46 protein-coding genes, 1 tRNA gene and 1 other RNA gene (1 of these 48 only partly in view) are annotated in these 52,070 nt (G+C 69.3%); 19 read left to right on the top strand and 29 right to left on the bottom strand.

Annotated features, from left to right (window positions below):
• Positions 1-109: 109 nt before the first annotated feature.
• The 8 genes from HMPREF9056_RS12265 to HMPREF9056_RS12230 all read right to left on the bottom strand — a co-directional run bounded on the left by HMPREF9056_RS12265 (position 110) and on the right by HMPREF9056_RS12230 (position 10,016).
• Complete coding sequence (locus HMPREF9056_RS12265; protein WP_009747061.1) at positions 110-1,846, bottom strand: ABC transporter permease subunit; 1,737 nt, start codon at positions 1,844-1,846, stop codon at positions 110-112.
• 5 nt (positions 1,847-1,851) lie between these two features.
• Positions 1,852-3,408 carry an ABC transporter substrate-binding protein gene (locus HMPREF9056_RS12260; RefSeq protein ID WP_009747060.1) on the bottom strand — a complete coding sequence of 519 codons (1,557 nt, stop codon included), beginning with the start codon at positions 3,406-3,408 and terminating at the stop codon, positions 1,852-1,854.
• A gap of 29 nt (positions 3,409-3,437) precedes the next feature.
• Positions 3,438-4,346, bottom strand: a complete 909-nt coding sequence (locus HMPREF9056_RS12255; RefSeq protein ID WP_034514543.1) for an ATP-binding cassette domain-containing protein — start codon at positions 4,344-4,346, stop codon at positions 3,438-3,440.
• Entirely contained in the window at positions 4,343-5,254 is a 912-nt protein-coding gene (locus HMPREF9056_RS12250; protein WP_253270043.1) for an ATP-binding cassette domain-containing protein, read from the bottom strand. Before HMPREF9056_RS12250 ends, HMPREF9056_RS12255 begins: the two co-directional genes overlap by 4 nt.
• Positions 5,255-5,333: 79 nt before the next feature.
• Positions 5,334-7,220, bottom strand: coding sequence for a dihydroxy-acid dehydratase (gene ilvD / locus HMPREF9056_RS12245; RefSeq protein WP_009747057.1), 1,887 nt, complete (start codon positions 7,218-7,220; stop codon positions 5,334-5,336).
• A gap of 296 nt (positions 7,221-7,516) precedes the next feature.
• Positions 7,517-8,020 carry a DUF2992 family protein gene (locus tag HMPREF9056_RS12240; protein ID WP_009747056.1) on the bottom strand — a complete coding sequence of 168 codons (504 nt, stop codon included), beginning with the start codon at positions 8,018-8,020 and terminating at the stop codon, positions 7,517-7,519.
• 352 nt (positions 8,021-8,372) lie between these two features.
• Positions 8,373-8,780: an FKBP-type peptidyl-prolyl cis-trans isomerase gene (locus tag HMPREF9056_RS12235; protein ID WP_009747054.1), complete on the bottom strand. Its 408-nt coding sequence runs from the start codon at positions 8,778-8,780 to the stop codon at positions 8,373-8,375.
• A 240-nt stretch (positions 8,781-9,020) separates the two neighbouring features.
• Positions 9,021-10,016: a Bax inhibitor-1/YccA family protein gene (locus HMPREF9056_RS12230; RefSeq protein ID WP_009747053.1), complete on the bottom strand. Its 996-nt coding sequence runs from the start codon at positions 10,014-10,016 to the stop codon at positions 9,021-9,023.
• Positions 10,017-10,496: 480 nt separating this feature from the next.
• Here HMPREF9056_RS12230 and HMPREF9056_RS12225 point away from each other — a divergent pair, with 480 nt between their 5' ends.
• From HMPREF9056_RS12225 to HMPREF9056_RS12205, 4 genes are all read left to right on the top strand, one after another.
• Complete coding sequence (locus tag HMPREF9056_RS12225) at positions 10,497-11,441, top strand: ABC transporter ATP-binding protein (protein ID WP_009747050.1); 945 nt, start codon at positions 10,497-10,499, stop codon at positions 11,439-11,441.
• Positions 11,442-11,511: 70 nt separating this feature from the next.
• Entirely contained in the window at positions 11,512-12,399 is an 888-nt protein-coding gene (locus HMPREF9056_RS12220; protein ID WP_009747049.1) for an ABC transporter permease subunit, read from the top strand.
• A gap of 37 nt (positions 12,400-12,436) precedes the next feature.
• Complete coding sequence (locus HMPREF9056_RS12210) at positions 12,437-14,449, top strand: histidine kinase (protein WP_253270042.1); 2,013 nt, start codon at positions 12,437-12,439, stop codon at positions 14,447-14,449.
• Positions 14,431-15,165 carry a response regulator transcription factor gene (locus HMPREF9056_RS12205; protein ID WP_009747046.1) on the top strand — a complete coding sequence of 245 codons (735 nt, stop codon included), beginning with the start codon at positions 14,431-14,433 and terminating at the stop codon, positions 15,163-15,165. The genes HMPREF9056_RS12210 and HMPREF9056_RS12205 overlap by 19 nt, the downstream gene beginning before the upstream one ends.
• A gap of 30 nt (positions 15,166-15,195) precedes the next feature.
• On the opposite strand, the gene pth is transcribed toward HMPREF9056_RS12205, so the two are convergent.
• From pth to HMPREF9056_RS12190, 3 genes are all read right to left on the bottom strand, one after another.
• Positions 15,196-15,798: an aminoacyl-tRNA hydrolase gene (gene pth / locus HMPREF9056_RS12200; RefSeq protein ID WP_009747045.1), complete on the bottom strand. Its 603-nt coding sequence runs from the start codon at positions 15,796-15,798 to the stop codon at positions 15,196-15,198.
• A gap of 99 nt (positions 15,799-15,897) precedes the next feature.
• Complete coding sequence (locus HMPREF9056_RS12195) at positions 15,898-16,509, bottom strand: 50S ribosomal protein L25/general stress protein Ctc (RefSeq protein ID WP_009747044.1); 612 nt, start codon at positions 16,507-16,509, stop codon at positions 15,898-15,900.
• 283 nt (positions 16,510-16,792) lie between these two features.
• A complete protein-coding gene (locus tag HMPREF9056_RS12190) occupies positions 16,793-17,182 on the bottom strand; it encodes a helix-turn-helix domain-containing protein (RefSeq protein WP_034514542.1) in 390 nt (129 codons plus the stop codon).
• 56 nt (positions 17,183-17,238) lie between these two features.
• Between HMPREF9056_RS12190 and HMPREF9056_RS12185 the strand changes: the two genes are divergently transcribed.
• Both HMPREF9056_RS12185 and HMPREF9056_RS14805 read left to right on the top strand, forming a co-directional pair.
• Entirely contained in the window at positions 17,239-17,601 is a 363-nt protein-coding gene (locus HMPREF9056_RS12185; protein WP_009747042.1) for a hypothetical protein, read from the top strand.
• 94 nt (positions 17,602-17,695) lie between these two features.
• Positions 17,696-18,193, top strand: a complete 498-nt coding sequence (locus HMPREF9056_RS14805) for a hypothetical protein (protein WP_009747041.1) — start codon at positions 17,696-17,698, stop codon at positions 18,191-18,193.
• A gap of 117 nt (positions 18,194-18,310) precedes the next feature.
• Here the strand turns inward: HMPREF9056_RS14805 and HMPREF9056_RS12175 are convergent, their stop codons facing one another.
• From HMPREF9056_RS12175 to mfd, 8 genes are all read right to left on the bottom strand, one after another.
• Complete coding sequence (locus HMPREF9056_RS12175) at positions 18,311-19,195, bottom strand: type I 3-dehydroquinate dehydratase (RefSeq protein ID WP_009747040.1); 885 nt, start codon at positions 19,193-19,195, stop codon at positions 18,311-18,313.
• Entirely contained in the window at positions 19,192-20,223 is a 1,032-nt protein-coding gene (locus HMPREF9056_RS12170; protein ID WP_009747039.1) for an exopolyphosphatase, read from the bottom strand. The genes HMPREF9056_RS12175 and HMPREF9056_RS12170 overlap by 4 nt, the downstream gene beginning before the upstream one ends.
• 193 nt (positions 20,224-20,416) lie before the next feature.
• On the bottom strand, positions 20,417-20,962 hold the full coding sequence (locus HMPREF9056_RS12165; protein WP_009747038.1) for a DUF501 domain-containing protein: 546 nt from the start codon (positions 20,960-20,962) through the stop codon (positions 20,417-20,419).
• Entirely contained in the window at positions 20,959-21,663 is a 705-nt protein-coding gene (locus tag HMPREF9056_RS12160) for a septum formation initiator family protein (protein ID WP_009747037.1), read from the bottom strand. Before HMPREF9056_RS12160 ends, HMPREF9056_RS12165 begins: the two co-directional genes overlap by 4 nt.
• A 207-nt stretch (positions 21,664-21,870) precedes the next feature.
• On the bottom strand, positions 21,871-23,157 hold the full coding sequence (gene eno, locus HMPREF9056_RS12155) for a phosphopyruvate hydratase (RefSeq protein WP_009747036.1): 1,287 nt from the start codon (positions 23,155-23,157) through the stop codon (positions 21,871-21,873).
• 200 nt (positions 23,158-23,357) lie between these two features.
• The gene (locus HMPREF9056_RS12150; protein WP_034514541.1) at positions 23,358-24,179 is read right to left on the bottom strand and encodes a hypothetical protein; all 822 of its coding nucleotides are present in this window, start codon (positions 24,177-24,179) and stop codon (positions 23,358-23,360) included.
• A 408-nt stretch (positions 24,180-24,587) separates the two neighbouring features.
• Positions 24,588-25,631 (bottom strand): Fe2+-enterobactin ABC transporter substrate-binding protein, encoded by a 1,044-nt coding sequence (gene fepB, locus HMPREF9056_RS12145; protein ID WP_009747033.1) that lies wholly within the window; start codon positions 25,629-25,631, stop codon positions 24,588-24,590.
• 146 nt (positions 25,632-25,777) lie between these two features.
• Positions 25,778-29,017, bottom strand: a complete 3,240-nt coding sequence (gene mfd, locus HMPREF9056_RS12140; RefSeq protein ID WP_009747032.1) for a transcription-repair coupling factor — start codon at positions 29,015-29,017, stop codon at positions 25,778-25,780.
• A gap of 111 nt (positions 29,018-29,128) precedes the next feature.
• Here mfd and HMPREF9056_RS12130 point away from each other — a divergent pair, with 111 nt between their 5' ends.
• A complete protein-coding gene (locus HMPREF9056_RS12130; protein ID WP_009747031.1) occupies positions 29,129-29,635 on the top strand; it encodes a carbonic anhydrase in 507 nt (168 codons plus the stop codon).
• Between the two features lie 179 nt (positions 29,636-29,814).
• Here HMPREF9056_RS12130 and ffs read toward each other — a convergent pair.
• An RNA gene (gene ffs, locus HMPREF9056_RS13870) (signal recognition particle sRNA small type) lies at positions 29,815-29,909 on the bottom strand.
• Positions 29,910-30,160: 251 nt separating this feature from the next.
• On the opposite strand from ffs, the gene HMPREF9056_RS12125 reads away from it, so the two are divergent.
• The 4 genes from HMPREF9056_RS12125 (at position 30,161) to HMPREF9056_RS12110 (ending at position 32,676) form a co-directional block, all read left to right on the top strand.
• A tRNA-Ser gene (locus tag HMPREF9056_RS12125) sits at positions 30,161-30,248 on the top strand.
• A 222-nt stretch (positions 30,249-30,470) separates the two neighbouring features.
• The gene (locus HMPREF9056_RS12120; protein ID WP_253270041.1) at positions 30,471-31,016 is read left to right on the top strand and encodes a septum formation family protein; all 546 of its coding nucleotides are present in this window, start codon (positions 30,471-30,473) and stop codon (positions 31,014-31,016) included.
• A gap of 350 nt (positions 31,017-31,366) precedes the next feature.
• Complete coding sequence (locus tag HMPREF9056_RS12115) at positions 31,367-31,951, top strand: septum formation family protein (RefSeq protein WP_034514539.1); 585 nt, start codon at positions 31,367-31,369, stop codon at positions 31,949-31,951.
• Positions 31,952-32,205: 254 nt separating this feature from the next.
• Complete coding sequence (locus HMPREF9056_RS12110) at positions 32,206-32,676, top strand: septum formation family protein (protein WP_009747024.1); 471 nt, start codon at positions 32,206-32,208, stop codon at positions 32,674-32,676.
• Between the two features lie 14 nt (positions 32,677-32,690).
• Here HMPREF9056_RS12110 and HMPREF9056_RS14800 read toward each other — a convergent pair whose 3' ends face one another.
• Positions 32,691-37,889 (bottom strand): acyl-CoA dehydratase activase-related protein, encoded by a 5,199-nt coding sequence (locus HMPREF9056_RS14800; protein WP_009747023.1) that lies wholly within the window; start codon positions 37,887-37,889, stop codon positions 32,691-32,693.
• A gap of 489 nt (positions 37,890-38,378) precedes the next feature.
• Between HMPREF9056_RS14800 and HMPREF9056_RS12100 the strand changes: the two genes are divergently transcribed.
• Entirely contained in the window at positions 38,379-39,089 is a 711-nt protein-coding gene (locus HMPREF9056_RS12100) for a TetR/AcrR family transcriptional regulator (RefSeq protein ID WP_009747021.1), read from the top strand.
• Positions 39,090-39,155: 66 nt separating this feature from the next.
• Here the strand turns inward: HMPREF9056_RS12100 and HMPREF9056_RS12095 are convergent, their stop codons facing one another.
• Entirely contained in the window at positions 39,156-39,905 is a 750-nt protein-coding gene (locus tag HMPREF9056_RS12095; protein ID WP_253270040.1) for a hypothetical protein, read from the bottom strand.
• A 90-nt stretch (positions 39,906-39,995) separates the two neighbouring features.
• Positions 39,996-41,030 (bottom strand): hypothetical protein, encoded by a 1,035-nt coding sequence (locus tag HMPREF9056_RS12090; RefSeq protein ID WP_034514538.1) that lies wholly within the window; start codon positions 41,028-41,030, stop codon positions 39,996-39,998.
• A 355-nt stretch (positions 41,031-41,385) separates the two neighbouring features.
• On the opposite strand from HMPREF9056_RS12090, the gene HMPREF9056_RS12085 reads away from it, so the two are divergent.
• Complete coding sequence (locus HMPREF9056_RS12085) at positions 41,386-41,724, top strand: hypothetical protein (RefSeq protein ID WP_009747016.1); 339 nt, start codon at positions 41,386-41,388, stop codon at positions 41,722-41,724.
• Positions 41,725-41,871: 147 nt separating this feature from the next.
• On the top strand, positions 41,872-42,444 hold the full coding sequence (locus HMPREF9056_RS12080) for a LytR C-terminal domain-containing protein (RefSeq protein ID WP_009747015.1): 573 nt from the start codon (positions 41,872-41,874) through the stop codon (positions 42,442-42,444).
• Between the two features lie 33 nt (positions 42,445-42,477).
• On the opposite strand, the gene HMPREF9056_RS12075 is transcribed toward HMPREF9056_RS12080, so the two are convergent.
• A complete protein-coding gene (locus tag HMPREF9056_RS12075; protein ID WP_034514536.1) occupies positions 42,478-43,938 on the bottom strand; it encodes a uracil-xanthine permease family protein in 1,461 nt (486 codons plus the stop codon).
• A 231-nt stretch (positions 43,939-44,169) separates the two neighbouring features.
• On the opposite strand from HMPREF9056_RS12075, the gene HMPREF9056_RS12065 reads away from it, so the two are divergent.
• From HMPREF9056_RS12065 to HMPREF9056_RS12055, 3 genes are all read left to right on the top strand, one after another.
• Positions 44,170-44,553 carry a DUF4190 domain-containing protein gene (locus HMPREF9056_RS12065; protein ID WP_009747012.1) on the top strand — a complete coding sequence of 128 codons (384 nt, stop codon included), beginning with the start codon at positions 44,170-44,172 and terminating at the stop codon, positions 44,551-44,553.
• Positions 44,554-44,591: 38 nt separating this feature from the next.
• Positions 44,592-45,329: a glutamine amidotransferase gene (locus HMPREF9056_RS12060; RefSeq protein WP_034514535.1), complete on the top strand. Its 738-nt coding sequence runs from the start codon at positions 44,592-44,594 to the stop codon at positions 45,327-45,329.
• A 187-nt stretch (positions 45,330-45,516) separates the two neighbouring features.
• Complete coding sequence (locus HMPREF9056_RS12055; protein WP_253270039.1) at positions 45,517-46,836, top strand: annexin A7; 1,320 nt, start codon at positions 45,517-45,519, stop codon at positions 46,834-46,836.
• 371 nt (positions 46,837-47,207) lie between these two features.
• Here HMPREF9056_RS12055 and HMPREF9056_RS14795 read toward each other — a convergent pair whose 3' ends face one another.
• Positions 47,208-47,384: a hypothetical protein gene (locus HMPREF9056_RS14795; protein WP_253270038.1), complete on the bottom strand. Its 177-nt coding sequence runs from the start codon at positions 47,382-47,384 to the stop codon at positions 47,208-47,210.
• 40 nt (positions 47,385-47,424) lie between these two features.
• Here HMPREF9056_RS14795 and HMPREF9056_RS12050 point away from each other — a divergent pair, with 40 nt between their 5' ends.
• Together HMPREF9056_RS12050 and HMPREF9056_RS12045 are read left to right on the top strand one after the other, a co-directional pair.
• Entirely contained in the window at positions 47,425-48,318 is an 894-nt protein-coding gene (locus tag HMPREF9056_RS12050) for a hypothetical protein (protein ID WP_253270037.1), read from the top strand.
• Between the two features lie 156 nt (positions 48,319-48,474).
• The gene (locus HMPREF9056_RS12045; RefSeq protein ID WP_009747008.1) at positions 48,475-48,762 is read left to right on the top strand and encodes a hypothetical protein; all 288 of its coding nucleotides are present in this window, start codon (positions 48,475-48,477) and stop codon (positions 48,760-48,762) included.
• A 91-nt stretch (positions 48,763-48,853) separates the two neighbouring features.
• Here the strand turns inward: HMPREF9056_RS12045 and HMPREF9056_RS12040 are convergent, their stop codons facing one another.
• The 4 genes from HMPREF9056_RS12040 to HMPREF9056_RS12025 form a co-directional block, all read right to left on the bottom strand.
• Positions 48,854-49,540 carry an SDR family oxidoreductase gene (locus HMPREF9056_RS12040; protein WP_009747007.1) on the bottom strand — a complete coding sequence of 229 codons (687 nt, stop codon included), beginning with the start codon at positions 49,538-49,540 and terminating at the stop codon, positions 48,854-48,856.
• A 130-nt stretch (positions 49,541-49,670) separates the two neighbouring features.
• Positions 49,671-50,018: a helix-turn-helix transcriptional regulator gene (locus tag HMPREF9056_RS12035; RefSeq protein ID WP_009747006.1), complete on the bottom strand. Its 348-nt coding sequence runs from the start codon at positions 50,016-50,018 to the stop codon at positions 49,671-49,673.
• 41 nt (positions 50,019-50,059) lie between these two features.
• A complete protein-coding gene (locus HMPREF9056_RS12030) occupies positions 50,060-51,316 on the bottom strand; it encodes an NADH:flavin oxidoreductase/NADH oxidase family protein (protein WP_009747005.1) in 1,257 nt (418 codons plus the stop codon).
• Positions 51,317-51,550: 234 nt separating this feature from the next.
• Positions 51,551-52,070 carry the 3' portion of a glutamine amidotransferase gene (locus HMPREF9056_RS12025; protein WP_009747004.1) on the bottom strand. Its footprint extends 215 nt past the window's final position, so 520 of the gene's 735 nt are visible here — the last part of the coding sequence; the start codon falls outside the window, past its right edge — the gene reads right to left on this strand; the stop codon is at positions 51,551-51,553.

Raw genomic sequence — 52,070 nt, 5'->3', positions numbered from 1 at the left:
GGGCGCCGACCCATAGCGCGGTCGGCGCCCGCCTCGTTGTCTGCGGCCGACGGCGCAGCCCCCTCGCGCCCGGCCGGAGCCGGGCCGCTGCTGCGAGGTCTCAGAGGTCTCAGCGCCGCATGCTGCGGGAGGCGGCGACCGACGTGATCGACAGGACCACGAGGGCGGCGGCGGGCGTGGCCACGGCCCAGGGGGCCCGTTCGATGTAGGGCAGAGCATCGGAGAGGACCAGTCCCCACTCGGGTGTGGGGCTCTGAGCGCCCAGCCCCAGGAAACCCAGGGCCGCTAGGGCCAGGGCCTTGCCGGGCAGCCTCAGGGCCGCGTGGCGCGCCAGGGGGCCGACGACGGCGGGCAGGACCCGGGTCAGGGTGATCCGCACACGCCCCTCCCCCAGGACGGGAGCGAGGAGGATGTCGGGACGCCGCCGGGCCTCAGCAACGAGCCCGGCGGCGTGGGAGGCCAGCGGCGCCCAGCCGACGCTGGCCACGGCGATGGCGGCGCCCGTGGCGCTGGGCCCGGATACGCCGGCGACGATGAGTCCGGCCAGGATCGGCGGGGCTGCGTTGGCGACCTCGATGAACCCCGTGGCGGCCCGCGGCGCCAGCCCCACCAGCAGGGCGATGACGAAGCACACGACCGTGACGGCGACGGCGCCGGTCACGGTGGACAGCGCCCCGTGGGCCACGCGCGCCAGCACGTCGCGCCCGAGCGAGTCGGCGCCCAGCGGAAGGGAGGTGCTGGGCTCCGCCAGCTTGTCAGCGACGATGGCGTAAGGGTCGCGGCGGATCCCGACGGCCACCATGAGGGCGAGCAGGGCGGCGCCGATGACGGCGATGACGCGGGCGGCCCGCCCCGGGTGCTCCACCGGGGGCGGTGCTGTCAGTCCGCCTGCCCCGGCGGCCCGCCCCATGAGGAGGCGGTGCACGATCCCGGCGATGATGCCGGCGGTGAGCGCCAGGGCGAGCAGCAGCAGGATCTGAGCCTGGAGCGCCGGCACGTCCTGAGCGGAGGCGGCCTCGATCAGCTCGCGCCCGATCCCGGGGATGGCGAAGATCTTCTCCACGGCGACCGCCCCACCGGTCAGGGCGACGACGACGAGTGCCACCTGCCCGGCCAGCGGGGTCAGAGCGCGACGCAGGACGGCCCCGGCCAAGGCCCCTCCCCGGATCCCGGCTGTGGACCAGGTGGCCACCCAGCGTTTGGAGAAAGTGGCGGTGACGGCATCGGAGATAAGTCCGCCCAGGTAGCCGCCGGTGGGCAGGCCCAGGCTGAGGGCCGGCATGATGACCTTCTCGGGGCCGCCCCACCCGAGGGGTGGCAGGATCCTGAGGTAGACGGCCAGGACGAGCATGAGGATCGGGGCCAGGAGGTACTCGGGCAGGGAGATGAGGACCGCGGAGACAGCCCCGCCTCGGGGCCGCGGTTGTCCTCGCAACCCGTCGCGCAGGGCCGGCAGCACCAGCGCTGCGACGATAACGAGTCCGACACCGAGCGCGGCGGCCATGAGGCTCAGTGAGACTCCGAAGGCGTCAACGGCATCCGGGCCGACGGGAGCGCCTGAGACCCAGGAGCGCCCCAGGTCCCCGCGCACCAACCCGGCCAGCCAGCGCCCCATCGTGTGCAAGGGACCGCCGTCGATCCCGATGCTCTTGCGGATGGACTCCAGGACCTCCGGCGTGGGTTCACGGTCGGAGGAGGTGGCGCGCAGGATCGTCAGTGCCGGGTCCTTGCCCGACAGCCACGGCAGCATGCCCACAAGACCGATGAGGCAGACCAGGGCGACCAGGCGCGAGGTACCGGCGACAACGTCGTAGCGGCGCAGGCTCCCGGCGAGCCGGGTAAGCATGCCGCTCACTTCTTCACAGCCGTGGACGAGGTGATGAGGGTGCGCTCGTTGGGGTCGCGCTCGGCGCCTGAGACGCCGGCGGCCTCGCCCTGCAGGACGCGCTCGTGGACGATCGGGATGGCGGCTCCGGTGACGAGGATGGCCTGCTCGGCCTCCATGATGGCCTTGCGCCGTTCCTCGCCGGGCTCACTACCGGAGGCCTTGGAGATGGCGGCGTCCACCGTGGGGTCGGACAACTGGCTCATGGAGTAGGAGCCGGAGGAGGAGAAGTCGGCGGTCATATAGGCAACAGCGTCACCGGAGTCCAGAACGGTGGAGCGCGACACGAGGACGGCGTCGAACTTACCGGCCAGGGCCTCGGTCTCGATCTGGTTGTACTCGCGCACGTCCTGGGTGACGCTGAAGCCGGCAGCCTCAAGCTGCTGAGCCAGGAGGGGAACCATCTCACCGAGCTCGGGGCGGTCGGTGTAGGAGGCCAGGGTGATGGCGGTTCCGGCGGGGACGCTTCCTGCCGCGGTGGCGCCGGGGACCTTGCCGGTAGCGGCCGCACCCGTAGCACCGGGGTAGGTCTCCTTCTTCCAGGCCCGCATCTCGGCGGCCCAGGGCACGGCCGGCCCCAGGAGTCCGACGGGAGAGTCGGCGTGGCCCTCGAAGACGGTCTTGATGAGCGCGCTCGGATCGACAGCGTTCCGGGCGGCGGCGCGCAGAGCCGGATCGGCGAAGGCGCCGGAGCCGGTGTTGAGGTAGAGGGTGATAGTGCGCGGTGTCGACACCTCGTGAAGGAGCTCCTTGTCCATGTTGCCGGCCTGGGCTACGGGGACTGCCTCGACGATATCGGCGGTGTCAGTGCGCAGGGCGGTTCCGCGGGCGGCGCCGTCGGGCACGTAAGTGACGTCGATGCCGGGGGCGGCGGCCTTCTTGCCCCAGTACTTGTCGTTGCGCTCCAGGGTGGCGCCGGACGAACCGTTGGTCTGCTTGAGGATGAAGGCGCCGGTACCATGGCCGACGGGATCGATGGCGCCGTCGGCGGAGCTCGGGTAGGCGGCCGGGGACAGGATGGCGAGCTGGGGACTGGAGACGCGCTGCGGCATGAGGGGGTCAGGGGCTGCGGTGGTCAGGAGGAGGTCCTTGCCGTCGGCCTTCGCAGTGAGGTTGATTCCGTCCAGGACGCGCGGCGGCTTGGCAGCGCCGGCCGCGAAGGTCAGGGCGGCGGCCGCATTCTCGGCGCTCAGGGCGGTGCCGTCGTGGAAGGTGACGCCCTCGCGCAGGGTGAAGCGCCAGGTGGTCTCGTCCTCGCGCTTCCAGGCGGTGGCGAGCAGCTCCTGGGCGTCGCCGTCGGCGGTGAGCCCGGTGAGGCTCTCGGCGCAGGACCAGCGAGTGAGCTTGGAGCCGTCGTTGGTGAGCGGGTTGAGCTTGCTCTCGGGGGCGTGGAACATGGCCAGACGGATACGGCCGTCGCCGGAGGAGCTGCGCGAGCAGGAGGCGATGGCAGCGGCGCCCGCTCCGACGCCGAGTGCGGCGAGGACCTGGCGGCGGGTGACGGCGAGGGTGCGCAGGGACATTGATGCTCCTTGGGGCCTGTGTCGGTGTGTCATCGGTCGGGGGCGTCGACGGTCGGGAGGCTGGGGACGGCGTCGCGCAGGGCACGGGTGGCCGGATGGCTGGGTTGGGTGAGGATGTGGTGCATGGGGGCGTCCTCGACAATGGCGCCGTCATCCATGACCAGGGTTCGCTGGCAGACACGGGCGACAGCAGCCAGATCGTGCGACACCACCAGCAGGGCCGGGGCGGGCACGGCGCCCTGGTCGGCCGGGGCGGCCTTCTCCCCCGCTGGGGCCGTCTGCGTCGGTTCGTTCATGTCGCCTGCGTCTGCTGTGTCGTCATTGTCCGACGTCGGGACGTCGGCCTCGATCGAGGCGAGCAGGTCGAGGGTCTGGCGGCGCAGGGCGGGGTCCAGCCCGGAGACCGGCTCATCGAGGAGCAGATAGCGCGGCGACAGGGCCAGGGCCCGGGCGATGGAGACCCGCTGGGCCTGACCTCCGGAGATCTCGTGCGGTCGCGACCTCCAGATGACGGCAGGTACGTCCAGGTTCTCCAGCACCTGCCGGGCCCGTGCATCTGCCTCGTCGCGATCGCGCACCACGCCCAGGGTGCGCAGTGGGGTGGTCACCTGAGCGAGCACCGTGCGGTGCGGGTCGAGCGTCGCGGCAGCGTCCTGGGGCACGTACTGCACCGCCCGGCGGAAGGCTCGCAGGCTCCGGGCACCACCCCGGCGCACGACCTCATCGTCCAGCAGCACCTCGCCCCGATCCTGCGGGCCCGGAGAGTCGAGCAGCAGCAGAGCCCGCAGCAACGTCGTCTTCCCGCACCCCGAGCGCCCGATCAGCGCCACGTTCTCCCCCGGCGACACGCTCATACCCACACCACGCACCGCTACATGATGCCTACCGTCGGACCCCGGGTGGGAGCGCGTCAGACCACGCACCTCAAGCCCGCTCATGCGGCGGCTCCTACAGCGGCGGCCAGGGCCCCGTCAATGGTCTCCCCGGCGGCGGCCTCACACATGGCGACCGTGACCGGATGCTCGGGGTGGGCCAGCACCTGTGCCGTAGGACCACGCTCGATGACGGCGCCGTCGTGGAGGACGACGACGTTATCGCAGATGGCGGCGGCAGGCAGGTCGTGGGTGATGAGGAGCAGGGCCGGACCGTCCGGGGTTCCCTGGACACTCTGGGCGCTGTCGGTCCCATCACTGCCGCCCGCCGCATCAGCGCTGGTCAAGCGGGTGAGGAGGTCGAGGATCTCGGCGCGGGCCAGGACGTCGAGAGCGGTGGTGGGCTCATCAGCGATAAGGACGCTCGGGCGGGCGGCCAGCGCGAGCGCGAGCGCGGCTCGCTGACGCTGCCCACCGGACAGACGTCCCGGGACCCGCTCCCCCAGAGCGGCTTCGAGTCCGACGGCGCGGAGCATCTCCTCGGCTCGGCGTCGGCCCTGGCCAGGTCGGCACCCGCCCGCGCGGGCGGCCAGGGCGATCTGACGGCCGACCGGGATGAGGGGGTGCAGGGCGGTGGAGTGGTCCTGCGACACCAGCGCGATACGACCGTTGCGGGGGCGCTGCGCGGCGGGGAGACCCAGCAGGTTCACGCCTTCTTCTCCCCCACCTCCTTGACCGGAGGCTGTGCGGGAACCGGCAGACGCGCCAGCGCCGTCGGCCTCGACGGTCAGGGAGCCGGAGGTCTCCAGCCCTGCTGGGAGGGTGCCCGCGAGCGCGGCACAGGTCAGGGACTTGCCTGCACCGGAGGCGCCGACCAGGGCGGTCCGGCTCCCGGGGGCGAGACTGAGCTCGACGCCGTCGACCAGCATTGTGCCGTCGGAGCGCACCACCAAGGATCTGAGAACGATTGTCACACGCAAACTCTAGATGCGAGTGACAACGATTTTCAAATGTGCGATCGGTCAGTCCGGGCCGTTCCCCAGGCCCATCGGTCTACTTGACGCCGAGACGTTTGAGGTCGCGCACGGCGCCCAGGTCGGCGCTGGTGGCGAGCATCGCGTAGGCGCGCAGCGCCGCGGAGACCTTGCGGGGGCGGTCCACGTGCGGGGTCCAGGCATCCTCACCACGGGCCTCCTCCTCGGCCCGGCGGCGCTCGATCTCCTCGTCGCTCAGGCGCACGGAGATGGAGCGGTCCGGGATGTCGATGTCGATGATGTCGCCGGTGCGCACCAGGCCGATGAGCCCCCCGGCCGCCGCCTCAGGGGAGACGTGGCCGATGCTCAGGCCGGAGGTGCCCCCGGAGAAGCGCCCGTCGGTGAGCAGGGCGCACTCCTTGCCCAGGTGCATGGACTTGATGTAGGTGGTCGGGTAGAGCATCTCCTGCATGCCGGGGCCGCCGCGCGGCCCCTCGTGACTGATGATGACGACGTCGCCGGACTTCACCTGCTTACCGAGGATCCCGGCGACGGCGTCCTCCTGGGACTCGAAGACGACGGCGGGCCCGGAGAAGGTCAGGATCGACTCGTCGACGCCGGCGGTCTTGACGATGCAGCCCTTCTCGGCGATGTTGCCGAAGAGAACGGCCAGGCCGCCGTCGGCGGAGTAGGCGTGCTCGATGTCGCGGATGCAGCCGTCTGCGCGGTCGGTGTCGAGGGACTCCCAGCGAGAGGCCTGGGAGAACATCTCGGTGGTGCGCACGCCGGCGGGGGCGGCGAGGTAGCCGGTGCGGATCTCCCGGCTCACCTGGGAGCCGGGGACGCCGTCGGGGCCGGGGCGGGCGATGTCGTAGGCGGCGAGCTCGTCGCCGAGGGTGGAGCGCAGGACGTTGGTGGTGGAGGTCTCCAGCAGGCCGCCGCGGTCGAGCTCGCCGAGGATGCCGAGGATGCCGCCGGCGCGGTGGACGTCCTCGATGTGGTAGAGGTTCGTCGACGGCGCGACCTTGGCCAGGTGGGGGACCTTGCGCGAGAGGCGGTCGATGTCGGCCATGGTGAAGTCGACCTCGGCCTCCTGGGCGGCGGCCAGCAGGTGCAGGACGGTGTTGGTGGAGCCGCCCATGGCGATGTCGAGGCTCATGGCGTTCTCGAAGGCGGCCTTGGTGGCGATGGAGCGCGGTAGGACGGAGATGTCGTCGTGCTCGTAGTAGGCCCGGGTGATCTCGACGATCTGGTGGCCGACGCGCTTGAAGAGCTCGCCGCGGTCGGCGTGGGTGGCCAGCAGGGTGCCGTTCATGGGCATGGCCAGACCGAGCGCCTCGGTGAGGCAGTTCATGGAGTTGGCGGTGAACATGCCCGAGCAGGAGCCGCAGGTGGGGCAGGCCAGACGCTCGATGGCGCTGATGGTCTCATCGGAGACCGTGGGGTCGGCGGCGTCCATCATGGCGTCGATGAGGTCGAGCTTGCGGGTGGTGCCGTCGGCAGCGGTCATCTTGCCCGACTCCATGGGGCCGCCGGAGATGAAGATGGTCGGGATGTTGAGGCGCATGGCGGCCATGAGCATGCCCGGGGTGATCTTGTCGCAGTTGGAGATGCACACGAGGGCGTCGGCGCAGTGGGCGCTGACCATGTACTCCACGGAGTCGGCGATGAGGTCGCGGCTGGGCAGGGAGTAGAGCATGCCGTCGTGCCCCATGGCGATGCCGTCGTCGACGGCGATCGTGTTGAACTCCTTGGCCAGGCCTCCGGCGGCCTCGATCTCGGTGGCCACGAGGCGCCCGACGTCGCGCAGCCCCACGTGTCCGGGGACGAACTGGGTGAAGGAGTTGGCAATGGCGATGATAGGCTTACCGAAGTCGGAGTCCTTGACGCCCGTGGCACGCCACAGAGCCCGGGCGCCCGCCATGTTGCGGCCGTGGGTGGAGGTGGCGCTGCGGTACTGCGGCATGAGTGGTTCCTTCTCGGGCGGGCGTAGTGGAACGGCGTCGCAAGGAGCCGGCCGCAGGGGAATGGCCAGCGCTTCACGACGCCGTGTTGCCACAGCGTATCCCCCACCGGCCCGTCCTGACGCATCGGGCTCCGTCCCTGAGACGTGACACCCGCGATAACGCTGACCCGGCGCGGTCGCAGGCCACTCCCCCCGCATCTGAGACGGCCGCCCTCAACGCCACCCTCGCGGCCGCTATTTGCGGAACACCCACCTTGCGTCACTGCATGCACCAGCGCCGATGCCCCTGATGCATCTCACCGGCCGCGGTGGCGACGTTTGGCCCGTTCCCGACGTCGGACCCAGGCCTCGTCCGCCTCCTGACGGCGGCGCCGGCTCCGATTGCGGGCCGTTCGGGCCGCGGTCTCCTCACGGGCAGCGGCCAGTGCGGCCTGCGCGGCGGTGGACGGGCGCGCCCGGGCGGCCTCCTTGGCGGCCTGCCGGGCGGCGCGCTTGGGGTTGGGGCGAGGGGCCGACGATGAGCCCGCCGATCTGGATGCCGGCACCGGAGGAGAAGCGGCGGCCCGGTCAATGAGCTCGTCTCCGCGGGCCAGGAGGAAGTCGTAGAGCTCAACGTCGCTGGGCTCGCCCCCGAAGACGTGCCGTGCCGCCCGCACAGTGATCACCTGACCGACCACGTCACCGCCACGATGACGTTCGTGGTGCTCGAGGACACCGACCCAGAAGCGACCGTCGAAGTAGAGGGTGAACTGGGCCGAGATGCAGGCGAGGACGTCGGCCTGGTTGTCGGAGACGGACATACGGGCTCCTTCGGGTGCGAGTGATCGCACCCGGTGCAGCAGGAGTCCCCGTGGCGGCCGGTGAACGGCATCCCCGAGGTGACGAACGCCTGGTTGTCGCGTGCCCACGACGAGTTCGGGGCGGATCCGGGACCTGTGGCCCGACGGCGTCATCCGGACTTCCTCCGGACCGTGCAGTTCGTGCTACCGGGTGTGGCGCGAGCGCGCCGCCCTCAGACTATCGCAGTGATCGCGGACCCGGAGCGCCGCACGCAAACGCGCGCTCGTACCATGGGGCTCCGGGCCGCGCCCCTGAGGTGCGCCCTGGGCGCCTACCGTACGAACGCGCGGCAAGTGGACGGGAGAGCTCGGCTCAGATGACGCCCAGGATCTCGGTGACGAAGACGAGGGTGTCGCCGCCGCGGATGCCGGCCTGCGGGACACCGCGGTCGCCGTAGCCGAGCTCGGAGGGGATGGACAGCAGAAGGCGCGAGCCGACGCGCTGGCCCACGAGGCCGTCGTCCCAGCCGCGGATGACCATGCCGACGCCGACCTGGAAGTTCAGCGGCTGGCCGCGGTCGTAGGAGTTGTCGAAGACGTCGCCGCCCCAGATCTGGCCCAGGTAGTTGGCTACGATCGTGTCGCCGGCCTCGACCACCTGGCCGTCGCCGGCGTCGAGCACCTGGACCTGCAGGCCCTCGGGGGCCTCGGGGCCGGGGAAGGTGAGCTTGGGCTTGGTGCCCTTGGGGCCTTCGACGGAGGGCATGTTGATGTTGATCATGCGGCGAGCCTACGTGAGGCCCGCGGTCCGGCGCCGCAGCGGACCTCGGCCCAGCGCGAACTCGCCACGCGGGTCGAGCGGGACCGTGGCGCCCCGGAGCGCGCCGAGACAACCACGGCAGGGCACTCGGCGGGCGATCACCCGAACATGCGGCGGGGCCGGGACGCAGGTGATGCGTCCCGGCCCCGGCCGAGGTGGTGGAGCGAGCCCGGGATCGGATCCGACCCCGGGTCCTCGCGGTCAGTCGCGGAAGTAGCTCAGCAGGCGCAGGAACTCCACGTAGAGCCACACGATGGTGACGACCAGGCCGAAGGAGGCGGCCCAGGCGTAGCGCTGGGGCAACCCGTTGCGCACCCCGTTCTCGATGGACTCGAAGTCGATGGCCAGGAAGAGGGAGGCCAGGATGACCGCAAGAATCCCGAGCGGGACGCCCAGCGGGATCCCCATGATGGTCATGGAGCGCAGTCCCCAGGCCCCGCCGACCACACCGGTCATCGACAGGCCGAGGTTGATGAGGCAGAAGACCCCGTAACCGAGCGTGGCCACGACCACTACCCGGCGGAACCGGCCCTGGACCCGGAAGCCGCCGTAGGAGTAGGCGGCGAGCATGACTCCGAAGGTGGCCAGCGTCGCCAGCACGGCCTGGACGACGATGCCCTCGTAGCGCGCCTCCATGAAGCCGGAGATGCTACCGAGGAAGAGCCCCTCGAAAGCCGCGTAGGCCAGGATGAGGGCCGGGGAGGGCTCACGCTTGAAGGCGTTGACCAGCCCCAGAACCAGACCACCGATGACGCCGACGAGCATCGCGATGACGCCCAACCCGGCGGTCGATTCATCGGTACTGGTCACCAGGCTCCAGGACAGGGCGCCCAGGGCCAGGATGATGGCGAACATGCCGGCGGTGCGGATGATGACGTCGTCATAGGTCATGCGGCGCATGTCCGCGTTGGTGGCCGACGGCGCCTGGTACTGGGCCTCCAGGCCGGCCAGCTGCTCGGGACTCACCTGACCGTAGCCGGCGGCCTGGCCGTACTGGTTAGCGGTCTGGCCGTACTGGCCGTACTGCTGCCCGTAGCCGGTGGCCTGCTGACCGTACTGATTGGGCTGCTGGCCGTACTGTCCGGCCTGGTAGCCGGGCATCGTGGGGTAGCCGTTGGGCGTCTGGGTCGGGGCCGACCCTGCCACCCGGCCGCCCTCCTGGAAGGCGGCGCTGCGGCTGAAGAAGGGGTTGGACATGATCCTCTCATCCTCTCTGAGGGGTCTGGGGCGGTCGGCCCGGCAGGACCGCCGCTCGCAGCCCGGCCGGCCCACGAGGGCCGCTGCCGGAAACTGGACTCATTATGCGCATCTCCAGTGCGGTGAGGGAAACCCTTTTCCCTCAGGACGTAGCCCTCAGGGGAGAGATACCCATCCGTCCGAGAGGCGTCGGGTCTTCTTCCGGCCGCCGCCTTCGGCCTTCTCCGACCGATCGGTTCTCATCCTCAAGGATGAACCTCCTCCCTCCAGCGGCCCGGCCCCAGGCGACTCCGGGTTCGTTACCCCGGCCGATTCGCCGACGACGGCGCGCTCCTAGGCTGGAGACATCCGGTTGGGCTCCGGGAAAAACCCGCTCCGGCCAACCAGTCGCCAGTCATCCTCAACTCCAGCATCCCCCGCCACCACGTCCTGCACACGCTCCACCCGCCTCACCGAGGCCTACGTCGAAGAAGGAACATCATGATCGAGGCAGTCAATCTCACCAAGCGCTACGGCCACAAGACCGCGGTGGACAACATCTCCTTCACCGTGGAACCCGGCACGGTGACCGGGTTCCTCGGCCCCAACGGAGCCGGCAAGTCCACCACGATGCGCATGATCATGGGCCTGGACAAGCCCACCAGCGGCAAGGTCACCGTCAACGGACGCCCCTACCGGGACCTGTCGGCTCCCCTGTGCGAGGTCGGCGCCCTGCTGGACGCCAAGGGCCTGCACGGCTCGCGCAACGCCCGCAACCACCTGCGCCAGCTGGCCGCCTCCAACGGCATCCCCACCAAGCGGGTCGAGGAGGTCCTGGAGATCACCGGCCTGACCTCGGTGGCCAAGAAGCGCGTCAAGGGCTTCTCCCTGGGCATGGGCCAGCGCCTGGGCATCGCCGCCGCCCTCCTGGGAGACCCCGGCGTGCTCCTGTTCGACGAGCCCGTCAACGGCCTGGACCCCGAGGGCGTCAAGTGGGTGCGCGAGACCTGCCGCCGCCTGGCCGGCGAGGGCCGCACCGTCTTCATCTCCTCCCACCTCATGAGCGAGATGGCCCAGACCGCCGACCAGCTCCTCGTCATTGGCCGCGGCCGCATCCTGTCGGCCGGCCCGGTCGATGACGTCATCGCCTCGGCCACCACCGACCGGGTACGCGTGGCCTCCCCTCAGGCCACCCAACTCGCCGAGCTCATGGCCTCCCGCAACCTGGCCGCCCGCCCCGTGGCCCCCAGCGTCCTGGAGACCACCGACACCACGGCCGCCGCCATCGGTGAGCTGGCCGCGCAGAGCGGCATCGTCCTGCACGAGCTCACCACTATCCACGCCAGCCTCGAGGAGGCATACCTGACCCTGACCAGCGACTCCGTGGAGTACCGCACCGACCCCGCCCACCAGGCGGCGTCCCAGCACCAGGGTCAGGCGGCCTAGCAGGCCCACCCCCGCACGTCACCACCTCCACACGTCAGTGCACCAGCCCTCTCGCACAGAAAGTCCTGCCATGACTGCCAACGCCCCTGCCACCCCCACTTTCCAGACACCCGTCAGCACCACGGCGCGTACCACCAGGCACGTGGCCCCCCACCCCACCAGCCTTCGCGTCGAAGGCCGTCAGACCGTCCTGCGCTCCGTACGCGCGGAGTGGATCAAGCTCTGGACCCTGCGCTCGACCTGGATCACCTCCTTCATCGCCATCGCCCTGACCGTCCTGTTCGGCGCCGGTATCGCCATCGCGTCCGGGCAGCAGCAGGAGGGCCAGGAGGCGGCCAAGAACATGATCACCGCCGGCCTGAGCTTCGGCCAGATCGTCGTCGCGGTCCTGGGAGCCCTCATCATCACCGGGGAGTACGCCTCCGGTCAGATCCGATCCTCCCTGGCCGCCGTCCCCCACCGCGGGCGACTCCTGCTGTCCAAGGCCATGGTCCTGGCCATCGTCTCCTTCCTCCTGGGGAGCCTGTCCGTCTTCCTGTCCTGGGCGATCTCCAAGCCCTTCCTCGGCGAGCACGCCGGCTCCCTGACCGACTCGCACTACGCCGGCCACATCTGGGGCTCGGGCCTGGTCTTCGCCGGTATCGCCCTCATGACCCTGGGCTTCGGCTTCCTCCTGCGCTCCACCGCCGGCGCCATCACCGTCGTCGTCTCCCTCCTGTTCGTCATCCTGCTGCCGCTTCAGCTCGCAGCCGGTCAGTGGAGCTGGGTCAGCAAGATCATCGACTGCCTGCCCATCTCGGTCTCCTCAGCCGTCTCCAACCCCTTGCCGACGGCCGCCGAGTTGGGCGGTGAGGGGGCCCAGTTCCTCACCCACGGCCAGGCCATCGCGGTCTTCGCCGCCTGGGCGCTCGTCCCACTCATCGCCGCCTGGTTCGTCTTCACCCGGCGCGACGCCTGAGCCGGCGAACCATCCCGCCAGCCGGAGGTGAAGACCCATGTCATCCCCCACGCCTCCTCAGGCCTCCTCCACTGCCTCGCCCCGGGAGAGCACCGGTACCCCGCCCGTCTCCTCCACGACCGACACGCCCGGTAACACAGCCGCGTCGGCCGCAAGGAGCCGGGCGGGCACCGGACTGCCCGCGGCACTGACCAACCCCACCCTTCTGCGGGCGATGATCCGTTCCATGCCGTCGACGACCTCGCCCGAGCCCACTGCTCCAGGCTCCGAGGGCGAGAGGAAGAGCCCCTCTCGCCGGGAGCAGGCCTCTCAGCCGAACAAGTCGACGTCGATCACGACCCCATGGAATGACACACTGAGTGCTATGCCCAGTCAGCTGCCCAGCCCCCAGTCCGGCCGTACCGTCTCCGACGTGCCCGACGAGGATGAACCCGAGCTCCAGCCGGAATCCCGGGGCCTGCTGCGCGCGATCAGCCAGTGGTACCACCGCCACCCGGCGATCGCGGACACCCTCATCGCCCTTGGACTCATAGCACTCAGCGCCCTGCTGGGCGGCGCTAATCTCTTACGTCAGGACAACCTGACCAACGCTCACTCCGTGTGGCCGCTGACCTTCGTCGTCCTGGTGATCACCGGCCTCGTGTTCACCTTACGGCGGCGTTTTCCCATCTGGGTATGGGCGTTGACGCTTCTCCTCCCCGAGACCTACGAGATCACGATCATGGCGGTCTTCAATCTCACCCCGGAGCAGCTGACCCTGACCATCAGCGGCCTGAGCCTGATGGTGCTCCTAGGTGTCCCCATCGCCTTGGGGACCATCGCCTCCCACCGCAGACCTCTGATCGCCTGGACGACGTGGGCCGCGACCATGGGGACCTTCGCCACGGAAGTCGTCATTGTGACGCCATCACCAACAGTCTTGGACTTCCTGCGTGCTGGGATGCTGTACACCCTCATTGCGACTGTCGGTACGCTGGTGGGGCTCAACACTCGCTCCGCCCGTCTACGGTTCAAGGCCCTGGAGGCCCACTCGACCCGGATGGCTCTGGCCAGTGAGCAGGGCGCGCTACTGGCGGCCGCCGAGGAGCGCAGCCGCATCGCTCGGGAGATGCACGACGTCGTCGCCCACTCCCTGGCCGTCATGATCACCATGGCCGATGGCGCCGCCGCCACCGTGGAGCGCGATCCAGCCACCGCCAAACAGGCCATGGAGACCCTGGCCGAGGCCGGGCGCAGTGCCCTGGCCGACACCCGCCGCCTCGTGGGGGTCCTTCGGGAGGACCCGTCGGTGGCCGGCGGCCCGCCTGCCGACTCGACCGGCCCAACAGGACCCGCGTCCACCACCGACAGCATCTCTCCTCAGCCTCCATCCGCTTCCGGTCAACCGACCCCTGCACCTGAGCCTGGCTGGAAGCGCGGCGGAAAGGCGGTCGCGCCGCAGCGGTCCGCCCCCTCGGCGGCCTCGGCGTCGTCGGCCCGGGGTCACGAAGTCCGCGATGTGCCGGTACCCGAGTTCGCACCTCTGGGAACAGTGACACCGGTCGAGCCCAGCGCTCCCATCGCCAGCCTGCGCCAGCAGGCCACCGACGGCGGATCCGACCGGTCCCGGGGCGACCTGCCCCTGGCTCCTTCTCCCGAGCAGGCCGATATCACCGAGCTGGTCAAGCGCTTCGTGTCGGCAGGGGTTCCCGTCAGCTACCGGTGGGTCGGCGCGGCGCTCCCGGAGGACAAGGCACTCCAGCTCACGGTGTTCCGCATCGCCCAGGAGGCGCTGACCAACGTGCTGCGCTACGCCCCGACGACTCCGGCCGTCAGCGTCGACGTCGAGAGGCACATCGGCACCGTGGTCCTCACCGTGGACAACGAGGCCGCCCCAGGCACGCGCCCGATGCACGGATCCGGGAAGGGTCTCATCGGCATGCGGGAACGCGCATCGGTCTATGGTGGGACCGTACAGGCCGGCCCGACCCCTACGGGCTGGCGAGTCCGCGCGGTCCTGCGCTGGGACGAGCATGACGAAGGGACCTCCTCATGGCAGATGCCCCTGTGAGCAAAGACCAGCCCCTCCAGCCCGGCGGGGCCGAGCGGCCCGGTGAGGTCAGCGGCCCGATCAGCGTCGTGCTCGCCGACGACCAGGCCCTCATGCGCATGGGCTTCCGCATGGTGCTGGAGGCCGAGGAGGACATCAACGTCGTCGGTGAGGCCTCCGACGGCACAGCCGCCCTGGCCCAGGCCAAGGCGCTGCACCCCGACGTCATCCTCATGGACGTGCGCATGCCGGGCATGAACGGCATCGAGGCCACCGAGCTCATCGCCCGGGAGTGCCCGGGCACGCGCGTGCTCATCCTGACCACCTTCGACCTCGATGAGTACGCCTTCGCCGGGCTGCGCGCCGGGGCCTCCGGGTTCCTGCTCAAGGACACCCGGCCCACCGAGCTCGCCGAGGCGATCCGCACCGTGGCCTCCGGGGAGGCGGTCGTCTCGCCGCGCGTCACCCAGCGGATGCTGGAGATGTTCGCTCCCTCACTGCCGAACTCAGGGGCGCCCACCCAGGCCTCGGACCCGCGGATCGATTCCCTGACCCCGCGTGAGAAGGAGATCCTGGTGCTCATGAGCCAGGGCCTGTCGAACGCGGAGATCGCCGATCACCTCGTCGTCTCGGCCACCACCGTCAAGACCCACGTGGGCAACGTGCTGGCCAAGCTCGACGTGCGCGACCGGGTCCAGGCCGTCGTCGTCGCCTACGAGACCGGCCTCATGGCCTGAGACGCCCGCCCTGCTTGGAGATTCCTCCCGTCAACGGGGAGCGTGGAGGTGCCGCTGGGCGTCGTCGAAGCCGAGTGTGACGACCTGCTCAACGGCGTCGGCGGCCTGCTCCAGGGTGACGCCGAGGTCGGCGCGCTCGCGGCCGGGAAAGTCGGACAGGACGAAGTCGGAGGGGTCCTGGCGGCCCGGTGGGCGGCCGATGCCCACGCGCAGGCGCGCATAGTCCTTGGTGGAGACGGACTTGCTGATGGAGCGCAGGCCGTTGTGCCCGCCCTCGCCGCCGCCGCGCTTGAGGCGCAGCTCGTGGGCGGGCAGGTCGAGCTCGTCATGGATGACGAGCAGACGGCTGGTGGGGTCGATGCCGTAGTAGGAGACGAGCCCGGACACGGGGCCGCCGGAGAGGTTCATGAGCACCGAGGGCTCGGCCAGGATGACGCGGGGGCCCGGGGCGCCGCCGGGCATCATGCCCAGCCGTCCCTCGGCGACGCGGGCGCGGGCCTTCTTGTGGTTGGAGAACCGGGACCCGGTGCGCTCAGCCAGGACGTCGAGCACCATGTGGCCGACGTTGTGGCGGTTGCGGGCGTATCGGGTCCCGGGGTTCCCCAGCCCGACGACGAGCCAGGCCTCACTCATGCGGCCCGCCCCGAGACGGGCCGGGCGCAGGCGGCACGGGAGACACCGAGGGTGCCTGCCGGCTCGTCGTCACGACTGAACATGTGAGTCACGTGCGATTCACTCGGATGCGGCCTCGGCGTCACCCTCTGCGGGAACGGTCTCGGGGACCTCGGAGGCGACGGCGTGCTCGTTGGCAACGTTGACCACGGCGGTCTCGGCGTCGGAGACGGCCTCGATGCCCTCGGACAGGGTGATGTCGGCGATGGTGAGAACGGTGCCGGCGGCGACACCGGTGATGTCGACCTCGATGGCCTCGGGCACGGAGACGGCCGGGGCGGAGACCATGATGGTGGCGGCCTCGATCATGTGCATGGTGCCGGGGGCGGCGGTGCCGATGACGGTGACCGGGACCTCGACGTCGACGCGCTCGTTGCGGTCGACCAGGAGGAAGTCGACGTGCTGCACACCGGGGCGGATGGGGTGGCGCTGCACGTCCTTCCCCAGAACCAGGAGCGTCTCACCACCGTCGATGACCAGCTCGACCAGGGCGTTGTCGTTGCTGCGCAGCGCCAGGCGGGTGGCGTGCTCCTCGAGCAGGAAGTGGCGGGGCTCGGCGCCGTGGCCGTAGACGACGACGGGGACCTGGCCGGCGCGGCGGGCCTGGCGGGCCGAGCCCTTGCCGAAGTCGGTGCGGACCTGGGCCTTGAGGGTGATGGCGTTGTTGGCCATGAGGCTCTCCTTGCGGATGAGGCGGGGCCCTGTGCCCCGCGGTTGATGGTGGTCCGGCTGGGCGCGACGACGCGCAGTACCGCCAGGTACCACCACGTCGATCACGGATGCGCGCCTTGTCAGGCGCGTCCCTCGCCGGGGCAACGCGGGTAAGACTACGGTATGGCCGCAGCCCGCGAACAGCCAGGTGCCGGTGGGGCGCCTCACCTGCCGCTACGAGTCGCGGTGGCCTCGATGACGTTGACACAACCTCTTACGATCGCGGCCGCACGGACGGCGGCTGCTACCCAGGACGGAGGGCGGCGGTGAGCTTGCGCATCGCGGAGGCCGCGGACTCACTGGCGCTCGGTCCGAGGGCGGCGAGGCTCGCCATGAGGGCGGCGATCTCCGGAAGGTCCAGCTCGACGCGCCCTGACGGGGTGGCGCGCTCGATGCTGACACCACCGCCTCGGCCGGGGACGACCGTGATCGGCACACCGGAGTGGCGCAGTCGTTCGACGTCGCGGGCAACGGTCCGCTCCGTCACACCCAGCTCGTTGGCGAGACGACCGAGGGTGAGCCGGCTCGAGCTGGTATGCAGTCGCTCAATGAGGTGCTGCTGGCGCTCCACCCGCCGCAGGGTCAGGTACGGGTCACGTGAGGCTGCGGACGCCCGTCCTGCAGACGAGTTCATGGACTCATCGTAACCATGACATCGGCCTGTCCGGGTTTGTGCGTAGCGTGGACACCATGACCAACAGCACTATCGCGCAGCAGTTCTTCGACTCCTACACCCGCGCCCTGCTCGACCGAGACGCCAAGGCCATCGCCGAGCACTACGCCGTGCCCGCGCTGATCGAGTTCCCCGATCACCCCATCGCTGTCTCCGAGGTCTCACAGACCGAGCAGTTCTTCTCCGGGGCGTTCGGCCAGTACGATGGCGTCTCCACCACTCACGCAACCATCAGAATCGTTGCCGAGACCGGGCACAGCATCTGGGCCGACGTCACCTGGACCCACGACGCCGGCGTGCCGAGTGAGCGACTCCTCTACCAGCTCGTCCGCAGCGGTAGCGACTGGAGGATCGCCGTCCTGACCCCGTTGGACACCTGACGCTCCTACTGCGACACACCAGCCGGGCCGCACCGCCCGACTGCACCCGCGCCGTTCTCAACAACCCCACCGCCCGACTACCAGGAAGCAGACCATGAAGTACTTCGCCGAGTACATCGTCGGCAGGAACGGCCCCATCGAGGTCTTCATGCAGCCTCAGAATCCGCAGCTCATCGCCGAAGAGCTCGCCCGAAAGCTGACCTCCCCCGGTTACCTTGACGGCGCACGGCGTTTCGCCGTAGTGGTGTGGGCGCTGCCCGATGGAACGACGCATATGGACGACGTTCCGGAGTCCTCGCCAGCACGGGCCACCTACATCCAGTGCGGTGGCTCCACCAAGGCCATGAGCGTTGAGATACGCGCGACTCACGAGGACGACTCCTACGAGCACTACGCGGTGGCCCGCGAGCCCATTGCCGACCCCGATGCGTGGACCACGGTCACCTGGGACAACGGGAATCCAGAGCCCTTCTCCCTGCGTCTGCACCCCGAGGAGGTCTTCACCGGCGAGCAGGCAGCCCCTGTCTTTCGTGCCTACATCGAGGCCGGCGCCCTCCCGCCAACAGAGCTCCTGCGCCGGCTCGACGTCTAGGGCCTGTTGCGAAAGTAGGATGGAGCACCTCGTGTTCGTACCTTAGAACGCGCGTTCGCACCTTCTACCCCTCGAACGCGCGACCTACCCTACGACCGCGCGGGCGCGGGGCATCGCTCAGGCCCGCAGCAGCTCCAGGCAGCGGCGCACATCCTGGATCGGCATCTGGCCGGGGGCAGATGCCTGGGTCTCCCCCTGCTCGTCAGGGACGACGGCGAAGGTGAGCGCCGACCCGAAAGCCGGCGCCACGCGGCTGACCACCCCGAGCGCTCCCATGGACATGGCGGCTACCGGCACCCCCAGGCCCGTCCCCTCCTCCGGGTCCGCCGCGGCCCGCGCGCACACTCCCAGGAGGCGGGCCACGTCGGCGGCGCCGGTGGGCCACACGGCAATCTTGGCCAGGTCCGCGCCCTCGTCGGCCATGCGGACCAGAACCTCCTCCAGGACATCATCGACCGGGGTGGCCTCGAAGTCGTGGAAGGAGGCGACGACGTCGATGCCCAGTCCGTGGGCCTGCTCGGCGACCCCCGGCAGGCAGCCGCGCTGGACCTCGACGTCGATGGCGGCCGGGCGGTGCTCGGGCGACCACTCGGCCAGACCGTCGACAACGGCGTGCAGGACGGCGCCGTAGCCTGCGTCGTCCAGGCGGGCATGGCCACCCTCGGTGGCCGTGCGGCAGGTGAGCAGGAGAGGGGCGCCGTCGACGACGTCGGTCATGCGGCGCAGGCACTCCAGGACCTGGGCGGCGGCCGTGGCCACGACCATCGGGTCCGGGGCGGGTAGCTCCTCACCGGCGGCCTCGGCGAAGGCGACCAGGGCGTCGGCCTCCTCGAGCAGGTCGACGCGCAGCTCGAGGACATCGGCGCCGGCGCCGATGGCGCGGCGGGCCTGGACCCGTGCGCGGGCGGCGGTCGGCCCGGTCAGGGAGACAGCGACAGCGGGTACCCCCCTGTCGCCGGGGACGCTGCACCCGCCCCAGGTCAGAGACGTCGCCGCACTCACGCCTCGGTTCCTTCCGACTCTGTCTGCGCGGGCACGAGGGACAGGGCGATGCCGTCGAGGATGTCGTAGAGGCTGGTGGTGACCCGCTCCAGCGGGCGCCCGGCGGCGGTGGTCCGCTCCACGACGCGGGTGACGACCTCACTCCACACGAGAGCCCCTGCGGCGATGACGTCGCGGCGCCCGGGGGCCAGGTAGCCCCAGGAGGCGCGCTGCTCGGCGGTGGAGTGGACGATCGCCTCGCAGGAGGCCAGGACGGCCTGCGGGTTCAGCTCGGCGCCGCCCAGCGTCTGCGGGTCGAAGGCCTGAAGCCCCAGGGCGTGGGCGGTGACGGTGGTGATGGTGCCGGCCAGGCCGACCAGCTGCCCGGGGGCGGACAGGTCAACGACCTGCTCGGCCTCGTCCAGCAGGCCACGCACCTCGGCGCGGGCGGCTGCCTCCGAATCGGGGGTGACGTCGCCCGTCAGGAAGCGCTCGGTGATGCGCACACTGCCGGTGTCCAGGCTGATGGCGGCGCTGGGGGCGTCCACGCCCAGGACGAGCTCGGTCGAGCCGCCCCCGAGGTCGACGACGAGGCGCGGCGCCTGCACGCGCTCGCCCCCCTTCTGCACTCCTGCATCCTCTCCCCCACGGACTCCCAGGAGCGAGCCACTGAAGGACAGGCGGGCCTCCTCCTGGCCGCTGACGACCTCGGGCTCAATGCCCAGCAGCCGGCGTACTCCGGCCACGAAGTCCTCCCGGTTGCGGGCGTCGCGGGTAGCGGAGGTGGCCACGAAGCGCCGCACGGCTCCCCCGGGGGCGACGCCCAGCTCGGCACAGTCGGCGGCGTAGGCGTCCACGACCGTCAGGGTGCGCTCGAGGGCCGCGGGGTCGAGCATGCCGGTGCGGTCCACGCCCTGACCCAGGCGCACGATCTCGTTGCGGCGGCGCAGCGCCTTCAGGCGAGAGCTGCCGGACTGATCGCGGTCGGCCTCAGCGATGAGGAGGCGGATGGTGTTGGTACCGCAGTCGATTGCGGCGACACGGGTCATGGCGGCGGCCTCCTGGGCTGGGGCGGGATGGAGAGAGCGGGACGGGTGGGAGCGCGGTCGTGCCTGACGACTCCAACTCCTACCTTAAGGGGCCGCCGGGGCCGTCAGGCACGGCCATGAGGACGCGCAGGCGCCCGGCACATGATCGAGACTCTGGCGATCGAGGCCTTGCCGGCCGGCACGGTCCGGCCGGTCAGCAGAAGCAGCGCTCAGGATCCCACAGTCCGCGCTCGCGCAGAACCTCCAGGGTGCGGTCGCCGATCGGGTTGACGCCGGCTCCGGCCGCCAGGGCGTGCCCGAGCAGGGCGTGGAGGCACTTGACGCGAGTGGGCATGCCTCCGGCGGAGACGCCGTCGATCTCGGGGACCTTCCCGAGCTCGGCGCGGCGGGCCAGGTAGTCGGCGTGGGCGGCGGCGTAGGCCGCGGCCAGCTCCTCGTCGGCGGCGAGGCCCGCGTTGAAGGTCTCCATGAGGTGCTCGGCCTCGAGGGTGGAGCAGCCCTTCACGGCGGCCGGGTGCGTGAGGTAGTAGCTGGTCGGGAAGGGGGTGCCGTCGTCGAGACGCGGGGCGGTACGCACCACGGAGGGGCGTCCGCACACACAGCGGGCCGCGATGGACACGACGCCGCGCGGAACCCGGCCCAGCTGGTCGGCCAGGGCCTCGAGGTCGGCCGGCGTCACTGCCTGAGGCTCCTGCTCGAGGGCCTTGTCGGTCACCGGGTTCTCGGAGGCGGGGCTCATGGAGTCTCCTTGGTCTGCGGGGTGGGGGCCGGACTCGGCGAGGTCCTGGGCGGCTCCGACGGCGCCTGGCTGGGTGCTCCGGTGGGCAGGCCCTTCTCCGTGGGGTTGAGGGTCTTGCCGCCCGAGCCGTTCCTGGAGCCATCCTGCGAGGCGCCGTCGGCCTTGTCCTCGGACTGGCCTGCAGCCTGAGAGGACTCGCGCAGCGTCTGGTACCAGGGGGCGTCCTGGGGCCCCTGGGTGGCTCCACCGCTGGCGCCGGGCTGCTTGACGGAGTCGGCGCCGACGACGACGTAGCTGGTGTCGCCGGGCATGACGTAGCCGAGGCGCTCGCGCACCTGGGCGCGCACGTAGGTGTCGTCCTTCCACTGGGCCAGCTCGTTCTCCAGGGCGGTGGAGGTGTCGGAGGCCTCCTTGATCTTGGCCACGACAGCGTCGTACTGGGCCTGCTGGGACAGGTAGGCGCGCAGCGAGGTGAAGACGACGACGAAGGCCAGCAGGCACACGACCGCAAGCGTGACGACTCGGGGAGGAAGGACCCGCTCGGGCGCCGTCGTCGGCAGCCCCTCGGGCTCGGAACCGGCCGAGCCCGATGCCGACCCGGTCGAGGAGGCCGCCCGCTCAACCGGAACCTGGCGGGGTCGGGCGCCGCGGGCGACGCGGCGCGTCCCGGACTTGCTGGAGGTGGGGCGGCGCGGAGTCATACGGGCATCCTGCCTCACCAGGGGCCGCGCGAGAGCGCACCCCACCGGGCGCGTTGCTCACGCTCCGGGCTGGCGCCGGTCCCAACCGCACCACGGACAGCGCTTCGAGGCGGACGGGAGAACCCGTCCGCCCCGAAGCGGGAGCGTGCGCCGTCGTCGAACTGCTGCGTCAGTCAGCTGCTCGACGGCGGGAGGCCGCCTTCAGGCTCAGGCCTGGAAGCGGGGGAAGGCGCCGGCGCCGGCGTAGACCGCGGCGTCGCCGAGGGCCTCCTCGATGCGCAGGAGCTGGTTGTACTTGTTGACGCGCTCGCCGCGGGCGGGGGCGCCGGTCTTGATCTGGCCGGAGTTGGTGGCCACGGCCAGGTCGGCGATGGTGACGTCCTCGGTCTCACCGGAGCGGTGGGAGGTCATGGACTTGTAGCCGGCGCGGTGGGCCATCTCGACGGCCTCGAGGGTCTCGGTCAGGGAGCCGATCTGGTTGACCTTGACCAGCAGGGCGTTGGCGGCGCCGAGCTTGATGCCCTTGGCGAGGCGCTCGGGGTTGGTGACGAAGAAGTCGTCGCCGACGAGCTGGACCTTGTCGCCGATCTTGTCGGTCAGGGCCTTCCAGTCGTCCCACTCGTCCTCGGAGAGCGGGTCCTCGATGGAGACGATCGGGAAGTCCTTCACGAGCTTCTCGTAGTAGTCGACCATGAAGGCGTTGTCGCGGGCCTCGCCCTCGAACTGGTAGGTCTTGGTCTTCTCGTCGAAGAACTCCGAGGAGGCGACATCCATGGCCAGGGCCACGTCCTTGCCGGGCTTGTAGCCGGCCTTCTCGATGGCCTCGACGATGAGCTCGAGGGCCTCGCGGTTGGAGTCGAGGTTGGGGGCGAAGCCGCCCTCGTCGCCCAGGCCGGTGGACAGGCCGCGCTCCTTCACGACCGCCTTGAGGGCGTGGTAGACCTCGGCGCCCATGCGCAGGGCCTCACGGAAGGTGGGGGCACCGATCGGGGCGATCATGAACTCCTGGATGTCCACGTTGGAGTCGGCGTGGGAGCCGCCGTTGAGGATGTTCATCATGGGCACGGGCAGGATGTGGGCGTTGGGGCCGCCGACGTACTGGAACAGGTCCAGGCCGGCGGACTCGGCGGAGGCCTGGGCGGCGGCCAGGGAGACACCGAGGACGGCGTTGGCGCCGAGCTTGCCCTTGTTGGGGGTGCCGTCGAGCTCGATCATGAGCTGGTCGAGGCCACGCTGGTCGGCGGCGTCGAAGCCGATGATCTCGGGGGCGATGACGTCGTTGACGTTGTCGACGGCCTTCTCGACACCCTTGGCGCCGTAGCGGTCCTTGTCACCGTCGCGCAGCTCGACGGCCTCGAAGGCACCGGTGGAGGCGCCCGAGGGGACGGCGGCGCGAGCGGAGGCACCGTCCTCCAGGAGGATCTCGACCTCGAGGGTCGGGTTGCCACGGGAGTCGAGGATCTCGCGGGCGTGAACGTTCTCGATGAGGGCCACTTGGTGCTCCTTGCTGAGGGGATCGTGATGAGGTCGACGGCGTCGGGCACACTCGCGCGCGACTGCCGAATGCAGGCTCAGCCTAGCGGGCCCGCCATCGCACCACGAGGGCCATGGTCCTGAGGAATGCACGGTGTTCACGCCCGGCGAGAAACTCTGGACGACGGCGCGGTGTCGGTTCCGACGGTTCTCTGCTGGCCCTACTGGCCGCCACCCTCGGACTGGTCGGCGCCCTGACCACCCCCGCCGGCACCGCCGTCGGCCTGGCCGGGCTGCGCAGCGCCGTCGGTCTGCCCCTCGGCCTGGCCGGAGTCAGCGGGCTGCTCAGCTCCCTCCTGTGGGAGGGGCTGCTGGCCGCCCTGCTGGGGAGCCTGCTGTTGAGGAGCCTGCTGTTGACCACCTTGTTGGGGGACCTGCTGCTGTTGGGGCTGCTGCTGACCACCGCCCTGTTGCGGAGCCTGCTGCTGCCGGGGGTCCTCCTGGGTCCACCACTGCGGAGCCTTGTCGGGGTAGCGCGGGGAACGGTCTCCGGTGAGCGAGGCGCGCAGCCTGCTCAGGTCGGCGACGATAGCCTGTGTCTGGTTCTGGTCCTGCTGCTGACGAAGCTGGTTGAACAGGATGTTCGCCCGCAGGTAGGTCATGGTGCTCGCCTGACGCGGCTCGAAGCCCAGCTGCTCCTTGGCCAGCTGCACGATCTCCGCGTCGGTGACGGTGATGCCGTGAGCCTGGGCGACCTCCGCGATGATGGGGGCCTCGATGAGGGCGCCGGCGATGTCCAGCCGCGTCGGGGTCTTGCGCTCCTGATCCGTCGGCTGACCAGGTTTGGGCTCCATGTCCTTGGCGACGACGTCGATGTCCTTCTCGGTCACGACGATGGAGTGGCTCGCACCGTCCAGACCGGTGAACGTCATATCGGCGGCCTGGCCCGGACGGCCGGAGCAGCCCGCGAGCGCCCCGACGGTGAGAAGAAGTGCAGCGCCGGCGGCGAGGACGCGCGTGCGTGCGGTGAGGCTTCGGGTCACGGTCTGCTCCTGGAGAGGACGACGCCGGAGGGCGACGTGGTGTCACAACGTTGCTGGCCTCAGACCCTACCGTTCCGCCCCCGACGACGCACGCAGCCCGTACAGCCGGCACCACCCGGCCGTCACTCGTACCCATGCCCATAACGCCATCTCTTGATAGGAGTGAGACGCCGAACCCCGGACATCTTGTGCCGGTTGCATGACGTCTGCTCGCATCTGGCCGCTTGGGTTGATACGTGTTGAGCTCTCCTCGACACCCCTCACGGATTCCAGCGCAGGCGAGAACGTCCACCCCAGATAAATCCACGCCACCTGACCTTGAACAGTTCCAGCAACCGTCACACAGCCACAGCACCTACATCAAGGCATGCCCAGAGAGTGAAGCGGTCACAGGCCTCCGTCCGGGGCTCAGCCCTTCTTGTAGCTCTCCTTGAGGGAGTCGAGCATGATGATGGCGGAGTAGTAGTCGAGGCGGAAGGTGGAGGCCGGGGTGTAGGCCACCCGCCCCTGGGTCACCTGGGTCGCGGTGGAGAAAGTCGGGTCGTCGGCGACCTTCTGGCGGCTGGCACTGTCTGCGGCGACGATCACCCAGTTGTCACCAGGCAGCCCCGCCTGGACATTCTCGTTGGACAACTTGACGATGTCCTGCCGCTGCCCCTTGGAGGTATCGCCCTTCACCTCCTCGGGGATGTCGGCCATGGTGAACCCGAGAGAGGTCAGGATCTGAACCTGGGGAGACTCCGCGGTCAGGGCCGCGGCGCCACCGCCACCACCGCCGTAGACGATGAAGGCCGATGTCGTCCCCTCGGGAACAGTGATGGCCCCCTTGGTCGCAGACACGTGCGCGTCGTAGTCGGCGATCACCGTGTCCGCCTGCTGCTCGTTCCCTGTGGCCTGACCGATGGTGCGGGTGACGTCCTGCCAGGAGCGCCCGGTGTAGTCGACGACCAGGACCGGTGCGATGTCACGCAGCTGCTCGACCTGATCAGCCGCCGAGTCGCCACCGCTCTTAGCCACAACGATGAGGTCCGGCTCGTAGCCGGCCACCTTGGTGATGTCAACCGACTTGATCTCGTAGAGCTTCTCCACCTTCTGCTTCTTAGCCGCATCAGACCACTGGACGAAGAAGCCGGAATCGTCACTCAGGCCGTCGGTGTTAGGAGCCGTCACGGCTGAGGCCACCACTGGGGCTCCCACCGCCAGCAGCGAGCCGGTCAGGGCAATGGAGGTGGACACGATGCGCTGGGGCTTCGAGGAAAGGGCGAGGTCGCCGTCGTCGGTCTTGACGGTGCGGGGCCATCCCTGGGATCCCGACGACGCCGAGCCGCTGGAGCCGGCCGAGCCTCTGCCGCCGGAGCGTCCGCACGCGGCCAGGCCCAGAGACACGACCCCGGTCAGGGTCGCGGCCAGGAGCCGCCGCCGTCCGATGACGAGACGTGGGAACGTATTCATCGCGGTCCTTCCCGTGGATGGCCTCACGACCAGAGGAGATCTGCGATCTCCCTCGCAATCGTGCTTTAAGTGTGCCTAACCTAAATCTGACTTCGCGGTGGGTCAACACACTGTCCAGTGGATGGGAGCCAGATAGGACCCGTCCGTCAGCGGCGTTTGCGGTAGGTGGTGGCCTCGGTCTCGTAGGCGGCATCGCCTTTGACGACGGCGTGCAGGAGCACCTCGGCCCACCGCACGACCTCCTCGCCGGACAGGGCCGCCCCACCCATGCGGTTGGTGCCCGGCGCAGGCACCACGATGGTGCGCGTGGCGGGCTTCAGCACGGTCCCCGGGTAGAGGCGCGTGACCTTCATACGCGCCGACTCGGGCAGGTCCACCGGGGCGAAGCGCACCGACTTGCCCTGGGCGACGATCTCACGCACCCCCAGCTCGGCGGCCAGGGCCCGCAGCCGCGCCAGCGCCGCCAGACGGGCGGTCGCCTCGGGCACCGGCCCGTAGCGGTCGGCCAGCTCCTCCAGGACGTCGTCGACCTGCTCGCCCGAGCGCGCCGCCGCGAACTTCGTGTACGCCTCCAGGCGTAAGCGCTCATGAGGGATGTAGTCCTCGGGGACGGTGGCGTCCACGGGCAGCTCGATGCGCAGCTCGACGTCCTCGTCGTCGCCCTCCTCGAACCCGACGGCATCGGCCCCGGCCTTCCCGGAACGGGCCAGGGCCTTCTTGTAGGCGGAGACGGCGTCGGAGACCATGCGCACGTACAGGTCGAAGCCGACCCCGGCGATGTGCCCGGACTGCTCGCCGCCCAGCAGGTTGCCCGAGCCGCGGATCTCCAGGTCCTTCATGGCCACCTGCATCCCGGCCCCCAGGTCGGTGTTGGTGGCGATGGTGCGCAAACGCTCCAGGGCCGTCTCGGTCAGCGGCTTGTCCGAGGGATAGAGGAAGTAGGCGTAGGCCCGCTCCCGGCCGCGCCCCACGCGCCCACGCAGCTGGTGGAGCTGGGACAGGCCCATGCGGTCGGCGCGGTCGACGATGAGGGTGTTGGCGTTGGACACGTCCAGCCCGGTCTCCACGATCGTGGTGCACACGAGCACGTCGGTCTCCTTGCGCCAGAAGGAGTCGATGACGGCCTCCAGCTGGTGCTCGTTCATCTGCCCGTGAGCGGTGGCCACGCGCGCCTCAGGGACCAGCTCGGCCAGACGCGCGGCGGTGGCGTCGATGTCCTCGACCCGGTTGTGGACGAAGAACACCTGCCCCTCACGCAGCAGCTCGCGGCGGATCGCGGCCGAGACCTGCTTGGTCTCGTAGGCGCCCACGTAGGTGAGGATCGGGTGGCGGTCCTCGGGCGGTGTCGCCAGGGTGGACATCTCGCGCAGGCCGGTGACCGCCATCTCCAGGGTCCGTGGGATCGGGGTCGCCGACATCGACAGGACGTCCACGTTGGTGCGCAGCGCCTTGAGGGTCTCCTTGTGCTCCACCCCGAAGCGCTGCTCCTCGTCGATGATGACCAGGCCCAGGTCCTTGAACCTCACCTGGCCGGTGATGAGCCGGTGGGTGCCGACAACGACGTCGACCGTTCCCTTCTCCAGGCCCTCAAGGATCTTGGCCGACTCGGCGGCGTCCTGGAAGCGGGACAGGGCCCCCACGGTCACCGGGAAGCCGGCGTAGCGCTCGGTGAAGGTCTCGGCGTGCTGGCTCACCAGCAGGGTCGTGGGCACCAGGACCGCGACCTGCTTGCCGTCCTGGACGGCCTTGAAGGCGGCGCGCACGGCGATCTCGGTCTTGCCGTAGCCGACGTCGCCGCACACGAGCCGGTCCATCGGCTGGGCCTTCTCCATGTCGGCCTTGACCTCGTCGATGGTGGAGAGCTGGTCGGGGGTCTCGGTGTAGGGGAAGGCCTCCTCCAGCTCGGTCTGCCAGGGGGTGTCGGGGCTGAAGGCGTGGCCGGTGGTGGCGGCGCGGGCGGCGTAGAGGCGCACGAGCTCACCGGCGATCTCGCGCACGGCCTTGCGGGCCTTGGACTTGGTCTTGGCCCAGTCGGCGCCGCCCATCTTGCTCAGGGCGGGGCTGTCGCCGCCGACGTACTTGGTGACCTGGTCCAGGGCGTCGGTGGGCACCAGGAGGCGGTCGCCGGGCTGGCCGCGCTTGGAGGGCGCGTACTCGATGACGAGGTACTCGCGGGTGGCCGACGAGCGGGCCCCGCCCACGGTGCGCCGGCTCAGCTCGATGAAGCGCCCCACCCCGTGCTGGGCGTGGACCACGAGATCCCCGGCATGCAGGGACAGGGGGTCCACCGAGCGGCGGGCGCGGCGGGCCACGAGAAGCTCGAGCTGGAGGCGCGGGGAGGTGGCGCCGACCATGGCAGTCAGGGCCTGGGCGGTGGTGTCGGCGGCGCGCGAGAGGGCCGCGGCCCCCATGGTGCGGGCCTGGAGATCCATGCGCTCGAGCTCGTCGACCGGCATGGAGCCGAGCGCTGCACCGGCCTCGGAGCCGGCCAGAGCGATGACGAGGAGGTCACGCAGCCGGGCCAGCAGGTCCTCGACGAAGCGACGAGGATCGTGCCCGGAGGAGACGACCCGGTCGACCACCCGGAAGACGCCTGCGCCGTCGGAGGCGGCGATCGCGTCGACGCACTGGTCGAGCATCGTGGTGTCGGTGTAGCCCAGCAGGGCGACGGCCCGCTGGTAGTCCACACCGCCGTCGTGCGCCCCGCCGATGAGCTGGTCCATGACGGAGAGGGTGTCGCGCACGGAGCCACCACCGGCGCGCACCACGAGGGGGAAGACGCCGGGGCCGATCTCGACGCCCTCGGCCCGGCACAAGTGGCCGAGGTAGCCCTCGAGGATGTCGGGCGGGACGAGGCGGAAGGGGTAGTGGTGGGTGCGCGAGCGGATGGTGCCGATGACCTTCTCCGGCTCGGTGGTGGCGAAGATGAACTTCACGTGCGCGGGCGGCTCCTCGACGAGCTTGAGCAGCGCGTTGAAGCCCTGCGCGGTGACCATGTGGGCCTCGTCGAGGATGAAGATCTTGTAGCGGTCGCGGGCCGGGGCGAAGGCGGCGCGCTCGCGCAGGTCTCGGGCGTCGTCGACGCCGTTGTGGCTGGCGGCGTCGATCTCGACGACGTCGAGGCTGCCAGGGCCGCCGGTGGCCAGGTCCCGGCAGGAGGAGCAGGTGCCGCAGGGGGTGTCGGTGGGGGCCTGGGCACAGTTGAGGCAGCGGGCCAGGATGCGCGCCGACGTCGTCTTGCCGCAGCCGCGCGGGCCGGAGAAGAGATAGGCGTGCGTGACGCGGTCGGCCCGCAGCGCCGCCATGAGCGGAGCGGTGACGTGGTCCTGCCCGATGACCTCCTGGAAGGTGTCGGGGCGGTAGCGGCGGTACAGAGCGGTGGTCACGACCCGAGCCTAATCGGCCGGGCCGACCCCGTGCGAGGCAGCGAGCGACTCAAGCACCATCTGGCACGATGGGAGGACTGACCCGTCGTCGGCGAAGGAAACGGAGGAACCATGTCTGTCACCGAGGCTCTTCTCACCCGCAATTCCGACCACTCGGCCGAGGTCCGCGCCCATGGTGGGCTGGCGACCAAGGGCGCGCAGAAGGTAGCCGTCGTCGCGTGCATGGACTCGCGCGTGGATGTCTTCGCAACCTTGAGGCTGGCACCGGGCGAGGCCCACGTCATCCGCAATGCCGGCGGTGTCGTCACCGAGGACACGATCCGCTCCCTGACGATCAGTCAGCGGCTGATGGGCACCGAGGAGATCATCCTCATCCACCACACCGACTGCGGCATGCTCTCCTTCACCGATGACGGGCTCTGCCGCACCCTGGAGGAGGAGACCGGCACGCGGCCGACCTGGGAGCCGGGGACCTTCACCGACCTGGCCGATGACATACGCCGATCAGTCACCCGCATCAAGTCCTCACCATTCGTCCCCCACACCGACGCCGTACGCGGCTTCATCCTGGACCTGGCCACCGGCCGCCTGGAGGAGGTCGACGGCGTCAAGGCCTGATCATCGGACCTACTCCACGATCCCCAGCCCCCACTGGCTGAGGGTTAACCGCACTCCACGAATCCCTCACCATCGTGGAGTGCCGCTATATGCCGACCAGTAGTGTCTAACGGTCGTGCAGTACAGGACGGCCGGGACCGGACGGAGGCCATCGCCCCCTCCTCCCCATCGCCTGGGCATGTGAGGACCCCTCGCGCACCCGCCAGAGCCTGCTTACCCTTGCTACCTTCCGGTCCTGGGGGATTCACTGGATGACGCCGCACGAGGGGCCGAGCGAGAGACTACCCGATCCGGCCCCCGGTTGCGAACCGGCCCCAACAGGCCCCTCCCACCCCCGCCCGAGCTCGAGGACGCACCGTAGGGCTCGCGGACTTCCCTGGGAGGTAGTGCGTGCGTCCGCGCGGAAGCCGGCGCCGCCAAACCAGCCTCGCGTGACAGATCCCACCGCCCCGGGCTGGCACCGACGATGGGCGGTCCGATATATTCCTTTCTCGTTGCACGCGGTTGTCGCCGTGTGGAGCACCTGGAGGATTCGCCTAGTGGCCTATGGCGCACGCTTGGAAAGCGTGTTGGGTGCAAGCCCTCGGGGGTTCGAATCCCCCATCCTCCGCCACCACCCCCGGGATCCACGAGACCCCGGGGCTTTTCGTTTCCGCCCCTACCGCCTCCTCTTGACTCTTCTTCCCCGGCAGGCCGCCGATTGGTACCTCTCCCCATCGACGCCTCGCGCACCTTCTGCCACGGTTAGCCCATGCGCAAGACATCCTCTGCACTCATCGCACTCCCGACCGCACTCCTCCTCGCACTCAGCCTCAGCGCCTGCGATGAAGACGCAGTGAGCACCACTCCCACAGACTCCTCGTCATCGAGCAGCTCCGACTCATCGCCTTCCTCGAAGGACAAGGAGTCGCAGGACTCCAAGGACTCCGACGACGCCTCGGCCGCACCGTCCTCAAAGTCCAGCGCCTCCTCGAAGGCCGGCGCCTCCCCCAGTGCCACCGCCGACCCCAGGACCGTCGACATCAACGACCTCCAGGCCGGCGACTGCATCTCCGACGTCGCCACCGACACCCAGGACAGCCAGAAGGTGGCCACCGAGGCCACCGTCGTTGACTGCTCAACGCCCCACAAGTACGAGATGCTCGGAACCGGCGACTCCACGGCCACCACCTTCGCCGAGGCCGACACCACCGCTGAGATCTCCAAGATCTGCGAGCCGCTGATGAACAGCTACGTCGGATCCCCCTCCAAGGCCAGCAGCTACAAGATCCTCGGAGTCACCCCGTCACAGGAGTCCTGGGACCAGGGCGACCGCACCTTCGTGTGCCTGGCCCAGAACGCGGATAAATCCCCATTGAACAATTCCATCAAGAACTCCTAGTCTGTCCTCGTCGGACAGGACGCAGGATCTCAAGAGGCGGGCGGGCCGCCATCCGAGCACAACGGCTCACCCTTTGTTTCTCCTCGTATCAGCCGTCCTGCCACCCACTCCGGCCGGGTGGCGACTCTCCGTCTCTCCGTCTCATGTCGCCACCCGGTCCTTATCCCGGATTTTTCAGCCGGCCCCAGTCCGCGGCCAAGTGAGCCTCGATGACGCCGCAGGCGCGCCGGAGGACGAGAGCGGATCTCAGATCATGATTGGCAGGGACTATCATTCACGAGCCATGCCACATCACCGATCGGGGATCTTTCCCCATCGACAGGGCTGGACACCTTTGCCAGCATGGATTCATGCGCCTGAAGACTTCTGCTCTTATCGCACTTCCCTCCGCCCTCCTGCTCGCGCTCAGCCTCAGCGCCTGCGGCAAGGAGACGGCGACCACCGCATCCACGGGCTCCTCGCCGTCGAGCACCGCAGGCTCATCAGCATCCTCGACGGACAAGGCCACTCGGAACAACTCCGATGGCGCCTCGGCCGGTTCCAGCAGCGGAGCAGACAACGCCAGAACCGTGAGCATCCACGATCTTAAGACCGGTGACTGCTTGTCCAAGATGGGCCCTGAGTCCACCGACGGGGGACAGAGCACCGCGAAGGCCACGGTCGTCGATTGCACAGCACCTCACCAGTTCGAGATCGTCGGGGAGGCCGAGTCCACCGCCACCAGCCTCTCCGAAGCGACAGCCCCGCAAGCAATCGTTGACACATGCCAGCCCGTACTTGAGACCTATGTCGGTTCCACCAAGCAGGCCGCCGGGTACAGGGCCGGCTCACTGAACCCCAACCAGTCCAGCTGGGACCAAGGTGACCACACGCTTACCTGCTTCCTGCAGGCTCCGGATGACAACCCACTGAACAAATCCGCCAAAGACTCCTAGCGCAGCCCTATCAAGCAGGATTCGAGGAGTCATCCAGAAGAGGGTCCACCGCGCGACGATATCGGCTCAACTCTTGACTTTTCAGGCACTCATCGACCTGCACCCACTCCGGCCGGGTGGTGACTCTCCGTCTCTCCGTCTCATGTCGCCACCCGGTCCTTATCCCAGATTTTTTCAGCAGCCTCCCCACCTGCGACCAGAACCCCTCGGAAAACCGGCACAATCCCGCCATTCCGACTGTTACGGTTCGGTACATGCGCACCCTGACCACGCTCCTTGCTCTCCCAGTCGCCGCCCTCACCATGGGGCTGTCCTCCTGCAGCCTGTTCTCCTCGGGCACCACTACCGCCACCAAGGACCTCGAGGTCGGAAAGTGCTACAACACCGTGAGTGACAAGGCCGGTGGGGACCACCCCGTCGGCGAGGTCACCGTGGTGGACTGCGCCAAGGCCCACACCTACGAGGTCGTCGCACAGACCACCTTCCCCAAGGACGTCGACAAGCTCCCCAGCGCGGACTCGATCAAGTCCCTGGGACAGGGCTTCTGCCAGGGCGAGGACTTCACCAAGTACGTCGGGGTCGACGCCGGCAGCTCCAGCTACCAGATCGAGTACCTCTCCCCCAGCGACGACACCTGGGCCACGGGCGACCGCAAGATCAGCTGCGTCGTCGCCCAGGGGGACAAGTCACAGGTCAAGGGCTCGGCCAAGGACTCCAAGAAGTAGCCCCACCGGTTCCCTCAGCGGCTGCGGGCCCAGCTCCGTTGACGGCGGCGTTCCGCCCCGGCAACATCCGGGGACGACGGTGTCCCGTCGCCCGCCGGCCCGAGTCCCGCCAGCAGCTCCTCACCTACAGCGCGACCGGTCACGTGGGTCTGCTGCTCGCCTCCGACCACTGAGGCATCGGCCCCAGTGCTCTCCTGCGCCATGAGGGCGGTGGAGATCATGAGCTTGATGCGGTTGAGCTGGTTGACCTCGCTGGCGCCGGGGTCGTAGTCGATGGCCACGATATTGGCCTGGGGGTAGCGGCGTCGGACCTCGCGGAACATGCCCTTGCCCACCACGTGGTTGGGCAGGCAGGCGAAGGGCTGGCAGCACACGATGTTGGGCACGCCGTGCTCGATGAGCTCGATCATCTCGCCGGTGAGCAGCCAGCCCTCCCCGGCCTGGTTGCCCAGGGAGAGCACCGTCGAGGCCTTGCGGGCCAGCTCGACCGTGGAGGGCTCGATATCGAAGGTGCCGCCGGCGGCGCGCAGGGCGGCGCGGGCCGGGGCCTGGAGCTGCTCGATGAACCACACGGCCGCCTTCTTCTTGGCCACACCCTCCTTGCCGATGCCGTAGGCGTCCGCCTCCCACTGGGCGGTCACCAGCCCGGACAGGAAGAAGGGCAGGAGCCCGGGGACGGCCGCCTCGCAGCCCTCGGCCTCAATGACGTCGATGACGTGGTTGTTGGCGTCGGGCTGGAACTTCACCAGGATCTCGCCGACGACGCCGACGCGCGGGCGCCGGGGCTCATCGCGCCGGGGAAGGTCGTTGAACTCGCGGACCATCTCGCGCAGGAGGCGGCGGTAGCCGATGCGCCCGCCCCAGGTGGGGCAGCGGCCCTTGTGCTCGAAGTACTCGGCGATGATGCGGTTCCAGCGATCGACGAGCTCCTGGGTGGAGCCTTCGACCACCTCGTAGGGGCGCACCCGCAGCAGGCAGGTGTTGAGGGTGTCGCCGATGATGATGCCCTGGAGCATCTTGAGTCCCATAGTGGCAGTCAGCTCGAAGCCCGGGTTGGACTCGATGCCCTGCAGGGAGATCGCCACGACCGGCACCTGCGGGTAACCGGCCTCGCGCAGGCCCTTGCGCAGCATGGCGGCGTAGTTGGTGGCCCGGCAGATGCCGCCGGTCTGGGAGATGGCCACGACGCAGGAGTCCGGGTCGTGGCTGCCGTCGGTGAAGGCGCCGATGAGCTGGCCGATGACCATGATGGCGGGGAAGCAGGCGTCGTTGTTGACGTAGCGCAGGCCCACCTCGAGGTCGTCACGGGTGGCGGACTCCAGCAGCTCGACCTTGTAGCCAAGGCGCTGCATGAGCGGCTCGAGGGGCCGGAAGTGCACGGGGCTCATCTGGGGCATGAGAATGGTGTGGGTGGCGCGCATGGCCTCGGTGAAGACCGGGCCGGTGGCCCCCGGCAGCTCCCGCCCTCCGACGGCGCCGCTCGCCTCGCTCCGGTCGGCCGTCTCCTCAGCAGCCCGGCCAGTCATCGCAGTAGATCTTTCGGCGGGAGCGGTCGTGTCGATCTCGACGGTGTCGTCGACAGTGCCGTCGGCCTCGTCGCCAGCCTCCCTGACGGCCTCCTCGGCGTGAGCCGTCTTCTCCGCGGCGCGGGCCTGGGAGGCGGCGGCCAGGGAGCGCAGGCGGATGGTGGCGGCGCCGAGGTTGGAGACCTCGTCGATCTTGAGGCTCGTGTAGACCCCTCCGGCGGACTCCAGGATCTCCTGGACCTGGTCGGTGGTCAGGGCGTCGACGCCGCAGCCGAAGGAGTTGAGCTGGACGAGCTCGAGGTCGTCGCGGGTGGTGACGAGCTCGGCGGCCTGGTAGAGGCGTGAGTGGTAGGCCCACTGGTCGCGCACCCGCAGGCGCCCGGTGACGCCCTGGGTGGCCACGGGCTTGGGCGTGGGCAGGCCGACGCCGGTGACGTCGGACCAGTCGGCGGGCGCCTGCGGGTCGGGACGGAATTCGTCCACCCGGCGGCGCAGCGCGGCCACGGCCCGGCTGAGCGCCCCGGTGGCGACGGCGTGCTCGGCGCCGTCGCCGGGGTCGGGGGCCTGGTCCGTACCGGGTGACGAGCCGGCCTGGCGGGCGATGGCGGCCCAGTCGGTCTTCCTGGGCTTCTTGGGCCTGGCCGGCCTGGCGGGACGCCCTCCCGGCTCGGCCTCCCCGGGCCTGCCGGCCTTACCGGCATCCCCGGTCTCCTCGGAGGTCCCGGGCTTCCCGGCCCGCCCTGCGGTCGTGGTGGTCGCGACGTCGGATCCGCCGACGACCGGCCCGGTGCCGGCCTCGGAGACGCCCGGTTCCGGCGCCTCGGTGGCTGCGGTGTCGGGCTCGGGCAGGAGGGAGTCCTCGGACAGGACGGCCAGTCCCAGGGTGTTGATGACGTCGGGGACGCCGTGGTTGATCTCGGGGTCGATGTGGTAGGGCCGTCCGGCCAGGACGATTCCCTTGCGGTCGTTGTCCTCCATCCACCTCAGGGCGCGGCGGCCCTCGGCGCGCACGTCGGCCTTGAAGGCGGCGTCCTCGGCGAAGCCGGCGGCCACGGCCCGGCGGGCCTCGGGCAGGGTGACGTCCCAGTCGGCGAAGACCTCGACGAGCCGCTCGGCGAGCGTCGCGGGGTCGGCCAGGTTGAGGAAGGGGGAGAGCATGCGCACGCCCGAGCCTCCGGAGACCTCTTCAGCACCGTCGGGCCCTTCCTGCTGCCCGTCGCGCACGGCGTCGACGTTGTTGCGGATGACCTCGGGGTAGGTGGCCACGATCGGGCAGTTGAAGTGGTCGGCGGTGCCCTTGACCAGCTCGCGCTCGTAGAAGACGCAGGGGAACCAGATCGTCCTGATGCCCTTGGCGATGAGGGCCTCGATGTGCCCGTGGGCGAGCTTGGCGGGGTAGCAGACGTTCTCCGAGGGGATCGTGTCCATGCCGGACTCGAAGAGCTCGTGGCTGGAGCGCCCCGAGATCATGACGCGGAAGCCCAGTGAGGTGAGCACCGTGAACCACAGGGGGTAGTTCTCGTACATGCCCAGCACCCTGGGGATGCCGATGTCGCCGCGCGTGGCCGCACCCTTGAGCAGGCGCCGGTAGGAGAAGGCCCGCTTGTACTTGTAGTCGTAGAGGTTGGGCAGGTCGGACTTGGTGGCGCGCCGCTCCTGGGTGGCGCCCCGCTCGCAACGGTTGCCGGAGATGTGGCGCTGTCCGTCGTTGAAGGTGGTGATGGTCAGCTGGCAGTGGTTCTGGCACAGCTTGCAGGTGGCGGTCTCCGTGGTCAGGCTGAAGCGGGAGAGCTCACCCAGGCTCATGAGACCGGAGGGCACGCCGTCGTAGGTGGCCCGGGCGCTCAGGGCCGCGCCGAAGCAGCCCATGAGGCCGGCGACGTCGGGACGCACCACCTCCCGGCCGGTGAGCAGCTCGAAGGCCCGCAGCACCGCGTCATTGAGGAAGGTGCCGCCCTGGACCGAGACCCGCTCGCCGAGCTGGTCGGCGTCCTTGAGCTTGATGACCTTGTACAGGGCGTTGCGCACCACCGAGTAGGACAGGCCCGCACTGATCTCCCCCACGGTGGCCGACTCACGCTGGGCCTGCTTGACCGAGGAGTTCATGAACACGGTGCAGCGGCTGCCCAGGTCCACCGGCCGCTCGGCGTGCAGGGCGGCCTCGGCGAACTCACCGATCTCCAGCCCCATCGACCGGGCGAAGGTCTGCAGGAAGGAGCCGCAGCCGGCCGAGCAGGCCTCATTGACGCTGATGGAGTCGATGGCGTCGCCCTTGATGCGCAGGTACTTCATGTCCTGGCCGCCGATGTCGATGACCGAGGTGACCCCGGGGTTGAGGTAGGCCGCCGCCCGGTAGTGCGCCATCGTCTCGACGACGCCCTCGTCGATGCGCAGCGCCGCCTTGACCAGGGACTCCCCGTAGCCGGTGACGCAGGAGCGCACGATCCGCACGCCACCGGGCATCTCTCGATGGATGCGGCGCAGGATCTCCACGGCGGCCGTCACCGGATCGCCCTCGTTGCCGGCGTAGTGCTCCCACACGATGCGCCCGCGCCCGTCCAGGACGACGGCCTTGATCGTCGTCGAGCCGGCGTCGATCCCCAGGAAGCAGTCACCGTCCCGGAACTCTCCGCCCGACGCCGACGACGCACCGGGGGCCTCATCGTCGAGCTCGTCATCCTGGCCGCCCGGCTCTTTCTCAGCAGGCTCGTCGGGAACCGGCCAGTGGGCCCGCTCGATGTGCGCGCGGGCGTGACGCTCGCGGAAGGCCTCCAACTCAGCGGTGTCCTTGAACAGCGGGCGCATCCGGGAGGTCCCCAGGGACAGGGCCTTGCGAGTGGCCAGGCGGGTGGACAGCTCCGAGATCGGCGTCGGCTCGCCCGAGGAGAGCAGGGCGGCGCCGATGGCGACGTAGAGCTGGGCGTTGTCGGGGCATGTGAAGGAGTCGACCTGGTCCGCCAGGGTCCGCTCGAAGGCGGCGCGCAGCTGGGGCAGGAAGTGCAACGGCCCACCCAGGAACATGACGTGGCCGCGGATGGGGCGCCCGCAGGCCAGGCCCGCAATGGTCTGGGTGACGACGGCCTGAAGGACGGAGGCGGCCAGGTCCTCCCCCGCGGCTCCCTGGTTGATGAGCGGCTGGATGTCGGACTTGGCGAAGACACCGCAGCGCGAGGCGATGGGGTAGAGCGTCGCGTAGCGCGAGGCCAGGTCGTCCAGACCGGCGGCATCGGTGTGAAGGAGCTGGGCCATCTGGTCGATGAAGGCACCGGTACCGCCCGCACAGGTGCCGTTCATGCGCTGCTCGGGGGTGGGATGGAGGTAGGTGATCTTGGCGTCCTCACCACCGAGCTCGATGACGACGTCGGCCTGCGGATCGCATACGCGCACCGTCTCGGTCTCGGCAATGACCTCCTGGACGAAGGGCAGACCCATGAGCGTGGCCAGGGACAGCCCGGCACTGCCGGTGACCGCCCCGCGCACGACGGCGCCCGGATAGGCCCGAGCGACCTCGCCCAGCAGCCGGGTCAGCTCACCGCGCACGTCCGCGTTGTGGCGCCGGTACTCAGCAAACACCGGCGACACCGGACTCCCCGACATCGGGTCGGGCCGGGCACCCGCAGGCGCCTCGGGCAGACGCTCGGGGAGAAGGACCAGCTTGATGGTGGTCGAGCCGACGTCCAGCCCCATCCGCAGGACCGTGGTGCCGCCTGCCGGGGCACGACCGCCACAGCCCGGGTCTACCGGCTGCGCAGCCGGCCCCGTGGTCGCGGAGGAGGCAGACCTCCGCGAGATGGAGACAGGATCGGGAACGGACATGCTTCACCTCGGCGCGCGCCTACGCCGACCCCCTGTGAGCCGACGACGATGTGGGCTGGACCCCACCGTATCGAGGCGAACCATCAGTCTCAACGGTGTTGAAATGACCGTGCGACCCACCCTCCGCCGCCTCGACTTCTTGGCGCAATGACGGCCAGAAGCCCCTGCGGTTATGTGACGCCCACTCCGAGAATCTGAACAACGTTGAATATCGCACCGATAGACTTCCCTAAAAATAGGGCGACCGTCACACCCTCTCAGGTTCGCTGACCCCGAGCAAGTGCTGTGTTCTCCCGGAACTTCTCCGGTTTCTGCAGGGCTGGTCACCACGGGCAGCAGCGACACTCGTAATCTCCTGGAGTGACCAATGACGCCCTCAGCGCTCCGCAGCCGAGCGCCTCGCCCGAGGAGGTGAGGCTCGATCACCCCCGCCCTGGTCACACACGACGCCGAGGACCCCGCCGTCGACCGACGACCGGCAGCACCCAGACACCCTCCACGCGGGAGGCGATCCTGACCGCCGCGCGCGAGTCGTTCCTGGCCCAGGGCTACGAGAGCACGACGATCCGGGCAGTGGCCCGCACGGCCGGGGTGGACCCGGCACTCGTGTCGTACTACTTCGGTTCCAAGGGCGATCTGTTCGGGGCGGCCGTCAACCTGAGGGTACGGGCGAGCGAGGAGATCGCGGCCGCCGTGAGCGGGGACCTGCGCTCAGCCGGCCCCCGCCTGGTGAGGCTGTCACTGACCGCCTGGGACGATGCCGCCGGCGGGGCGACCTTCCGCACCTTGCTGCGGTGGATGGCCACGGACGTCAGCTCCCCGGAGGCGATCCAGAGCTACGCGACCGAGCAGATCGCCACACCCATGGCCGAGGCCCTCAAGCAGTCGGGTCTGTCGGGGATATCGGCACGAGAGAGGGCCACCCTGGCCGGGTCCCAGCTGGTGGGACTGGCCATGATCCGCTACGTGCTGCGCCTGGAACCCGTCGCAAGCGCCGGCGTCGACCATCTGGTGGAGGTCGTCGGGCCGACGATCCAGCACTACCTCACCGGCCCGCTGCGCCCCAGGTGAGCCACCCGGACCGAGGCGCAGCGGCTACCGTCAGTGTGATCACCCCAGTCAGCCCGGCCACCACAGTCAACGCGCTACGTCACCACCGGACATGCGCATGTAGACATAGACCGTCATGAGGAAGATCATCGGGATGGCCACGAGCAGCCCTATGACGGTCAGCAGCCCGCCGAAGTAGACGGGGATGATGGTGAGCGCCAGCAGCGGCGCGTTACCGCCTTGCCTCATGAGACGGTATGAGCGACCAATCGCCTTGAAGCAGGAGCATCCCTCGTTCATGACCACGACCACCGCCACCCAGCAGAAGTAGCCGACCACCAGGCCCCCGAGGGGGAAGAGGGAGGCGATGAAGCCCGCAAGACCGACGAGCACGAGCGCGGCAGCCGCGTCGAAGCCATGAGGAGGCACGACGAGGGAGCGGAACGTCACCTTCTCCCCGCGGGCGATCCGAAGCGCGGCGGTATAGAGACCCAGCACCACCACCAGCCCCCAGAGCAGCGCCATCGGAATCCCGATCGCGGCAATGAGCGCGCCATTGTCCTCACCGACCACGCTGACGAGTCCGGACACCACCAGCGCCACTGCCAGAAGGCTCAGCGGGAACCAGGCGATGATGAGGGGATTGGCGAAGGTCTTGGCCCAGGCCCACTTCAAGGCATCGCCCACCTCGATCCGCGGCACCGGAGGCTGCGCGGGGACCATGGAAACGGGTGGCTGCTGGTAGCCGTAGGCCCCGTCGAAGCCCGGCGCCGGGGGCATGTAGCCGTAGTGGCCAGTACCGCTCGACGCGCCAGGAGCTTCAAGAGACTCGGACACAGGGGTCTTCTTTCTGGACATGGAAGCATGTTCGCCCCGGTTGGGAACCGGGGCGAACATGCACGCGATCGGAATACAGTCAGGTTCGGCTCAGAACGTCTCGTAGCGCGCGGAGCTGAGGAAGACGCCGTGGCCGGTCTCGGTGTTGCGGCAGGTCATGCCGGTCTCCTCGGAGCTGCACACCCAGGAGCCGAAGGTGACGGACTGGCCGTACTCGACCACCTGGGGCGAGGAGGATCCGGGGCCGCGGAAGGCCTCATCGAGGGAGAAGGCACCCTCACCGCGGCCGCCGAGCTGAGGCGTTGCACCGCTACTGAGATCGAACCACCAGTTGGGCGAGCCCATCGCATCCTGACCGAAGGTGCCGTCGGAACGGTAGGACAGCACGCCGCAACCCGCGAAGTGGGCGGACAGGTCGCAGCCGATGTTGCCCGACGGCGAGACGATCATGGCCGTCTTCTCCGTGACGAGGTTGTCCGCGACGAAGGAGGTGGCCTGACCGGCCTGTGGCTCGGCGGGCGCTGCGGGCTCGGTGGGTGCCGGCGCGGACATGGTCTTGTCGGCACTGCCACCGGAGCCGTCAGCGTTGTCCGTGGGCGCAGGGGCTGCCGGGGCCGGCGCGGGCACAGCCTGAGCCTCGGGCGCCGCAGTCCGCGCCTGCTGACCAGCCTCGGCCTGGGGCCCACTGGACTGGCTCGCGCTGCTACTCGTACTCGCCTCCGGAGACTTGGAGGCCCCACCGTTGTGCTGGTTCGGGGAGTCGGTCTTGCCGGGGGTGGCGGCCTTGCTGGCACCATTCCCGCTGGCGGCGGGCCGGGGCTCACTGGCACGCGGGCTCGAGGGACGGGCGCCTGAACCGGAGGAGGACTGCGGCGCGGCCGACTCGCCGGAGCCCTTCCCCGTGGGGCTCGGGATACGGGGGGAGGCGTTGCCGGACTTCTGCCCGGATGTGGGCTTGGCGCTGGCCGTCGACTGCGCCTTCGCGGACGACGAGCCCGCGGTGCCCTGCTGGTTGGCGTTGGAGGCACCACCTGACTGACAACCGGCCAGGAGCATGGCGGTCGAGGTGAGGACAACGAGGGACAGGGGGATGGTGAAGCCGCTTCGGCGGACCGTGGCGGTCATGACTGCGGCATCCTTTCGGTCGACGTCGGTGCAGCCAACACGGTACTAGAGCCTTGAAGAGCATGGGAACAGTCTGGAAATCAGGCATCGCGCCGATTCCGGGCGTCAGATGTCCCACGTTCCCAGCGAACCATTAGATTTCGTAGCGATAACGCCAATCACAACAAGATGACGAGCCAATCGTTCTGCGGGCCACATTCCAACTAGTGAGACAGATAACGGATCGGCAACCGGCTCGGCACCCAGCTTCTCCGAAGGGACGGGACTCTCCGCCGGCACCCCGGGCGACGGCGATGTTGGACCGCCCACGGCGCTCCCGTGCGCCTTGGGCCAGTTCATTCACTAGGATGCTCACGTGATCTTCAAGGCAGTGCGAGAGAGGCCCCCCTACCCCGACCACGGGGTCACCACTCAGCGCGAGTGGGCCGTCATCGCGCCTCGGCAGATCCGCCTGGCCGATCTCACCACCACCCGCGCGACTCTCGACCTGCGCAGCCTCCTGGATGACGACTCCACCTTCTACGGGGACCTGTTCGCCCACGTCGTCTCCTTCAAGGGGGATCTCTACCTGGAGACCGGGCTGCACCGGGCCCTGCGCGCCGCTCTGCAGGGGCGCACCGCGATCCACGCCCGCATCCTGGAGGTCACTGAGGACGGGATACCGCGACTCGCTCCGGCGCCACCGAGCTCCTGACACCCACAGACGCACCTCCTCAGGAGCCAGGGCCTCAGCTCGGTCCCATGTCACATCGAGCCCACCACCGCCCGGCGAGCGCCGTCGTCCATTACCCTGGATCGCGTGAGTAGTCCCGCAGATCCGCGCACCGAGTACCGGCGGCACATGCAGCACCGCCAGGCCACTGTCATCGGCTCCATCCTGGCCTTCATGGTCATCGCCGTCGCCGTGAGCCTCCTGGTGTCGCTGGGCATTCTGCCCGCCTACAACCCGGGCTTCTCGCAGCCCAAGAGCACCTCCACCTACGCGCCCCCGCCCTGCCCGCCCGACGGCGCCAAGACCGTCGACGTCACCACGCTCACGATCAACGTCTACAACGGCTCGGAGTCAGTGGGCCTGGCCACCACCGTCCAGCAGGAGCTGGAGGAGGCAGGCCTGACCGTCGCCTCTGCGAGCGACTGGCCGGGGGGCATCTACAACGGCGAGGTCCAGATCCTGTCCTCCAAGGGCAGTCTGACCAACGCCTACTCCCTGGCTCAGGTCTTCCCCAACTCCACGGTGAAGATCGATGAGAGCCTGTCCGACGACGACGCCACGGTCTCGGTGGTCCTGGGCAAGGAGTACCTGCAGAACGCGCTGAACGCCGACGAGATCAAGCTGCTCGGCTCCGACAAGCCGATCACCGCCCCCAGCGACTGCGTCCCGGCGGACAAGAGCGCCAAGAAGAAGTCCAGCTGAGCCCCGGGACGCCGTCCGAGGGGATCGGTGACCTCAGTCCCCGTCCTTGTCATCGATACCGCCATCGTCCGGGGCGCTCGACGGCGTCGAACCCGTCTCCGGGGAGGCGGCCGACGGGGAGTGGGCGGCGCGGCTGGAGTAGGCCGGTCCCTCCAATTCGGTGCCGGCGGGCGCTGAGGCCGGGGAGGCCTGCTCCAGGTTGGTGCCGCGCACCTTCGAGATCCAGCGCATGGCGTGGTAGATGCCGATCGCGGCCAACGACCCCAGGGCGATGCCCTCGAAGGTCATGCCGTCCCAGGCCAGGGTGTAGTTGGCGATGGCCACCACCATGGAGACGGCCGCCGTGTTGAGGTTGACCGGATCGGAGAAGTCGACCCGGTTCTGCACCCAGATGCGCACGCCCAGCATGCCGATCATCCCGTAGAGGACCGTGGCCGCACCGCCCAGGACACCGGCAGGGATGGTCGCGATGATCTCGCCGAACTTCGGCAGCAGGGACAGGCTCAGGGCGGTCAGCGCCGCCACGACGTAGGCAGCGGTGGAGTAGACGCGAGTGGCGGCCATGACGCCGATGTTCTCCGCGTAGGTGGTGGTGCCCGAGCCGCCGCCGGCACCGGCGAGCATGGTGGACAGTCCGTCGGCGAACAGGGCGCGCCCGGTGACGTCGTCGAGGTCCTCCCCCGTCATCGCGGAGACGGACTTGACGTGACCGATGTTCTCAGCGACCAGGACGAGCACCACGGGAATGAACAGGCCCAGGTAGCTGACGTCGAAGGCCGGCGGGTGGAAGTGCGGCAGGCCCAGGACCGGGGCGTCGATGACCTTGGAGAACTCGACCTCGCCGCGCACCACAGCGGTGGCGTAGCCGATGAGCACACCGATGAGGATCGCCAGGCGCCCGACGATGCCCTTGAACATGACGGTGATGACCAGGATCGACACGATCGTGACGACCGCCGTCACCGGGGCCTGCTTGACATTGTTCCAGGCCGAGGGCGCCAGGTTGAAGCCGATGAGGGAGACGATCGCACCGGTGACGATCGGGGGCATGAGACGGTCGATCCAGCCGGCCCCGGCCAGGTGGACGACGACGCCCACGAGCAGCAGTGACAGACCCGCCGCGATGATCCCGCCCTGGGCCAGGGAGGCCTTGTGGGCGTCGATGGGGCCCCCGCCGTCGGCCATGTAGCCGGTGACGGCTCCGATGGGGGCGATGAGCGCGAAGGACGAGCCCAGGTAGCTGGGCAGGCGCCCGGAGGTGATGCCCAGGAACAGCAGGGTGCCCGCGCCGGTGAAGAACAGCGTCGTCGCCGGGTCGAAGCCGGTCAGAAGCGGCACCAGGAAGGTGGCGCCGAACATGGCGACGACGTGCTGGATGCCGATACCGATCGTGCGGGGCCAGGTGAGGCGTTCACCGGGGGCGACGACCTCGCCCGGAGCGATCGACCGGCCGTCGCCGTGAAGGCGCCAGCCGCGAGAAGGAGAAGAGGGCACGGGGGTCTCCTGCCTGAGCAATGGGGGAATGACTGTGTCCCGTGGGAGGCTCCACTCGCGGGCGACCCGCGGGACGCTCGGCAGGTTCCGGCAGAGCCTGCCGGAACTTCAGCATAGCCTCCGGCCGGGGGCCGTGCCGATCGGGCTCCCCGGGGCCGGCCACCGGCCGCCGCCGCTCGGCTCCTCCGCCGGGACGATGCCGCATCCGGCGTCGGAGGGCATGATGAGGATATGAGCACCGCCCGGCCCGCACCTCCAGGACAGAGCGCACCGACCTTCTCCCCGGGCTCGGATCAGTACGTCGACGGGCTCCCGCCAGGGTTCGTCTTCCCCGGGACTGAGAATCTCAACCCTGCGGAGATCTTCTCCGGCCCCGGTTACACGGCACCCCGCCCTCGCGCGGACTCGGGGGCCACAACCGCCATGGTCTGCGGGCTACTGATCTTCATCCCCCTCATCGGTATCGCCGCGATCATCCTGGGCGCCAGTGCGCTGCGCCGCCTGCGACACAGTTACGACTCCGGCGAGGGTATGGCCTGGCTGGGGCTCATCCTCGGAGCCGCCTCCACCCTCATCTGGCTCCTCATTCTCATACTCATGCTGTTCGTGATCTAGGAGCCCCGCACCTCCGGCCGGTCCCCTACAGTGGTCCCGTGAAGCCTTTCATCATGGTGACGACGCGCCCCGAGCACGAGGCGGCGCAGGACGAGTACGAGTCCTTCCTGGCCCAGAGCGAACTGCCGCGCGGCGATCTGCAGCACATCGCCCTGGAGGAGGTCGACTTCCTCGCATCCTTCACCGCAGCCGACGTCTCCGGGGTGCTCATCGGCGCCAGCCCCTACAACGCGGACACGCCGGCGGCGGACAAGACCCGCAGCCAGCAGTACGTCGAGGAGCAGATCCGTGAGCTGCTGGCGATGATTCTCAAGGAGGGGATCCCGCTCCTGGCCACCGGCGTCGCGCTCCAGGTCCTGGCCGCCTACCTGGGAACGGGGACGCACGAGGAGTTCGGCGAAGGGCTGGGCGCCGTTGACCTGTTCCTGACGGCGGAGGGCCGTGAGGACCCGGTCCTGGCGGGACTGCCGCAGGCCGTCACCGTGTTCGCCGGCCACTACGAGGGCGTCGGAGAGGTGCCCGCACACGCGACTCTGCTGGCCAGCTCGCCCGACTGCCCCGTCCAGATGCTGCGCGTGGGCAGGAACGTCTACGCCTGCCAGTTCAACCCCGAGCTCGACGCCGTCCGGTTCGAGCAGCGCGTCAGCATCTACGACGAGGCTGGATACGGCGACCCGGACATGAGCGAGGACATCCTCACCCAGGCCCGCTCCTCCGAGGCTCACGACGCCGGTCAGATCATCCGCAACTTCGTCTCGCACTTCGCACGCAGCTGAGCCACCCACCGCTCGGGGCCGGACGCCCTGAGAGACTCAGGGACAGGGGCGCAGCTCTGGAGCTGAGAGCCACAACGATCAGGACCTTGCCATGACTTACCCGTCTCCCTATCCGGGGCCGCCACAGGACCCGGGCGGCCCTCAGAGCTCGCCGTATGCTCCGCGGGTCGCGTACGGTCAGCCTCCGGTGAGCGCTCCGCAGGCCGGAGCACCGTACGGGCAGGCGCCGACGCCGGCCGGTCACGGCGCCTACATGCCCCCCGAGCAGCTCGCGATCCCGACGCAGTCGGTGCATCGCTCGCCCGGGGCCTCCGTCCGCCCGGACCACCCCTACCCGTCTCCGTCCGCGCAGGCCCCCGCGCCGCAGTATCAGCCGTACCAGTTATATCAGCAGCACTATCAGCAGGGTGCGAACGCCGGGTCCATGTACCTGAGCGGAGCAGTCACCGCACCGGGCTACTCCGCCGGGGACAGGCTCCTGCAACCGGGCTACTCGCACGCGGGGGCGGCCTCGCCTCAGACCATTGGCGCAGGGCACCATGTGCCGTGGCGCGGTGAGAAGGCGGCGGCGCTGGTCATGATGCTCGTTGCCTACGCCCTTGAGTTCGTCATCTACATTACCTTCGTCCTCAACTTCGCACGAGGCGGCTGGCTCAATATCGTGTTGACCACGATAATGTTCATTGTCGCCACACCGTTGATCTGGTGGCTTTACTTCGGATTGCGCCACCTGTCTCGCAATCAGCCAGTGACCGAAATGGTGGGTCTCGCACTATGGTTCGGTTACGGGGTACTTGCCATGCCCGCCGGCGTCTCCGACAAGGACCAGTATGCCGGTCTGCAGAACGTCGCCTTCGTCCTCCTGTTCATCGTCACCGCGGTAGGGGCCGTCCTCACCGCACGGCTCAACCAACGCTTGAGGAGCCCACGACCATGGACCATCACCCTGGCCCTGGGCGCTTGCCAGTTCGTGCTGATCAACAGCGCCGTGCGCCTTTCATACCTCGGCATATCGGCCTACTCAGCATCATCGAACGGAAAGAAAATCAGCCAGTACACGGCCAACGCATGGTTCGCATGGTCTGACTCAGGAGGGGTCGGTTTGCCCATGGCGCCAGGAATGCTCATCCTGGCGGCTATCACCTCCCTGGCTGCCGCAGGTTTTTTCCTGGGAATGCGGTCGCCCTCCAGCAGAGCCTTCCGAATCACGTCCACGAGCGCCGTCTCGCTCCTGACACTCTGCAACCTCGTCATCGTCCTCGCCTACGGATTGCCCACACGTGGCGAGTACGCCTATCGTCCCTCCGACGCAGGAATAGTGGTGGCGGTCATCATCGTCATGGGCGCGATGCTCATTGGGGCGACGCTGGCCGCAGGACATCGCCCCGTCGCCACGTCCCCGGCCGGCCACGGCCGGTACCGCATCGACGCCTCGAACGCACCCAACGCACAGAACATGCAGAACCACTTCAACCAGCCTCAGTCGCCCATGGGAGGCGGGTACTGACCACCAGGTACCGTACGGCAGATACACAGGTTGGCCCCTCTCGTCGACACGTACCGCCGGGTCGAGCACAATGCCACTATGCGGCAGCCACCTCAACCACCTCAGGGCAGCCCCGCCCCGACGTCGTCGGGCTCTGCCGGAAACGGCCCGGCCACGCCGTACGGCGTCGTACCTGACAGGCAGGCATCCTCCTCGCCGTCACCGTATGCGGCCTTCGCGCCAGGAGCCTCGCCCCGGAGCGGACAGCAGGCCGACTACCCCTATCTGCACCACGGACAGACCGCCGTTCCCACACAACCGGTGGCTCAGCACCTCTCCGCCGTCGGACAACCCGCCAGCAGGATCGTCACCGACAGGACCGGCGCCGATCCCTACTCGACGGGCCCCACCGCCAGCTTTCCCAGGTTCGTCCCCAGCCTCTCCCCCAGCCCTGCCCCCACGACCCCGCGGCAGCCCGCCCAGCCATCGGTTGCCGGCGCAGCCCCGCCCGGCGTCACCCACGAGGCCGTCTTCTCCCCACCCGCTCCCTGGAGGCGCGATCGGGTCATCGCTCTCATCACGACTCTGATCGCGTGCGGGACTCAGGTCGTGTGGACCCTCATCGACGGCTCCAGACAGCCATCCTTCCGCGCCGCCCCGGGCTTCACGCTGGACTTCGTCATCCAGCTGGTCTTCTACATCCTCCTCACCCCGGGCGCCTGGTGGCTGTTCCTGCAGTTCTCATCCATCAAAGCCATCTACGAGAATCGCCCGACCCCGGTCATGGTGGCCGCGACACTCCAGGTACTGCTCATCGACGTCCTGATGTTCAACGACAGCATCACTGGCACCCCGCTGCCGATCCTGTGCCTTCTGGCGACCGGCGGTGCCGCGATCGCCGCGACCATCATGAGTCAGCACACGCCCACCGCGCGATCACGGCTGGTCACGCTCGGATTGGCGGCCAACCTGTTCATTCTCGTGGCAGCGCTTCACCAGCTGACGAGCTCTCTTCGCTACGCACTGAACGGCGCCAACCTGAGTGAGCGCACGATCAACCTCTGGATGACGCCCGCGTCCGGCCCGGAGTATCGAGGAGCCCCTCTGATCGGCGGCATCATTCTGATGATCGTTACAGCCGTGATCGCTGCCACCTGCCTTTACCTGGGCTCCCAGCACCGTCACACAATGGCATTCGCGCGCCTCGTCGGCCTCGCTCCATTGATCATGGCTCTCACGAACGTGTACATCCTCCTCGCACACGGCCTCTCCGCCACCTCCATCGGCTCCACGCTCGGCCTGACCAGCATCGGTAAAGAGTTCCCATACATCTACTTCCGGGCGTGGGGCACGTCGATCCTGCTGGGCGTCTTCGCCGTCGGTGAGACTGTGCTGCTGCACCGGCGCGCATCCGCCAGGAGACGCGAGACGGGCCAGGTCATACCGGTGGCTGCGACCGTGCAGCCGCCCCTGCGCCAGAGCTACCGCCCCTACACGCGGTAGGCCTCTCCACCCACCTCCACGAAAAGTGATTGGAGTCACTCATTTAGTCCCATCCGCTTCCCGCTCGTCTCCGAACTCCTGGTGACGGCACACCCTTGCGGTGAGCCACTACTCACCTGGCCACGTCGCCTACCCACGCCACCAAGGAGCTCTCCCATGCGTACTCGTAAGATCGTATCCGCCGCCCTGCTCGTCGCCGCCCTCGCCGTAGGAACCGCCGCCTGCGGCTCCACGGACACCAACAAGGACAAGATGGAGCAGACCTCCACCCCGAACGGCACCATGAGCGACGGCAAGATGTCCGATGGGAAGATGAGCGACGACAAGACCGGGGACGGGAAGATGTCGGATGACAAGATGTCCGACAGCCCCACCTCCGACAGCATGTCAGACGGCAAGATGTCCGACAGCCCCACCTCCGGCTCCATGAGCGACGGCAAGTAGACCTCACCATGACCCGAACGGGCTCCGGTCCGCACTCACTCGATGAGCGCGGACCGGAGCCTTTCTGATGCCTGCCCCACGAAGGCGGCGATCATGACAGGTCGGCGTACTCCTGCGGTACGTCAGCAACAGCCTGGGCTATGGAGGTATCACCGTCGTAGAAGGGGATGACCTTGCCGATACTGGCCGGCTCGGCGAGCACGGCGGCGATGACGCGAGCCACGTTGCCACGCGATGTCGGCGCCTTCGAGGACGGGGTGCCTTTGAGGACGCGCGCCACGGTGATGGCACCAGTGGGGTCATCCAGGGTCAGCAGGCCCGGTCCCAGGATCGTCCAGTCCAGGTCGGTGGTCTGCAGGTGGCGGTCGGCCGCGATCTTGGCGATGGCGTAGGCACGCAGCGGGTGGTCCACGGGCACCTCCCCGTAGGCGGTGAGGAAGGAGACCATGACGTAGCGTTTGACCCCGGCTGCGGCGGCGGCCTCCATGGAGCGGACGGCGGCGGCGCGGTCGACGGCGTCGGTGCGCTCCGGGCCGCCCTTGCCTCCGGCCCCGGCGGACCAGACGATCGCGTCGGCGCCGGCGAAGGCTCGGGTGAGCTCGGCGACGTCGGCCTCCTCAATGGACAGGACCAGCGGGGTGGCGCCGGTGGCGGCGACGTCGTCGGCCTGATCGGGATTGCGGATGAGGGAGACGACCTCGTGGCCGGCCTCCACGAGCAGTGGGGCCGCCAGCAGCGCGACCTTGCCGTGGCCTCCGATGATGACGATGCGGGACATCCTGTGCGCCCTTTCCTACGAGCCTGAGCCGACCGGCTGATCGGTCTTGCGTGGTTCCAGCATTCACCCCGCCCGCACCGCACGCACCCCCTCCTGCGCTGGGCGAACGGGGACATAGTGCCGACGGCTCTTAGTCCCGCTCACAGGTATGCGCTCCGAGGTCGGACTCCAGCGCCGCCACAAGTGCCCTGAGCATGTCGAGGGCCTCCTGGCTGCGGACCTGGCAGATGCGCCGGGTCGCGGCCTTCGTGACCGACAGCAGCCCCGCCTGCTCCAGCAACTTGACGTGGTGGGAGACGGCGGTGCGCGACAACGGTGAGGTCTGTGCGATCTCTCCGACCGTCTGCGGGCCGTGCTGCAGCAGGTGGGCGACGATCTGCTGGCGCGTGGGGTCCTTGAGCGCCTCGAACATGGGGATGCAGTCGTTGAGGATGTCGATGCCGCACCGGCTGTCCGGCTGCTCGCTCCGGTCAGTCACGGGCCGAGCTCCGGATCCTCACCCTTGTCACCTTGCCGCTGTCAGCCACGCCGAGCCGCCCGGCGGGGCATGAGCGCACCGAGCCCGTGGCGGCGCACCGTGAAGGCCAGCGCCGCGAGCCCGTTGCCGTGGGCTGAGGCGTACCCGCCCCGGGCGAGGCGGCGCATCTGCATCTCGTACCAGCCGATGACCAGGACGCCGCCGAGCGCCTCATCGAGTGCCTTGACACCCGTGGAGACGTGGGGAAGGTCGATCCGACGTCGGCCGGCGCCGTGAAGAATGCGCTGCGGTAGGTCCGGGATGAGGGCCAGCGGCCGCCCGATCCCCACGAGGTCGGTCAGCCCCTCGGCGACGGCCTCCTCCATGTCCGCCGCCGAGCGGAAGCCGCCGGTGAGCGCCACCGGCATGGAGACGAGCTCTTTGAGGCGGCGTGCGTAGTCGGCGAAGTAGACGCCGCGACGGTGGTCCTCGGCGCTGCTGTCGGTCTCCTCGAAGACCGGCTTGCGGTAAGTGCCGCCGGAGACCTCGAGGACGTCCACGCCGAGCTCGGACAGGCGGGCCGCGACCCGCAGTGAGTCCTCCTGGGTCATGCCGCCGGGCTCGCCGTCGGAGGAGTTGAGCTTGACGGAGATGGGGAAGTCCGGCCCCAGGGTCTCGCGCATGCCCTGGTAGACCTCGACGAGGAAGCGCATACGCCCCTCGAGAGACCCGCCGTACTCGTCGGTGCGGTGGTTGTCCACCGGGGAGAGGAACTGGCTGACGAGGTAGCCGTGGGCGGCGTGGATCTGAACGCCGGTGAACCCCGCCTTCTTGGCGACGCGGGCGGTGGTGACGAAGCGGCGCACGATGTCACCGATCTCCTCGCGGCTGAGCTCGCGGGGCGGCTCGAAGAACTGTCCGTAGCCGCCATCATCCGGCACCTCGCTGGGGGCGACCGGGCGACGGTTGACCGAGCGCGGCGACTGCCTGCCAGGGTGGTTGATCTGCATCCACAGCTGGGTGCCGTGGGCGGTTCCCGCTTGCGCCCAGTGCCGCAGCATCTCCAGGTGGGTCTCGTCCTCGACGACGATATTGCCCGGCTCCCCCAGGTGACGGGAGTCGACCGCGACGTTGCCGGTCACGAGGATCCCGGCACCGCCGGCGGCCCAGCGCCCGTAGAGATCCACGATGTTCTGCGAGGGAGCCAGGTCAGGGGTTCCCAGGGCCTCGTGCATGGGCGCCTTGAAGAAGCGGTTCTTCACAGTCACCCCGCAGGGCAGGGTGAGCGGCTCGGCGAGGACGGAGCGTGTGGTGGACATCGGCAACCTTTCGTCGAAGCGTCGAAGTACTTTGACTTTTTGGCATAGTGAGGCTACCACTCCGCTTGACAGGGACCGGTTGCACGATGGCGAGACGGCACTACAGGACAGTCAGCCGCACTCCAACGACGGTGAGGGGTCGTGGAGTGCGACTGACCCTCAGCCAGGACGGGCTGAGGGTCATTCAGTGCGTTCCCCAAGCCGAGGGCGGATGTGCCGACGACGCGGCGATCGTCAGTCGCGGGCGTGGACGGTCACGAAGTTGGCCAGGAGCTTCCAGGAGTCGGAGACGTCGTCGAGGCGCACGCGGGCTTGGAGCTCGGCGAGCTCGTCGTCGGCGAAGTAGCCGTGGCCGGAGTAGAAGCCGAGCCGGTGGGCGAGGTAGTCGCCGTCGAGCTCGGGGTGGAACTGGGTGGCGTAGAGGTTGTTCTTGATGCGGAACATCTGCACGGGGCAGGCCTGGCCGGACCCCAGGACGACGGCGTGGGGCGGCAGCTCGGTGACGGCCTCCTTGTGGGCGACGAAGGCCTGGAAGACCCTCGGGACGCCCGCGCAGATCGGGTCGGCCAGGCCTGCCTCGGTGAGAGTGACGTCGGGGGCGGTGACGGCCTCGCCGTAGGTGGTGTCGACGACGGCGCCCTGGTGGCAGGCGAGCGTGCCGACGCCGTAGCAGGCGCCGAAGAAGGGGAAGTCGGCCTCGACGACCCGATCGAGCAGGCCGGAGAGCTCGCTCTCGACCCGGTTCTGGGTAGGA

It is taken from the genome of Actinomyces sp. oral taxon 170 str. F0386 (genome assembly GCF_000195595.1).
Taxonomy (GTDB): domain Bacteria; phylum Actinomycetota; class Actinomycetes; order Actinomycetales; family Actinomycetaceae; genus Actinomyces.
Note: the sequence above shows the minus strand (reverse complement) of the source record. Positions and strands in the feature narration are given on the sequence as shown.

Coding starts and splice junctions, on each gene's coding strand:
- HMPREF9056_RS12265 (WP_009747061.1), bottom strand. CDS start 1,846: ATGCTTACCCGGCTCGCCGGGAGCCTGCGCCGCTACGACGTTGTCGCC.
- HMPREF9056_RS12260 (WP_009747060.1), bottom strand. CDS start 3,408: ATGTCCCTGCGCACCCTCGCCGTCACCCGCCGCCAGGTCCTCGCCGCA.
- HMPREF9056_RS12255 (WP_034514543.1), bottom strand. CDS start 4,346: ATGAGCGGGCTTGAGGTGCGTGGTCTGACGCGCTCCCACCCGGGGTCC.
- ilvD (WP_009747057.1), bottom strand. CDS start 7,220: ATGCCGCAGTACCGCAGCGCCACCTCCACCCACGGCCGCAACATGGCG.
- HMPREF9056_RS12240 (WP_009747056.1), bottom strand. CDS start 8,020: ATGTCCGTCTCCGACAACCAGGCCGACGTCCTCGCCTGCATCTCGGCC.
- HMPREF9056_RS12235 (WP_009747054.1), bottom strand. CDS start 8,780: ATGATCAACATCAACATGCCCTCCGTCGAAGGCCCCAAGGGCACCAAG.
- HMPREF9056_RS12230 (WP_009747053.1), bottom strand. CDS start 10,016: ATGTCCAACCCCTTCTTCAGCCGCAGCGCCGCCTTCCAGGAGGGCGGC.
- HMPREF9056_RS12225 (WP_009747050.1), top strand. CDS start 10,497: ATGATCGAGGCAGTCAATCTCACCAAGCGCTACGGCCACAAGACCGCG.
- HMPREF9056_RS12220 (WP_009747049.1), top strand. CDS start 11,512: ATGACTGCCAACGCCCCTGCCACCCCCACTTTCCAGACACCCGTCAGC.
- HMPREF9056_RS12210 (WP_253270042.1), top strand. CDS start 12,437: ATGTCATCCCCCACGCCTCCTCAGGCCTCCTCCACTGCCTCGCCCCGG.
- HMPREF9056_RS12205 (WP_009747046.1), top strand. CDS start 14,431: ATGGCAGATGCCCCTGTGAGCAAAGACCAGCCCCTCCAGCCCGGCGGG.
- pth (WP_009747045.1), bottom strand. CDS start 15,798: ATGAGTGAGGCCTGGCTCGTCGTCGGGCTGGGGAACCCCGGGACCCGA.
- HMPREF9056_RS12195 (WP_009747044.1), bottom strand. CDS start 16,509: ATGGCCAACAACGCCATCACCCTCAAGGCCCAGGTCCGCACCGACTTC.
- HMPREF9056_RS12190 (WP_034514542.1), bottom strand. CDS start 17,182: ATGAACTCGTCTGCAGGACGGGCGTCCGCAGCCTCACGTGACCCGTAC.
- HMPREF9056_RS12185 (WP_009747042.1), top strand. CDS start 17,239: ATGACCAACAGCACTATCGCGCAGCAGTTCTTCGACTCCTACACCCGC.
- HMPREF9056_RS14805 (WP_009747041.1), top strand. CDS start 17,696: ATGAAGTACTTCGCCGAGTACATCGTCGGCAGGAACGGCCCCATCGAG.
- HMPREF9056_RS12170 (WP_009747039.1), bottom strand. CDS start 20,223: ATGACCCGTGTCGCCGCAATCGACTGCGGTACCAACACCATCCGCCTC.
- HMPREF9056_RS12165 (WP_009747038.1), bottom strand. CDS start 20,962: ATGAGCCCCGCCTCCGAGAACCCGGTGACCGACAAGGCCCTCGAGCAG.
- HMPREF9056_RS12160 (WP_009747037.1), bottom strand. CDS start 21,663: ATGACTCCGCGCCGCCCCACCTCCAGCAAGTCCGGGACGCGCCGCGTC.
- fepB (WP_009747033.1), bottom strand. CDS start 25,631: ATGAATACGTTCCCACGTCTCGTCATCGGACGGCGGCGGCTCCTGGCC.
- HMPREF9056_RS12130 (WP_009747031.1), top strand. CDS start 29,129: ATGTCTGTCACCGAGGCTCTTCTCACCCGCAATTCCGACCACTCGGCC.
- HMPREF9056_RS12115 (WP_034514539.1), top strand. CDS start 31,367: ATGCGCCTGAAGACTTCTGCTCTTATCGCACTTCCCTCCGCCCTCCTG.
- HMPREF9056_RS12110 (WP_009747024.1), top strand. CDS start 32,206: ATGCGCACCCTGACCACGCTCCTTGCTCTCCCAGTCGCCGCCCTCACC.
- HMPREF9056_RS14800 (WP_009747023.1), bottom strand. CDS start 37,889: ATGGGGCTGGACGTCGGCTCGACCACCATCAAGCTGGTCCTTCTCCCC.
- HMPREF9056_RS12090 (WP_034514538.1), bottom strand. CDS start 41,030: ATGACCGCCACGGTCCGCCGAAGCGGCTTCACCATCCCCCTGTCCCTC.
- HMPREF9056_RS12080 (WP_009747015.1), top strand. CDS start 41,872: ATGCAGCACCGCCAGGCCACTGTCATCGGCTCCATCCTGGCCTTCATG.
- HMPREF9056_RS12065 (WP_009747012.1), top strand. CDS start 44,170: ATGAGCACCGCCCGGCCCGCACCTCCAGGACAGAGCGCACCGACCTTC.
- HMPREF9056_RS14795 (WP_253270038.1), bottom strand. CDS start 47,384: ATGACCCGATCGCGCCTCCAGGGAGCGGGTGGGGAGAAGACGGCCTCG.
- HMPREF9056_RS12045 (WP_009747008.1), top strand. CDS start 48,475: ATGCGTACTCGTAAGATCGTATCCGCCGCCCTGCTCGTCGCCGCCCTC.
- HMPREF9056_RS12040 (WP_009747007.1), bottom strand. CDS start 49,540: ATGTCCCGCATCGTCATCATCGGAGGCCACGGCAAGGTCGCGCTGCTG.
- HMPREF9056_RS12030 (WP_009747005.1), bottom strand. CDS start 51,316: ATGTCCACCACACGCTCCGTCCTCGCCGAGCCGCTCACCCTGCCCTGC.